The following is a 57671-nucleotide window of genomic DNA, read 5'->3' as shown; positions in this document are numbered from 1 at the left end:
CATGTTGCACATCCACGACGACGGCACCGCCGGCTGGCGTTGGCACGACGAGCCCTTCGATGCGGTGGACCGGTAACGCGCGGGAGCGCGGGCAAGGCGTGGGGGAGTGGTGTACCCGGGGTCGTGCAGCGAACTCCGGAGGGGAACCGGGAATCCGAAACGCGTCCGCGAAGCGCGATGCTCACGGTCGCTTCACCTCGTGCGATCGTCGAGACCACGGTGATCGTCGCCGAGTGTCGACGCAGCGTACGCACCGGCCGACAACCGTCTTCTACGCGGGGATTGCCCGTTCGAGGGCGAGGAGGACGTTTCTGACGTCCGTGGCGCGATGTCGGTGTGCGTCCAGGGCGGTGCGCAGGCGGCGCAGGAGGTCGACGCAGTGGACGGAGGCGATGGCGGGGGAGAGGTTCACGGTGGCGCGGGTGGCCCGGACGGCCTGGTCGAGGTCGCCGCAGGCGGTGTGGGCGGGGGCTTGGAGGGCTTCCTGCCGGGCGAGCCAGGACAGCTGCAGGGCCTCGGAGTGTTTGGCGCCCACGGTGGCCTGGTTGCTCATCAATGCGGGGATGCTTGCGGCGAGGGTGGCGTCGCCGGCGGTGCGGGCGGTGCGTGATCCGGAGAGGTACCAGCGCCGGGCGATACCCTCGCGTGGCTGTTCGTGGGCCATGAATCCGGCAGTCTGGGCGAGTTGGGCCAGAGCGGCGAACCATCGCCGGTCGGCCGCGGCGCCGTGTCGGGTGCGGCCGCGGAGCAGGCGGGCGACGACGGTGAACCGTTCGCCGACGAAGGCGGCGCCGAGGTATCCGTGGCGGTCGTCGAGGGTGCGGGCCTTGGCGACGATGTCGTCGACGAGGTCGAGGACGGGGTCGGTGTCCTGCTGCTCGGAACTGCGGGCGTGGCCGAGGGTCACCGCGAGGGCGTGTCGCGAGCTGCCGATGGGGCCGGGTCCCCACACGCCGACGAAGGCCCGGCGGGTGACCTTCGACCATTCGTCCAGGAGTCGCCGGGTGCCGTCGTGGCCCCACGGTACGTCCCACCGGGATTCGGCCGGATCGGCCTGGCATGTGCCGGTCCCCTTGCGCGGGGCCGGACGTCCTCGTCCGGGCGTCGGTCTCAGCGCGGGTGGACGAGTTCGAGGAGTTCGGTGACGCCGGGCGCGTCGCGGTGCTGGGCGAATCGGGGTGCGAGGGCGCGGACGAGGTCGACGCAGCGGGGTGCGCCGATGCGGTGTGCCAGGGTCAGTGCCTGGGTGGCGGCGGACGCCGCTTGGTCGATGTCTCCGTTGCCGAGGAGGGTTTCGGCTTCGTAGGTGAGGAAGATTCCGCGGGTCTTGTCGCGGGGGCGTTGCAGGGCTTGGAGTCCTTCGCCGATGAGGTGGTGGGCGTGGTTGTGGTGGCCCAGGTCGAGGAGGCAGCGGCCGGAGTCGACGGCGAGGTCGGCGTGTGACATCCACGAGCACCACGATGGTGGGGGTTCGGTTGTGCCGGCGTCGAGTTCGCGTTCGGAGACGGCCAGGGCCTGTCGGCAGGATGCGGCTTCGCCGAGGGAGGCGTGGGCGCGGGCCTTGCGCAGGTGGAGCAGTGAGCGGGCGGTGGGGTGGGTGGTGCGGGTGAGGGCGTGGTCGAGGATGTCGATCGCGGTGCGTGGGGTGTGGGTCCAGGTGGCTTGGTAGGCGAGGTCGGAGAGGATGCCCGCGCCCAGGTCGCGGTCGCCGCCGGCGTGGGCGCTGTGCAGTCCGGCGTGCCAGAAGCCGGCGGCCGCGCGGTGGGCGCCCTGGTCGAAGCGGTGCCAGCCGATGGTTTGCGCCAGTGACGCGGCCAGGACGTGGAGGCGGCGTCCGATGGCAGGGCTGTAGCGGGCGTCCGCGATGAGCGTGGTGACGGTTTCCAGGTGGGCGTCCAGCAGTCTTGCGGTGTGTTGGCGCTGCTCGGTGGCCAGTGTGGTCAGTCGCGCGCTGGTGGTCTCCAGCCAGACCAGGAGTTCGTCGTCGACGTGTTTCCCGGTCGGCCCGGTGATCAGGTCGGTGGGGTCGTGGGTGGCCCATTGGTGGGCGAGCGCGGCCAGGGCGGCGCTGCCGTAGGCGAACGTGCGGCGATCCATCGAGAATTTCAACGCCTCTCGGAGGGCGGGCACGGTGCTGTGCGCACCGAGAGGGATGGGGGTGCTGCGGCCGGGCAGCCAGTCCGGCCAGTCCAGGGCGCGGACGACGTCGGTCGGGACGTCGAACACTTCCGCCAGCAGTTCCTGGGATTCGTCGCTGGGGACGGTGGTGCGTTCCCACAGGGAGACGCGGTTCTTGTCCGCGCCCGATCGCAGACCGCGGGCGGCCGCGACGCGCGATATCTCGCGGGCGAGATCGGTCTGGGACCAGCCACGTTCGAGCCGGGCGTGGTGCAGGGGGTGGCGGATCGGTTTGTCCACGTATCCATCCCATCATGCAGTGTCACCGGCAGGGTACTTCGTGCGAGGGGTGACACACAGGTAACACACAGCCGGCCCCTCCCCAGGACTCGAACAGGTGCGCTGTACTCCCCTCGTCGGCCCATTCGAGTCGACCCCGCATCGCGACGCGGTGCGTGAATCTCCTTACAGCGTGCGGGAGTTCATCGATGCGCATCCTGGTCGACGGGATCGACATGGCCGGCAAGACGTCGCTGGTCCATGCGGTGGTCGCCGAGTTCGAACGACGCGACATCGCCGCGGTGCGCCACCGGGGCATGCTCGCGGAACACCACCCGCTGGAGGCGGTGCTGAGGCGGTTGTCCTCGGCGCGTCAGCCCGACAGTTGGTGGACGACGACCGCGTACCTGGTCGGCGGGTTCGCCTTGGACGCGTTGCTCGCGCGGGTCGATCCGCCGAGACCGCGGCAGGCGGTGATCGTCCAGGACGGCTACGGGGATCGCACGGCGGCGTTCGGCATGGCCGGCGGCCCCTACCTCGCCGCGGCATTGGCCCTGCGGTGGCCGGGCCTGCTCGCGCGGTTCGACCTCGCGGTCTACCTGCATGCCCCGCCCCAGGTGCGGGCCAAGCGGATGGCCGGGCGCGAGCACGTGGACGTGCGCGACGAACGCAGCGTCGAGGACGTCGCGTTCGCGGAGCGCTTCCACGCCTTCCACGTGCACGGGATGGGCCGCCGGCACCGGCGGCTGCTGGTGATCGACAGCACGAAACGGCGGCCGGACGAGATGGCCGTCGAGATCGTCGACGCCGCGCTGCGCACAACGACGGGCGCCGGCGGCGACAGGCGGGGCGAACACGCCCCCAAGAACCCCTCGAAAGCGAGGACATCGTGACGACCGGCACCGACACCGACACGGTCAGGGGCACGGCATCGAGGGCGTGGGCGGCCACGGTGGCGGCCCGCGCCGCGGACGCCGCGCACCTGTGGCACCCCTGGAGCCCGATCGCCGACGGTCGGGAACGGCTGCTCCTGGTGGCCGGGCGCGGTTCCCGCGTCGTGGACGACACGGGCCGCTCCTATCTGGACCTGCGCGCGGGAACCCTGAACGCGACGATCGGATACGGCCACCCGGGCGTGGCCGAGACGATCGCCGCCCAGGCACGCACGTTGATGACCTGGGACCTGGCCGAAGCGGGCACGATTCCCGCCGCGCTGTTGGCGGGGCGGATCGCCGCGGTGATGCCGCCCGGCCTGGACCGGACGCTGTTGTGCAACTCGGGGTCCGAGGCGATCGAGGCGGCGATCAAGATCGCCCGCATGTGGCACCGCCTGTGCGGACGCCCGCGGCGCACCGCGATCGTGTCGTGGGCGGACGGCTACCACGGCGCCACCACTGCGGGGATCGCCGCGACCGGCTCCGAGTTCCGCCGCCACGGTTGCGGCCCGCTGCCCGAGGGCTACGCCCACCTGGCGAGCCCCCGCTGCCCGGACTGCGCCACAGGCGCCGGGGACCACACCTGCCGGATACCCGGGCCCGTCGAGTGGGAGGAGCACATCGCCCGGATCGGCCCGGACACCGTCGCCGCCGTGCTGGTGGAGCCGATCCTGGGCGTCGGCGGGGTGATCGTGCCCCCGCCCGGGTCGCTGCGCGGACTGCGCGAGATCTGCGACCGGCACGACATCGTGCTGATCGCCGACGAGGTCGCCACCGGATTCGGCCGCACCGGCCGCACGTTCGCGTTCGAACACGACCTTGCCCCGGGTACCGGCCCGGACATCGTGACCACCGCCAAGGGGCTGACCGGCGGGTACGCGCCGCTGTCGGCGGTGACGGTGCGCGGCGAGATCCACGCGGCGTTCGCCCGGGACCCGCTGCTCGGGGGACTGCGGCACGGACACACCACCGGCGGCCACGCCAGTGCCTGCGCCGCCGCCCTCGCCGTCCTGGACGTCCTGGCCGCCGACCGCCTGGTCGAGGCCGCCGCGGCACGCGGCGCGCAGTTCCGCCGCGACCTGGCCGGCCTGGACGAGAGTCCGCTGGTGCGGGAGGTGCGCGGCAAGGGCCTGCTGATCGGCATCGAGACGACGTCCCTGGACGCGGCCGCACGGGTGGCCGCCGCCGCCCAGGAACGCGGTGTCCTGATACGCCACTTCGGGCCGGTGATCACCATCGCCCCACCGCTGAACATCACTCCCCACGAGGTCGGCGAAGGCGCCGGTGCGGTCGTGGACGCCGTGCGCGCCACCTCCGCCGGGTCGACCGCGTGACCGCCCCCGCGCGAGACACGGTGATCCTGCCGATGGCCGGCGCCGGAAGCAGACTCGGACTGCCCTTCCCCAAGGAACTGGTGCCCATCGGTCCCGGCCGCGTTGCCCTCGACGCCACCGTGGACCTGTTGGCCCCCCACGCGGACCGGCTGCGCGTGGTCGCCGTCGTGGACGAGCACCGCGAGGCGACCGTGCGACACCTGCGCGCACGCTGCGCCGAACTCGCCCTGCCGTTCGTGACAACGTTCCAGGACCCCGCGCTGGTCGAGTCGACCGGGGCGGTACTGAGCGCGGCCGCCTGGTTCGGCCCGGCCACCCTGGTGCTGCTGCCCGACCAGATCCCGGCCCGGCCCGAACCCGAGACGATCCGCGAACTCCTGGACCTGATCCACGCCGGAGCCGGCGCGGTGTTCCTCGCCGCACGCGAAACCGACCCCGCGCGGCTGGCCGTCGACGGCGCTCTGCGCCTGTGCGAGGACACCGACGGGCACCCGGCCGTGGCCGACTTCGCCGACAAACCCGGCCTCGATCGTGCGCACGAATTCGACGCGGTGTGGTTCGGCTACGGCTTCGCCGCCCACACCGCCACCACGGTCCTGGCCGCGATGCACGGGCACGCCGTGCGCACCCCGCAACCTCCCCACGGCGGCGACGTGTTGATCGGCGCGACCGTCGTCGAGATGGGCCCGTTCACCGACCTGGGCACCTGGCCGCGCCTGACCGCGCACTGGAGGCGAACCCGATCATGACCCGCATCGCGATCCTGTCCGGCCCCTACCCCGTCGACGACCACCTCGGTGGCATCGGCCTGCGCCTGTGGGAACTCGCGCAATCCCTCGCCGACACCGGCCACGACGTCACCCTCGCGCTGCCGCGCGCCACCGACTTCACCCACCCCGGGATCACCACCACCCTCGACGCGACCGCGGCCGTCGACGCCGCCGACGCGATCGTCACCACCGACCTGCCCGACACCGCGCTGCTTCTGCGCGCCCACCGCGCGGGCACCACGATCGTCGCCGAGAACGCCCCACCGATCGAGCACCTGCACTACGACCGCCTGGCCGCAGACACGAATGGCGGCCTGTACCGCGACACCGTTGCCCGCTGGCACCTGCAACTCCTCCTCGCCGACCACCTGGTGGTGCGCTCCGAGGCCGAACGCGCCGCCACCCTGGGGGCGCTGGTGGCCGCCGGACGCACCAGCGGCGCCCACCACCGCGTCGACCCCGCGCTGGGCCACCTGCTCAGCCTGATCCCGATCGGCTTCAACCGGCACTCCGCAAAGATCGCCGACGGCGCACGGGCGGACCCGGACAAGGCGTGCGACGTGCTGTGGAACGGCGGCGTGTGGGACTACTGCCAGCCCGGGCCCGTCCTGGAAGCCCTCGCCGCCACCCGGGCGGCTGCGGGCACGGCACCGACGCTGCGCCTGCTCTACGAACCCGCGCCCGCCGCCGCCGACTCCCTGCGCGCCCACGCCCGCGACCTGGGCGTCGCCGACCTGCTCCATTGGCCGTGCGGGCCGGTCGCGCACCGCGACCGCGACGCGTGGCTCGCCTCCGCGAAAGCTCTGGTGATCACCGGTGGCCGTACGGCGGAGAACACCACCTGCCACCGCCTGCGTCTGCGCGACGCGGCCCTGTACGGGCTGCCCGTCGTCGTCGACGGACACGGCGCCAGCGGTGAACTCGTCGCCGCCCTGGGCATCGGACCGGTCGTCGACCCCGACGACCCCCACGCCCTCGGCGCCGCGCTGGTCGCCGCGAGCACCGACGGCCCCGCGCGCCACCGCTACCGCTCGGCCCTGGCCGCGGCACGCGGACGCTTCACCCTCGAAGAACACCTCGGCCCCCTGCAACGCGTGCTGCACGCATGCGTGATCGCCCCCGACCGCGACGAACGCGCGCACCGCGCGCGGATCGACGCGCTGCTGAAGGCGCACCCCGCACTGCACGACCCCGCACCGACCGTCCTGTAGGACTTCCGCGTTCGCCGGAGGCACTCATGCCCACGCCCCTGCCCACCCCCGCCGCCCCACGCGCCCTCACGCCCGCCTTCCCCGACCTCGCCACGGGCCCCGCCGCCCCCGTGCCGGCCACCTCCTGGAACCTGCCCCGGGCCTGCGCCCGCGCCGCGATCGTCGCGGACTACCGCGAGCGCGGCCACGCGATCGTCCAGGTCCCCGGCCCGCCCCCCACCGAGAACGACCTCGTCGCCCTGGCCCGGGCCCTGGACCTGGGACCGGCGTTCACCCCGCCGATGTACACCACCGGCGCCCACACCGCCCACACCGCGCACGGCGTCAGCCGCATCGCCGCCGCCCCCGACGCCGCGCACCCCTTCCAGGACCGCGCCGGGCAGAACGTCCACACCGACGGCACCCTGCAGCGCCTGGGCGAGATCCCCACCACGATCATGATGTGCGCGCACCCCGCCGCGACCGGGGGATCGACGCTGCTGTTCAACGTCCTCGCCGCGTACGCCGAACTCGCCGCCCACGACCCGGCGGCCGCCTCCCAACTCGCCCACCCGCAGGCACTCGTGCGCGCGTCGACGTTCGTCGAAGGCGTCTTCACGACCGGGCCCGCGTTCGGCCGCGACGCGCACGGCATCGCGATCACCCGCTACTCCCGCACCGCAACCGACTCCTACCGGGCCACCCGCGGCGGCGAGGCCGACCTCGCCCGCGCACTCGCCCACCTCGAAGCCGCCGCGCGACCCGGTAGTCGCCACCGCCTGGACTTCACCCTCGCCGCCGGACAGGCCCTGATCCTGGCCAACGACCGCCTGTGCCACGGCCGAACCCCCTACCGCGACACCGACGAGCAGCCCCACCGGCTGATCCTGCGCGGCCTGTTCACCACCCGGCCCACCGCATGACCGCCCTCGACACACCCACCGGATACGACACCACCGTGACCCCACGCCCGCGTGAGAACGCCGAACTGCTCGAAACCGCCATGTCCGTGCTGCGCGCGCACCAGGAGCGCGCCGCGCGCACCGTCACGTTGATCCCGGCGGAGAACACGCCCGCCCCGATCACGCTGCTCCCGTACGTCACCGACATCGGCGCCCGCTACATGTTCGACGACGACCCCGACCCCGACACCAGCGCCTGGCACTTCCCCTCCGCCCGCGACGCCGCGTGGCTGGAGACCGGCCTGGCCGTCCCCGCCGCGCGCCGCCTGTTGGCCGCGGAACACGTCAACGTCCGCCCCCTGTCCGGGCTCCACGCCATGCACATGGTCATCGCCGCCCTCGCCGGGGGACGCGCCGACACCGTGGTGTGCGTCGCCGCCGACCAGGGCGGCCACTACGCCACCGGTGACATCGCCACCCGCCTGGGCCACCGCGTCGCCCACCTCACCGGCACCGGGATCGGCACCGTCGACCTGGACGCGCTCGCCGCGACCTGCCGCGCCACCCGCCCGACCCTGGTCTACCTCGACCAGTGCCACACCCTGCGCCCCCTCGACACCGCCGCGATCGTCGCCACCGTCCACGACGCCTGTCCGGGCACCCGCGTCCACGCCGACATCTCCCACACCCTCGGGCTGGTCATGGGCGGCGCCCTGCGCAACCCCCTCGACGACGGCGCCGACAGCCTGTCCGCGTCCACCCACAAATCCTTCCCCGGACCACAGAAGGGCCTCATCGCCACCCGCGACGCCCGCGTGCGCGACCTGATCGCGACGATCCAGCCGCAGATGGTCTCCAACCACCACTTCGCCGCGGTCGCCTCCCTCGGACTGGCCCTGGTCTCCTTCGCCGACCGCTGCGGCGAATACGCCCGCACCGTCGTCACCAACGCCCGCACCCTGGGCCGGGAACTCGCCCACGCCGGCTGGGACGTCGTCGGCGCCGACTTCGGCCACACCCTCACCCACCAACTCTGGATCCGCGACCCCCACCGCGGCGCCCGAGAAGCCGCCCGACGCCTGTACGCGGCCGGCATCGACGTCAACTGGCTCACCGACCTGCCCCTGGACACACCCGCGCTGCGCCTGGGCCTGGCCGAGGCCACCTGGACGGGCCTGGTCCCCGCCGACATGCCCCCACTGGCCGCGATCATGACCGCCGCCGTCCACGACCGTGAACCCGCTGCGGTTCTCGCCGAACGCACCGCCGCGCTCCGCGCCCGCGCCGGCCACCCGTTCGCCCCCACCCTCGGCCCGGCCGCGAGCGTCCACGCCCACGCGCTCCTCGAACACATCGGCCCCACGCGGTGACCGCGCTCGCCCCCGCCCCGATACAGGACGCGCCCTGCGTGGCCGTCTACCGCGAACTCCGCGCCGGCCTGCCCGCCGACTGCGCGCAGATCGGCTACGGCTACAACCTGCACCCCGCCGCCGGCGCCACCCACCGATTCCTCCACCACGCCCTGCGGGCCTGCGCGGACGGCGGACGCCTGCACGAATACGGCACCGCCGCCGACGGCCACGACCGCGCCCTGGCCGCCACCCTCGCCGGCGCCTACCTCGGCCTCGAACTCGACCCGGACCAGGTCCTGTTCACCACCGGCGCCACCGAGGGCATCGGCCTGGTCACCCGCTTCCTCGCCGCCTGCGACGCGGGCCTGATCCTGCCCTCACCCTGCTACTACGCCTTCGAACAGACACCCCGCCGCCACGGCGGCACCATCCTGGGCCGCTACCGCCACGACGGCACCCTCCACCCCACCGGCGAGAAAGCCACGCACACCGCGCTCGTCGAAATCCTCCCCAACGGCGTCACCGGCACCCTCCACACCCCACCCCGCGTGGACGCCGACTTCCGGATCGTCGACATCGTCTTCCTCGCCGGCGGCCGCGCCCCCACCCGCCACGCCGTCACCGACCGCGCCCGCGCCACCCTCGCAGGCCGCCTCGACGACACCGCCGTCCTGATGACCCCCTCCAAGGACCTGTGCGTCCCCGGCATCCGACCCGGACTGCTCCTATCCACCCACGCACCCCTGATCGACGCCGCCCGCGACGACGTCTTCGACCGCAGCGCCACCACCAGCCCCCTGGCCGGACAGGTCGTCCTGCTCTACCTGTCCGTCCTCCTGCTCGCCGAGGCCCGACACACCGGCGGCAACCCGGCGTTCGCCACCCGCCACCGATGGCTGCAGGAGCGCTACGCCCACCACCGCGTGCCCACCGTCCCCTCCGAACGCACCTGCCGCGCGATCGTCGACCACCTCGACGCCATGAGCACCCACTTCGCCCACGCCTTCGACCTCGCCATCCGCCACACCGAAGGACTCCTGCTCATCGACCCCGAGCAGCGGCCCGTCGCCGGCTACTCGCTGCTCCCGCGCGTCCTCGTCGACGACACCGACACCCCCGAAGCCGTCGTGCGCTGGGTCAACACCATCGGCCGCCGCCACGCCCTCAAACTCAACCCCTCCTACCTCTTCGGGGGCGACCGCGACTCCTGGCACGCCCTGGACCCCGGCCCACCCCGGATCCGCGTCAACCTCTCCGTCGCACACCCCGACCTCCTCCACACCCTCGCCCTGCTGCGCGCCGCCCGCGACGGCGCCACCCACCCCCGACGGGACGTGCCCCGATGAGCGCACTCACCGACCTCCTCGCCACCACCGCCGACCACCACCACGACGCGATCGCCGTCGCCGACGACACCCACACCCTCACCTACGCCCACCTGTGGGCCGACGCCGGAAACCTCGCCGCCGCCCTCCACCACACCAGGCCCCGCTCCGCACGCGTCCTGATCGCCCTGCCCCCCGGCATCGCGTGGGTCACCGCCCTCCTCGCCATCTGGCGTACCGGAGCCACCGCCGTACCCCTCGACACCACCCACCCCCACCCGCTCCTCGCCCGCCTGGCCGCCGGCTGCGCCGCGACCACGGTCGTCACCCCCACCGGCGAAGCCCCCGCCTGGGCCGCCCACCTGCCCGCAGAGGCTGCCGGGGCGCCGCCCGCGCCGCCGCCGCCCGCACCGGGGGAGGACTCCGAGGCGTGCGTGTGGCACACCAGCGGCAGCACCGGAACCCCCAAACCCGTCCAGGTCACCCACGCCGCCATCGCCGCACGCGCCCACGCCATGCCGGCCCTCGCCGGAATCGGCCCCACCGACCGCGTCGCACAGCTCGCCGCGCCGACCTTCGACGCCGTCCTGTGGGAAGTGCTGTGCGCGCTCACCACCGGCGCCCGCCTCCAGATCGCCGCCCCCGCCGACCGCATACCCGGCCCGGCCTTCACCGCGTTCCTGACCCGGCACCGCATCACCGCGTTCACGTGCACCCCCACCCACCTGGCCGCCACGCCGTTCCCCGACCTCCCGCATCTGCGGCGCATCGTCCTGGGCGGCGAGATCCTGCACCCCGCACCCCTGCGCCCGTGGCTGACGCGCCACCGGGTCGCGAACGCCTACGGACCCACCGAAGCGTGCGTGGACGCCCTGTTCGACGACCACGTCCACCCCCACATCGACCCCGCCCCGATCGGCCGCCCGCTGCCCGGCGTGCGCGCGTGGATCCTCGACGCCCACGACCGGCCCGTCCCCGACGGCGACACCGGCGAACTCCACCTCGCCGGCGAAGGAATGGCGACCGGCTACCTCGACATGCCCGACACCACCGCCACCGCGTTCCCCCACCTCGCACTGCCCGACGAGGACCGGCCGCAACGCGTCTACCGCACCGGGGACCGCGCCCGAGCCCTGCCCGACGGGCGGATCGTCGTCCTCGGACGCGTCGACACCCAACTCAACCTCGGCGGGGTCCGCCTGGAACCCGGCGACGTCGAAGCATGCGCCACCCGCCTGTCCGGAGTCCGAGCCGCCGTCCTGACCTGCGAGAACACACGGCAAGCCCGCCCAAGCCTGGTCCTGCGCGTGGAAACCACCACCCACTCGCCCATGACGGTGCGCGCCCACCTGGCCGCCAACCTGCCACCCGCAGCCGTGCCCACCACCATCACCTGCCACCCCGAACTCGCCCGCACCACCCACGGCAAACTCGACCGCACCCCACACCCCACCCCGCCCGGGCCGGCCGCCGCACCCGACGATCCGCACCCGCCGGCCCTGCCGGAACACGCCGCGCACCGGTGGCAGACGTGGAGCCGAACACCCGCCGCGAACGCGAGCGCGGACTTCTTCGCCGCCGGCGGCGACTCGCTCGCCGCCCTGGCATTCCTCCACGACGTCAACTCGCACTACGGCACGGAAATCACCCTCGCGCAGTTCCTCGCCGACCCCACCCCCGGCTTCCTCGCCCGGGCCATCACCGGGAGCCGTCCGTGACCACCACCGTGCGCGGCCTCCTCGTCGACCTCGACGGCGTCGTACGCCTGTGGAACCACAGCGCCACCCACGCCGAACAAGCCTTCCACCTCCCGCCCGGCGCGCTCCGCGCCCTCGCCTACGACGACCTGTTCGACCTCGCCCACGTCGGCGTCCTCACCCACCAACAATGGGTCGCCGACGTCCGCGCCCGCGCCACCCGACGCTTCGGCCAAGCCGGCGACCACGCCGTCACCCACTGGGCCGCCGACCGCGGCACACCCGACCCCGCCATGGCCGACCTGCTGCGCCGCGCCCGCGCCGCCGGGCTGCGCATCGGCGCACTGACGAACAACACCACCGCCGTCGAGGACGACCTGCGCCTGCACGGCCTCCGCGACCTGTTCGACATCGTCGCCGACTCCGCCACCACCCACCTGACCAAACCAAGCCCGCGCGCCTACACCCACGCTCTGGAACTCCTGGACCTGCCCGCAGCATCGGTCGTGTTCACCGACGACAACCCCACCAACGTCCGCGCCGCAGCCTGGACCGGCCTACGCGCCCACCACCACACCACCGCAGCCGCCTTCGAAGCGTTCCTCACCGAGGCGGGCGTCCACCTCGGGAACCTCGCCCCGCCCGCACCCGACCCGCTCGGCACGCAACCACCCCCCGGGCACGCCGAATCCGACACCCACACCACCATCCACGTCCGCTACCTGGCCACCGCACGCACCGCCCCCCGAGTCGCGGCCGACCTCCTCGCCTCGGGCACGGCCACCACCGCGCACCCCATCGACCCCCACACCGTCACCGCCCGCGCCACCGACGACACGATCACCACCGTGCGACTCCTGCCGGTGACCGCGAACCCCGACGCCGCCGCAGGTCACCCGGGCGCCTGGCTCCCCTACAATCCCGACCCGGGCCCGGCCGAACACCTCCCGCCATGGCTGGCGACCGAACGCGCCCTCGCCGCACTCCACGCCGAAGACCTCCTCACCCGCACCGGCTGGGCCCTGACCCACGTCGCCGACCGCCACCGGGCCGGCGACGCGCTTGCCGCCGCCGACGCCCTCGACCAGGCCCGCCACGCCCTCACCCTCCTGGGCACCCTCCTGGCCCGACACCAACCACACCCCTGGCCCGACGCCACCGCCACCCGATACCTCCCCGCATCCCACACCGCCGCCTTCCTCGCCTCCCACGCCCCCGACCCCACCACGGCCCTCGGCCTCGCCGCCGCCGTCCGCCCCGTGACCACCCTGATCCCGCTCCTGCGCCGGGCCTGCGCGGACCTCCTGGATGTCGATCACCGCTGGTCCTGGGACCACACGGCCCGCGCCCTCGCCGCCGTCCTGGGCGAGACGCCCGACCTGTCCCCGGCGCCCGGCCCGGAGCAGGACGTCCTCTACACCGCCGAACTCGCCGCCGCCTACGACACGCACCGCCCCGTCCCGACCCCGATGGCCGAGGCCCTCCACGCGTTCGCCGACACCCACCTGGCCGGGCGCGACGTGGTCGAACTCGGCGCCGGGACCGGCCGCGTCACCACCCACCTGGCCGCGGGCACCCGCACCTACACCGCGCTGGAGACCTCTGCCCCGATGGCCGCCCGCCTCGCCGCCCGCGAACTCGCGGGCGTGCGCGCCCTCCTCGCCGACGCGATCGCCCCGCCCCTGCCCGACGCGAGCGCCGACGTCGTCCTCGAACACGAAGTCCTCCTGTTCACCCCCGACCCGCTGCTCGCCGTCGACCGGGCGTTGCGACTCCTGCGTCCGGGCGGATGCCTGATCCGCCTCCTCCTGCACCCCGTCGGCCCCGACCCGCTCCAGGCGCTGGACGTGGCGTACCGCTGCGCCGCGTTCGCGAACCACCCCATGCCCCTGTTCCACGGCAAGGGCACCGACCACCGCGTCACGGCGCACCTGACCGCCCTCAGCCTGCCCACCACGACCGCCACGCTCGCCGAGTACACGATCGACTGCGCCACCGCCGACGCCCTGGCCGCCCTCGCCGAACGCGCCTGGCCCTACCAACACCAGACCGACACCCATCGCCACCGCGCCGGCACCGACGCCGCCCACCGCGCCGCCCGCGCCCTCCCCGACCACGTCCGCACGCGATTCGCTCTGCGCGCGCTCACCACGTTCCGGGGCCCCCGATGAACACACTTCCCGCCCCCTACCGCTGGAGCAGTGGACCCGCCGACGCCCTCGCGCACAGCCACGCGGGACACGTCCCGGTCATCCGCCCGGCCGAGACCGACCGCGCGGACCGGATGCGGCGCGTCCTCGCCTGGTACGCCACCGATCCCCGCGCTCCCCGGCCGGCCGCGCCCGCGGGAGCGCGCATCGCCTCGGTCGGCCCCCACCGCACCCTCGGCGACCTCGCCGCGACCGTCCTGGGCCGACCCCACCACCACGCCGCCGGCCTCGACGAACTCCCGGACGACCTCGCCGGCGGAAGCGTCCTGGTGATCGCCCCCGCCGAACACCTCACCCTCGCAGCCCTCGTGCCCTACCTGACCCGACAAGCCGCACGCGACACGACCGTTGGATTCCTCACCGGCCGCGACGTCGCGGCCATCACCTTCGCACTCGCCAAGACCCACGCCGCCCACACCGCACACACCCACGCCGCGTCCGCGCTGATCGACGGCACCACCGGCCTCTCCCGACTGCTTCCCGCACCCGGACAAGGCATCGCCACCCCCGACGCCCTCGCCCGATCGTGGCGGACCCTGATCGTCGACGCCCACGGGTCCGCCGCCCACGCCGCCCTCGGCCCCGCCATCCTGTGCGGACTCACCGGCACCCGCGAACACACCACCACCGGAACCGAGATCCCCGACGGCTGCACCCGCCGGCACTGCAAGACCGACACCACCGGCGGCCGCATTCCCACCCTCGCGCCACACGACCTCAAAACCGAGATCCTCGCCCTGTTCGTGTGCAACGCCATCGCCCTCGGCGCCACCGAGCAATACCCCTCGGACGTCAACCTCGCCCTGGACGCCGTCGAAGGCCACCCCGCCGCGGTCCTCGGCCTCCTCCGCGGCGACCTGAACACCACCGACACCGAACCGCAGGCCGCCGCCACGCTCCTGCACGCCGGACACACCCTCGGCCACTGCGTCCGAGCCCTCGACCACGACGGCGCCGCCCGCGGCATCCACGGCCCCTCCACCGTCCTGCTCGGCGACCCAGAACTGCGCCCGCACCGCACCGGAGCGCCTCCCGACATGCGGCTCCGCCGGTTGCCCTCCCCGAGCCCAAGTCCGCCCTGCGAGCCGGCCCTGCAACTCGCCGTGTTGAGTGAGGCCGCGGCGTTCGAGCACGCACTGCGGGCGAGTCTGCGCATCCGCCCCGACGCCGAACTGGCCGCCTGCCTCGACCGGCTGCGCGCCCACCACACAGCGGCCGTCGACCACCTCCTGGACACAAGCAGCGCATCGACCGACCTCCACGAACCGCGCGACATCGCACGGGCCTGGGCCGAGACGGCCCTGTCGATATCCGCGACGACCTCCGGCGGCGCCTACGCCCGCCAAGTCGCCGCCGCGCACGCACACCACCGCGTCCAACACCTCACACCGACCGACCCTTGCCCGTACTGCCGAGCCCCCCGACACCGCGAACACCACACCAGCCGACTCGGCCACAGCCCCCGCACCGCAATCCACTGCCCCCGCTGCGGACCCGCCCTCAGCGAACCCGCCGACGCCCCCGCCTGCACCGTCGACGTACCCAGGGCCCTGCATCCCGGCGCGCCGGTTCTCGTGCGCGTCTCGATCGCCACCGCCGGCACCGGCACCGACATCCCCTGCGCCGTGCACCTGCGGCCCCGAACCACGCGGGCGGGCTCCCACGACCACGCCTTCGCGAACATCGCCCCCGGGACGCCCCACACCTTCACCCTCGCGATGCCGGCCCGGCCGATCCCCGAACTCGACAGGATCTGGGTGATCCACGCCGACGGATTCCGGCTCTCCTTCCGGCAGTTCCGCGTCCCGTCCCTCCCGACCGATGAGAAGCTCGCACCACCACACGGGACGTAACCGATCGCACCCACCGCACGTTCGCCCCACGACGACAACCCCCACCTACACCACGGAGACAGCGTGATCATCTGGATCAACGGACCCTTCGGCGGAGGGAAGACCACCCTCGCCAACCTTCTCGCCGCCACCGTCGAAGGCAGCATGCTCTACGACCCCGAGGAAGTCGGCTTCATGCTCCGCAACCTCCTCCCTGGCCGCGCCAAGGACTTCCAGGACCTACCGCCCTGGCGCCCCCTGGTCGCCGCGACCGGCGTCGAACTCCACCACTACAACCAGGGTCGTCCCCTCATCGCGCCGATGACCCTCGTCAACCGCGACTACGCGCACGAGATCTTCGCCGCCATCGACCACGCCGGCATCCCGCTCCGCCACCTCGTCGTCCATGCCGACACCCCCACCCTCCTCGCTCGCATCGACGCGAGCATGGAATGCCCCGGCGACGAAACACGCAGCGAGAAGGTCCGCGCCTTCCGCCGCCGCCGCCTCGCCGCGTACGAACAAGCCCTCACCACATGGCTCCGCGACGAAGCCGACATCATCGACACCACCACGCTCACCCCCCACGAGACCCTCGAACAAGCACTCAAGGCCCTGGACCGGCCATGAACCAGGACCCTCTGGCCCGTATCGCCGGGAACGCCGAAGTCGTGGCAGACCACACCTGGCCCGGCACCTCCACCACCGTGACCCGCCTGCGCACCCACGGCGGCCGGGAAATGATCCTCAAGACGAATACCAACGCCGACTCGTTCGCCCGCGAACTCCACGCCCTCCGCACCTGGGCCCCCGCGCTGGGACCCCGCGCCCCGCAACTCCTCGATGCCGACCCCACCCGCCACGCCCTCCTGACGACCGTCGTCCCCGGCGTACCGCTTTCCACCCTCAGCCCCGCTGTCGACGAGGAACGCTCCGCGTACCGGCAGGCCGGAGCACTCCTGCGGTTCTTCCACAACGCGGGCCCCCGACGGCACCTGCCCACCTTCGGCCCCGACCGAGCTGCGTACATCCGCGCCCAACTCGCCCACGGCACCGACCCGCTGACCCCGGAAGAAGCCGACACGGCCAGGCACGCACTCGAACTCCTGGACGCCATGCCCGGACAACAGGCCCAGCCCTCCCACCTCGACTTCACCAGCCGCAACCTCCTGTGGGACGGAGAACGCCTGGGCGTGATCGACTTCGAAACCAGCCGATACGAAGCAGTCGGCCGCGACTTCCTGCGCATCCGACAACGCACCCTCAACGAACGACCCGACCTGTACACGGCCTTTCACACCGGATACGGCCGCGAACCCGACACCGAAGAAGGCCGCCTCATCCGCGTCTGCGAAGTCACCGACGCCGCCGCCATCGCCGTGACCGCCACGAGAAACGGACAGCTCGCCTTCGCGACCGAAGCCCACCGAACCCTCCACACCGCGTTCCAGCGCTGGCCCCCCAAGGCTCGAACGGCAGCCGCCGACGCACCCGGCCCGTGACCCCGGACAGGTCACCGCTGCGCCCGGGCTCCGCCTCGCAGAGGCAATCAATGATGGGTGCAGTTCGTTTGCAGGGAGAACGAGCCGGACGCCCACCGAGGCATGCGGTGTGGCTGTACGCTCGCGAGGTGCCGAAGAGTTTCAAGTACAGCAAGCCATTCTTCAGTTCCGAAGACGATGAGCCGCCCGTGTGCCCGCACTGCAAGCAGCCCATTGAGGTGGGCGACGAGGTCCACTGGTTTCAGGACACGCTCTGGCACACCAAGCCCTGCCCTAGCTGATTGGGGCAGTCGAATGTCGCCGTTGGCTACGCCCCTCCGCCATCGGCGCCCGCCGGGGCTTGCCCGGAGCAGAAGCCATCCTGCGGCACCGTGCGCCGGTCGCCAACCGCGACCTCGATCCCTGCTTGCGCGCCCACGCCGCCCACGAGCGCGAGCACGCCTGCCCCGCCCCGCGGAAGTTCGCCTCACGACTTGATCAACGTCGTCCCTCGAAACGAACTGCACCCATCAAAGATGGCCATCTCGTTCCAATTCCTCTCTCTTGGCCCGTGCCATCGCCATCTGGCCCGGCGGCTCCGAGGCGGGGGTGAGCTTGCTCCGCTTTGACGGACACCGTCGTTGTGGTGTGGTCAGGCCGCCAGGGCGGCTTCGTATTCGATGGGACTGCGGTAGCCGAGGCTGCTGTGCAACCTGCGTAGGTTGTACCAGGACTCGATCCACTCGAAGACCGCTGCCCGTGCCGCGATCCGGTTGGGCCAGGGTCGGTCGGTGGCGAGGTCGCTTTTGAGGGTGGCGAAGAACGACTCGGCGAGTGCGTTGTCCCAGCACTGGCCGGTCCGCCCGACCGACAGACGGATGCCGAACCCGCTTGCCAGGACGGCGAATTCGCTGCTCGTGTATTGGGCGGATTCAATCGGTCGTCGCAACACCTTGATCGAGGTGGTGTTGTATGGGGCGGCCAGCAGGTTGGATTACGACGTTGACGGGGCGTCCGGCGATGCGTTCGCCGGGGAGGCCCCCGATCCGGCGCGGGGTGGAGCGGGAGTTCTGGGTGCGGATCGCGGAGGGGATGTCCAGCGAGGAGGCGGGGATCGCGTGCGGTGTCTCGGGCGTGGTCGGCTCGCGGTGGTTCCGCGAGGGCGGCGGCATGCCCACGCTGCGGCTGGGCCCTGACTCGGGCCGGTACCTGTCCTTCGTTGAACGCGAGGAGATCGCGCTGCTGCGGGCTCAGGACGCCGGGGTCCGGGAGATCGCGCGTCAACTGGGCCGGTCGCCCTCGACGATCTCGAGGGAGTTGCGGCGCAACGCGGCCACCCGCGGTGCCCGGCTGGACTACCGGGCCTCGATCGCCCAGTGGAAGGCCGAGTTGGCGGCTCGGCGCCCCAGGACCCCGAAGCTCGTGGCCGACGAGCGCCTGCGCGGCTACGTTCAGGCCCGGTTGTCGGGTGAGGTCCAACTCCCGGACAGGTCACCCGTGTTCGGTCCGCGGACCCCGGAGTGGAGGGGACGCAACAAGCCGCGCCGCGAGGACCGGCGGTGGGCGACGGCCTGGAGCCCCGAGCAGATTGCCAACCGGCTCCCGGTCGACTTTCGGGACGACGGCTCCATGCGGATCTCCCACGAGGCGATATATCAGGCGCTCTACATCCGAGGACGCGGAGCGCTCGATCGCGAGTTGGTCGCCTGCCTGCGGACCGGGCGGGCGCTGCGGGCTCCCCGGGCACGCTCCCGGCAGCGTGCCGTCGGCCACGTCACCCCCGAGACCGTGATCGGCCTGAGGCCGGCCGAGGCCGACGACCGAGCTGTTGCCGGCCACTGGGAGGGTGACCTGATCATCGGGACCAACCAGTCCGCGATCGGCACCCTCGTGGAACGCACCACGCGGCTCACCGTACTTCTGCATCTGCCTCGATGAGGGCTATGGCGTCGAGCAACGCGTCAAGAACGGCCCGGCCCTGGCGGGACACGGTGCCGAAGCCGTCCGCAACGCCATCGCCTCCGCGTTCGCGGCTGTGCCGGAGCACGTGCGTCGCTCGCTGACCTGGGACCGCGGCAAGGAACTGGCCCAGCATGTGCAACTGAGTGCGGCCACGGGGATGAAGGTGTTCTTCGCCGACCCGCACAGCCCCTGGCAGCGCGGCACCAACGAGAACACGAACGGGCTGCTACGACAGTACTTCCCGAAAGGAACGGATCTGTCCCGATGGACCGCCGACGAGATCAACGCGGTCGCCGCCACCCTCAACGACAGGCCTCGCAAGACCCTCGATTGGCGGACGCCCGCCGAAGCCCTCGATGATCAGCTTAAGTCGCCGGTCAGAGCCGGTGTTGCGACGACTGGTTGAACCCAAGTTGGCAGCCTCGATCCGAGTGAAAGATCGTCCCGGGGGTCGGGCGATGCTTGCGGACCGCGTCGCGCAGGGCGTCGGCGACGAGTTCGGTGCGCAGATGGTCGGCGGTGGCCCAGCCGACGACCTTGCGGGTGGCGATGTCGATGACGGTGGCGAGGAACAACCAGCCCTGTCCGGTGGGCAGGTAGGTGATATCGCCGCACCAGCGGGTTGCGGGTGCCGGTCCGGGCGTGAAGTCGCGGCCGACCAGGTCGGGGCGCGCGCCGACCTGCGGGTCCGGGACCGTGGTGCGGTGCCCTCGTCTGCGGTGCCGGCCGGCCAGTCCTGCCTGGCGCATCAACCGGGCGACGCGGCGGCGCCCGACGCGGACGCCGTCGCGGACCAGGACCGCGTGGACGCGCGGGGCGCCGTAGCTGCCGCGTGAGATCCGGTGGGCTTCGGTGATCCGCTCGCTGAGCTCCGCGTCGCGGACGGCGCGCGGGCCTGGGGCCGCGGTGCGGCGGTGGTAGTAGGCGGCTCGGGAGACCTGAAGCAGTTCACAGACGCGTTTGACGCTGTGACCTGCGCGTTTCTCCGCCTCGATGAACGGGTGCACCGTCACCGGGTCTCTGTCGCGAAGAAAGCCGTGGCCCGTTTGAGGACGTCCACGTCCTGCCGCAGCCGGGTGTTCTCCCGCCGCAACCTGGCGAGTTCCTCCCGCTCGGACGTCGTCAAGCCGTCGCGGTCACCCGTGTCGACCTCGGCCTGAACGACCCAGGCCCGCACCGCGGTCTCGGTCAGGTCGAAGTCCTTCGCGACCTGACCGACCGAACGGTCGCCCTGTTTGCACAGCGCAACGATCTCCGCCTTGAACTCCGGCGTGAACGAGCGGCGAGGCCGAGGCTTCTTCTTCCCCATGCTCTCCATGATGGACATCCTCCCCGGGGGGCCAAAACCCCTCAGTCAGGGTGTCCGTCAAACCGGATCAAGCCCAGGGGGTCCTCACAGCCGGGGAAGATGGTGTGACCGTTACGGCTCCCTGCGCCGGAACGAGAGCAAGAGTTCTCGGTGGAGGTCAACGCCGATGGCATCTGCGCCATCCAGATTCCCGCCCGCCTCTTCCCCTCTCGTTCCCTGAGTTGGGCCGTTGACGAGTGAGGTTGACCTGCGGGAAGTGGTCGAACTGATGCTCGGTTTCCCGTGCGTTCAGTGATCGTTTCCCGCCGACCGTGATCATGCTCAGAGTCCGCGAAGCGCGTTCCGGAGGTCGTCGTACGCTTCCCAGCACTCGATGGTGCCGTCGCTGTTGAGACCGCCCATGTACCAGTCGTCATCGTCGACGGCCTTCACGACACAGAGTCCGTGGAAGCCCAGGACGATCTCCGGCTGTAGGACCTCGTCCGGACCATGTGGCCGGCCCAGGTACGTCACGACACGGTCCGTGTCCAGCACGACGGCCTCCCGATCACCGGATACGTCGCGTATCCGCTGAAGGGTCCATCCGTCGGGCAGCTCGCTTCGTGTCATTCCACCGATTCTGTCGAACCGCACCGAGCGCGCATGCACGGCCCCGTGACCGTTGCGGGCTCCGCCTGTAGTGGCAGGCCGTTGACGAGTTGGGCGTGACCTGCGGGGACCGCAGGCGAATTCCGTGGGGCGGTGATCGTTTCCTGCGGGCGTGTGGGGAAGCGCCAGAGGTCGACGGGCTCAGGTCGAGGATTCGGGGCCCTCGACGACTGTGGCGGTCATCAGCGCTATCAGGTTGTCGGTCCAGCAGTCCGATTGCTTGGTGGCGACATCGGTACCGCAGCGTGAGCAGACGAGGTTGGGGCCGTCCTGCCCGTCGAGTCCGCAGCATCCGTTGCTACGCCCGGGGTCGGGATGTAGGGCGGTACCCGGCACGTCGTCGGGATGCAGGATGACCAGCGTGGCGTCGTGGTTGATCGCATAGGTGCCCTGCGCCACCGCCGGGTCGGCGATGCGATGGTCGAGAAGGACATCGCCGGGTGGGGCGGCCTGCGATTCCAGAAGATCGTTGGTGAGAGGGTGCGCGCAGTTCGCGCAGGTGAAGAGGGTCACTGGGACATTGTGTCGGGTCATGCAGTGCCTGATCGTGGTGTGCCCTCCGGGCGCCGGCGAGCCGACCGGGCGAGTCCGGGCGAGCCTCCGCTCGAACCGAGGCTTCGTCACGCTGGGTTGTCGTAACAGATTCGGCGATTGTCTGGTCCGGCAACTTGTCTGGGCAATTTGCTCGGGAACCGGCCGAGAGCGCGTGGTCGGGGCATCTCGACCGGAATCCCGGGGGCCAACGAGCCTTGTTTGTTTGGCGTTTCCCTGTCTCGGGGCCCTTGCGATCCCTAGGCTGGCCGTTGCTCGTTCAGGTCCGCATGGGCTCGGCAGTGGGAGGGACGTTGGCGCGATTCGGGCAGGACGAGGAGTCCGCGACGTCGCTTGATCTGCCGTCGGTGGTGGAGACCTACACGCGCAAGGCGGCGGACCTGCGCCGGCGGTGCGACGCTCTTGCGCGTGAACTTGCTTCTGCGCAAGTCGAGTTGGAGTTGGTCGAGGCTCGTCGCGTGGTTCTTGCGGAGGTCTTGGACGAGGTGAACACGAAGCTCGTCGAGGACCACTCGGCTTCCGAGGTCGCTTCCGCCGGACTCGTCGTCGGGGAGGTGCCGGTCGGCGGACCCCCGGATCGGACCGTCGAATCGCCCGAGCGGCGGGTCGCAGCCACGACGGCCCTGGGTGGGACGCGGGCCGGGCACGGGAAGCTGGGTGACGCCATCGTCCGAGTGCTGGCCACGTCCGGTCGGTCCATGCGCGTTCGTGAGGTGACCGAGAGCCTGGGGCGCGAGACGACGCGGCCGAATCTGGAGACGACGCGGGTGACGATCAAGCGTCTCGTGAAGAACGCCACCCTGGTGGAACTGCAGAAGGGCCTCTATCGGATCGCCTCGACCGAGGCGTCCGAGGAGAGAGGGGTCGCCTGACGCGCCGTCACCCCGAGCATGAGAACGGCCCTCCCCGAAGGGAGGGCCGCCGCGTCGGACGAGGCTTAGGCCCCTCGCCGACGCGTGGACGTGGTCCGCTTGCTGGTGGCTCACGCGTCTCCCGAGCGTAGTAGATGCACGTTCGTCTCGGGGGTCGCGTGGCCTATTTCGTCGTTCCCGCAGGTCGATCACTTCGGGAACGGAGAGGTTGGCTCTCGTGCGCGACAGGCGCATTCCCGCGAGAACACGGATAGAGGGCGGCACCGAGGAACGCCTCGAGGCGCGCGACCGTGGCGACGTCGGGCCACGCGGTCCCGGCGAGCAGATTGGCGATGGTCTGCCGGTTCACCCCGGAGCCGAGCGCCGTCCGTCGCAGGCTCAACCGTCGTTCGTGCATGACAAGTTCGAGATTTCGGGCGATGCTCTGGACGGCCGCGGCGGCGATGTCGTCGATGGTGGCCTGGGGCCAGGTTTCCGGATCGCGGGCCAGATCGCGCGGCGGCCGTTGGCGCGCCAAACCGACTCGGCCTCGCCGACTCGCGCATCCACCGGGCGTTTGGCGCGCACGCCGTCCCCGGCGTCGCACTCGCGATCCCGACCGGTCGCCGACACCGCTGGGACATACCCGAGTTCGGGTACGCCGCTCGCCGGAGCCTGGTACGCGCCACGCTCGACGCCGAGCCCCTGCTGTGCGGGGGCGCCGCTCGGAACCGGACCACCGACGACATTGAGAACGCCCTGCTCGACGACCGGGGCCCGGCCGCCATCGCCGTCGACCCGCGCCCCGGACGGCTCGACGGCACACCGACGCTCGCGCCGCTGGGATACGCCCTGGCCGCCATGCTGGTCCACGCCTGGGAAGACTCGGACCAGCCGTCGGCCCGACTGACGGAGTCCGACGACGTACTGCGCCTGCTCGGCCTGTACAACCACAGCGTCGCCGCCGCGATCCGCTCAAGCGGACGCCGCTGCCGGTGCCGTCGACCGCCCGCCGGGCACTGGGTCACCGTGCCGCGACTGGCGCTCATGGCCTGCGCGGCGGCGTGCGCACACGGCGACGGATGATGGCGCGCCCGCTGGTGGGTCGAGACCCGGCCGCTCGGCACGGACGCACACCTGGCCCGCGCGTTGAACGAGCGCATACCCGCGGTTCCGTGAAGGACGGCGACACGGCAGCGCGCGACACCAGGCCGCACCCAACGGTGGCACGGCCGCACTTCGACTCGTTCGATTCCCGCCACTCGGTGGGGAACGGTCCGGAATCACTTCGCGATACAGGTTCGCCGTGTCGCCGGAATCAGCGCCCGATCGGAGCTGGCCTCCTCGTTGCCATGATGTGTTCCACGAGGGTGACGATGGCGAGCTTGCCGGACTCGCGGGTGCGCGCGTCACACATCACCACCGGTACATGCGGATCCAAGTCGAGCGCCTCGCTCACCTGGGCGGTGTCGAAGTCACACGTGCCGCCGAAGCGGTTGACCGCGACGATGAACGGTGTGCCGCGGTTCTCGAAGTAGTCGACGGCGGGAAAACAGTCTTCGAGTCTTCGAGTATCGGCGAGCACGAACGCGCCCAGAGCACCGGTCGCAAGCTCGTCCCACATGAACCAGAAGCGGTCTTGCCCGGGTGTCCCGAAGAGGTACAGCACCAGCTGCCGGCCGAGCGTGATCCGGCCGAAGTCCATGGCAACGGTCGTCGTGGTCTTTCCCGCCACCCCGTGAGGTCGTCCACACCCTGACTCTCCTGCGTGATCACCTCCTCGGTGCGGAGCGGGGGATCTCGCTGACGGCAGCGACCATCGTGGTCTTCCCGGCGCCGAATCCGCCGGCCCGCTTCGACCTCGTCGGGGTTCGGAATGTTCTTCCCGGTCTTCTCGAGAAGGTGCGTGGGCAACAGGACGATCGCCGAGGTTCCCCCGTAGGGGGAGGAACGCAGGGTCACCGTGAGGTGGTGACGGGCCGCCAACCTCGCGACGACGAACAGCCCGATCCGGGAGTCGCGCGTGAAGCCCATGACGTTGAACGCGGGCGCCGCGGTCAGCAGTCGGTTGGCCTCCTCCCGGGCCTCTTGGGACATCCCGAGGCCACGGTCCTCGATTTCGATCGCCAACCCCTTGGACACCACTTCGGCATTGACCTGTACGCGCGTATGCGGCGGGGCGAACGTCGTCGCGTTCTCGACGAGCTCGGACAGCAGGTGCATCACATCGCCCGCCACCGGGCTGGCGAGCGTGACGTCGGGAATCAGGGTCAGTCGGACCCTGGCGTACTCCTCGGTCTGCGAGGCGGCCCCGCGCAGGATCTCGGTCAACCCCACGGGTCGACGCCAGCGCCGGGCGGGCATCGCGCCGCCGAGGATCGACAGGTTCTCGGAGTTGCGCCGCATTCGCGTGGCCAGGTGATCCACCCGGAACAGTTCGGCCAGCACATCGGGATCCTCGCTGTCGCGTTCCATCGCGTCCAGCAGGGCGAGTTGCCGGTGCACCAGTCCCTGACTGCGGTGCGCGAGGTTCAGGAACACCCGACTGAGACCCTCGCGCGTCTCGGCCTGCTCGATCGCCGCCCGCACCGCGATGCGCTGCGCCGTGGCGAACGCGCCCGCGACCTGCCCGACCTCGTCCGAGCCGTGGTCAACGTCGGGGACGGTGTCGGCGAGGTCGACCTCCTCGCCCCGTTGCAACCGGGCCATGACATCGGGCAGTTGTCGATCGGCCAGCCGCAGCGTCGCGTTGCGAAGGTTTCGAAGTCGGCGGATGAGTGCGCGGGAGATCAAAGCGGAGATCAGCACGGCCGACACGATGGCCGCCAGGGTGAGCATGCTGGTCACGATCACCGAGGTGATCAGGGTGTCGACCCGGTCCTCGGCGAACCCGATGGCGAAGTCCACCTGGGCCAAAGTGAGCTGCTGCAGGCTTGCGGCGACCCGGAGCATCGTGTCCTGCCAGGGCCCGACGGAGGTCGGAATCCGGCCGGAGTCCATGGCCGACTGCTCCGCGGTCACCAGCGCGGACCATTCCGGGCCGGCGATGATCGCCCGGTAGCGCTCGGCCTGCGCGTCCCGCAGAGAGGGCGCGACCACGGCCCACTGCTCGCGCTGGGCGCCGACGAGTCGATTGAACTGCCTTTGCCCATCTGCGGTCACGCCCGAAGGGGAGGACAGCCCCGCGGACAGCAGCGCGTTCTGTCGGGCGAAGCCCTCCAGTGCACGGAACAACGCCACGGCGGTCGCGGCCTCGTTGATCGACTTGGCGTCCGCGGTCAGGCGCGCCTCGGCCTCGAAGTACGTCATGCCGGTGCTCAGGGCGGCGGTGTAGAACTGGTAGGCGGTGCCGTAGTCCACCTGGCGGGCGTCGATCTGCTGCCGAAATCCCGGCAACGCCCCGAGACCCTCGACGATCTGCGCGAAGATCCGCTTCAGGTCAGGTGGATTCTTCGCGACCACCGGACCCGCGGCCCGCCGCATCGTCTCGAGCGCCCGGTCGGTGTTCTCGCGCTGCCGGTCGAGCGGCGCACGATCGGACCGAGGCTGGGCGAGATACACCATCGACAGCCAGCGCTCCTCCTGAAGCGCCACCATCGCGGTCTCGCTCTTGATCCCGACCTTTTCCACGTCATGGACGGTCTGGCGCAGGTCCAGTGCCTCGTTGAACCGGCTGAACGTGTACGTGCCCCACAGCGCGGCCAGGGCCAGGCTCGGGACCAGTACCAGGACGAGGATCCGAGCCCGGATCGACCAGTCGCCCCGAAGACCGAGCTGCGGCCGGCGGCCGGTCCGTGAACCGCCCGCTGGCCGCGAGCCGAAACCTCGCCGTCCGCCTCCGCGGGCGGTCGACCGGGCCTCACTGCCGGGGCGGGGCCCGCACGGTATTCCGGGCCACTCCGAGGCGCCGGGCGATTTCCTTGATGGGCACGCCCTCCGCTCGATGCAGACGACGTATCTCGGCCCAATCCTCCACCTTTAGCACCCCCTCATGATCAAAGAGTGTTGCGACAAGCGTTAGAACCCAAGGACCTCCTGGGGGTCAGTTTTCAGGAACCAGCGACACACCTCGCCGCCTACGCAGGCCTCGCCCCGGCAACCCGCATCTCAGGCTCCTCGATCCGAGGCGAACAACCATCCCGTCGCGGAAACAAGCAGCTCAACCGGGCCTTCGACGTCGAACGCGGCCGTGCCCCCCGCAGGGCTCTCCCCGTCGTTCGCGGCGGTGGGAGACGCGCGGTTCGAGGCCGAACTCGCCCGACTGCCGGCCTGCCCGGTCGAGGAGGTTCCCGTCACCGTCGAATCCCCGGCCCCGGTCCGGGGGCCGGGTGGTCAACCCCGGCGGGCCCACGCCCGTCCGCCTGGTCACGGGCGGGCGGCGGCTGGACCGCCTCAGCCGCACGTTGGTGGTGGTCAGTGTCGTGTTGGTCGCCGCGATCGGTGTGCTCGGCGCGGTGATCTCCCTCGGGCCGCTGCGGCAGACCGCCGGCGTCACCACCGGCCCGGCCCGGTGGTGGACCGTCCTGGTCCAGGGGCCGTGGGTCGTGGCCTCGCTGTCGATCCTGCGCTCCAGCCTGCACCACCTCCGTCCTGAACCACGCCCGTCCGCGCGCCGCAAGGTGCCACATCCGAACGCCGGGATTCCGGGCGGCCGGCCCAGCGGGTCGACGGCCGTGAACCTTTCCGCCTTTCGGCGCTTCGAGTCCCGGACGGGGACGAACTCGCCCCCGTCCGGGCCCACCCCGCTGCTTGTCCGGGATCTCGGCGCCCTGCCGCGGGATGCCCTGGGCGTGAGGAAGACGGAGAGGATGAGGTGGTGGTGCGTCCTTCGCCGGGGTGTTGGCGTAGGGCGCGGTCGATGGCTTGGACGATGTCGACGATCGCCAGGCCGCGGTGACCAGTCAGCCCTTCGCGTCCCGCGGAGGGTCGGCGGGCCGCAGCCGGACCGCCTCGACCAGGGCGTCCTGTACCGCGTCCTCGGCCGCCGCGACGTCGGTTCCGCGGCGGACGAGGACGGCGAGCACGTCCGGGGTGAGGCTTCGGATCCGGGCCTCGTCCATCGTCGAGGTCACTCGGTGACGGTGGGGTGCGAGGCCAGGAACGGGCGCAGTTCGAGCCACTCGTGGATCGGCTTGCCGCCCGCCCCGGGGGCGGCGGACAGTTCCCCGGCCAGTTCGACGGCGCGCTCGTAGCTGTCGACGTCGATCACCATCCAGCCGGCGACCAGGTCCTTGGTCTCGGCGAACGGGCCGTCGGTGACCGGCGGGCGTCCCTCGCCGTCGTACCGCACGAACGTCCCCTCGAAGGCGAGCGCCTGACCGTCGACGAACTCGCCGGTCTGCTCCAACCGGGCCGCGAAGTCGTTCATGTACTGCATGTGGGCCGAGATCTCCTCCGGCGTCCACCGGTCCATCGGGACGTCGTTGACCGGAGCCGGAGCGCCGCGGTAGTGCTTGAGCAACAAGTACTTGGCCATCGTGGTTCTCCTCGGTGAGTGCGACCCATTCTGGTCGCGTTCACACCGGGGACGGAGCGGGGCACGCGTTCTCGACATCCCCTCCGAACGTTTTTCGGCTCTTCCGACGGCCGGGCGAACCCGCCCGCCGTCCGGGTGCGGCTTGCGCCGTGCGGCTACATCGAGCCCTTGATCCTGCGCCGGGCGTCACGGGTGCGGCTGCTGCTCTCGATCGCCGGCAGCGACTGTTTTCGGAGGAGCACCATGACCGAGCCGCCCCGCCGTGCCCGCCGGGGTCACCCGCGCGTTCCGCGAAGTGCCGGAAGAAGACCGGTGACCGTCAAGACGGCGTTCACCACTGCCGGGGACGGATGAGCCGTCGCCGGCCGCGACTGCGTCCGGGCGCTGGACGCGATCTGCGTGAGCACGCCGCCGAGCAGGTTCGGGGCCGGTACGCGGCGCGACCCGACATCCGGATGGCGATGGAGCGCGGGCACGAGGGTGGGCCGACGGACCTCGCCCGCGAAGAGGCGCGCCGGATGTCGGCCCGGCCGTGAATCGGGCGGGTGCGAAGGCACTCGCTCCACGGTGCACTGGCGCCCGAACAGAACGTCGACGCGGTGGACCGCATCCACGCCGGACTCGCGGCCCGGAGTCTCCTGCCGGCGGAACACCTGGTCGACAGCGGCTACGTCACCCCGGCCACCATCCACCGCGCCGCCATCGAGCACGGAGTCGCCCGGGTCCGCCCCGTCCGCGCCGACCCGCGCGGCCGAGCATCCGGGCTTCGCCAAGGAGGACTTCGCCGTCGACTGGGAACGGCAGACCCTCACCTGCCCACGCGGCAACGTCAGCCCGCCGTGGAAACCCGTCCGCAACGACGGGCAACCGCGCACCTCCGTGCTCTTCCCACGTGCCGTCTGCCGCGCTGCGAGGACCGCATCAAGTGCACCGGCAACGCCGGCGGTCGAGGCCGACAGATCCTGCTCATGCCTCGACCTCTCCAGGAGATCCAGAACCGGGTCCGCCGCGAACAGGAGACCGACGACTGGAAGCGGCACACCGCAATGCACGTCGGCTGCGAGGCCACCGTCTCCGAGACCGTGCGTGCCCACGGCCTGCGCAACTGCCGCTACCGCGGCCGGGCGAAGACCCACGCGCAACACGTCCTCGTCGCCGCCGGAACCAACATCGTCCGCCTCAGCGAATGCATACTGCCCGGCATCGTCCCGGTGCGAACCCCCAGGCCTTTCGGCCGATTCCGACAACTCTGCGACGCCCGGTTCAAACCCCGCCCGCGCTGACCCGGAGAAGATCACCAACGGCATCCGAAATATCCGCCACAGCCGAACTCTCGGATACCGGTTGCACCAGGCGGCATTGGGGCGCGGCTATGCCACCGAGGGGTCCCAAGCCCTGGTCCACAAGGGGTTCACGGAAATGGGAGTCGAGCGGATCACCGCCAACACCATGACCGTCAACACCCGTTCTCGTCGCGTCATGGAAAAATCCGGCCTGTCCTTCGTCCGGAACTTCACCGGGGACTGGCCGGAGGCGATCGAGGGCTCCGAACAGGGCGAAGTCGAATACGAACTCACCAGAACCGAGTGGGAGCAGGCTCGTTCGACCGGCCGACCGTCGGTTCAACGGGCCGAAGCCCGTCTCGACGCTCTCCGGACCCGCGCCGTCCGCGGCCGGCTTCGTCGTCCCCCACCACGCGGGCACGCGCGGCGATGCCCTCCGCGGCCGCCCGCGTTGGCGCGGTCGCCGCGGCCGCGTTCGATCTCGGCGAGGTGCGGGCCCACGAATGCCAGCCACAGCCGTAGGTGGGGGTCGGTGACGCGGTAGTGGGTGTCCTTGTTCGCGGGTTTGGTCGACAGGGGTGTCTCGGCGGCGACGATGCGTTGGACGGGCCGTCATAAGGTCCAGAGAGCCAGAGACACCGGGTATGGCTCTCAGGAGGTTACCCTCGATGGTTCCCGTCACCCGCGACGCGGCGGGCCGTCTGTGCCGGCGCACCGCCGACCACGGCGGCCTGCCGCCCTCCTCCGACGCGATCGTCTCCCCGTACGACACCACGGCGCGCTATGCCCGTCACGGGCACATCATCGACTGGAAGGGATTCGCCGCGCACATCACCGAGACGTGCGCCTCCGACGGCACCAACGTGATCACGGACGTGGCCACCACACCGGCCGCAACCAACGACGCCCGGGCCCTGCCCGGCATCCACACCCGTCCGGCCTGTCGCGGGCTGTTGCCCGCCGAGCACCTGGTCGACGGCGGCTACACCTCCCTGGTCCACCTGGAACGAGCCGCCCGCGAACACCGGATCACCGTCAGCGGGCCCCTGCCGGGCAATCCCACCCGCCAACACCGCCAGGAGGAAGGCTTCGACCGGGACGACTTCCACATCGACTTCGACCGCCGACAGGTCACCTGCCCCCGAGGCCGGGTCAGCCAGGGCCGGCACGGCCCCTACCCGACATCCTCACCCACCGCCGCCCCGCTCATCGTCGCGAAGTCCACCACGAGCCGGTGCCGGCCGTGTCCGGACCGCCTCCGGTGCACCGGTTCCCGAGAGGGCGCCGGAACGTCGGCTTCCCACCGCGAGAACTCCGCGACCCGCAAGTCCGAGTCCGTGACGAGCAGCAGGCACCCGTTGGAAGGCCCGCTATGCGGTCCGCTCCGGAGTCGAGGGCACCGTCAACGAACTTGCCCACGGACACGGCATGCGCCGCTGCCGCTACCGCGGACGGCCGAAGGCCCATGTGCAGCACGTGCCGACCTCCATCGCCGTCAACATCGAACGCCTCAGCGGCCGGTCTGCAAACGAGGAAGGCTCTCCGCCGAGACCGCCGACCGCCTTCCAGACCTTTCTGGACCGGAACGACATCCCCCGGTCGAAGCCCTGGCGAACCCTTGGCAGTTGAGCCCGATCCACCAAGATCACCGACAGAGTCAAGCTCAGGCCACCCGGGCCTCGTACGAGCGGCCCTCGACGTCACCGGTCGTGTCGTACGGCTCACGGTCGCGCAGGGGGACCGTGCGGCGTCCGGTCCCATCGGTGCCGGTGCCGGTGCCGGTGCCGGTGCGGGGTGAGGGCAGTTCCACGACCTCGCAGCCCTGCGCGCGCATCCACCTCAGGATTTCCCGCGCCTTGTCGTCGTCGAGGGCGAGCACGAAGGGTCCCGGCACCAGGACGACGTCGTAGAGTCCGGACGCGATCGCGGCCAGCAGTCGCTCCAGCTGCGGCATCGGCCCGGAGGACAGGTGCCCGTTGTCGAAGAAGACGTCCGGGGCCCGCAGGCCGAGAACCTCGGCATACTCCAGCAGGACCCCAAGGTGTGGGCCCGTCCGGAGCGGGTCGTACGGGAAGCAGCGGAGGTACGCCGCCGTACGAACCGTATTCGCGGGGGCGGGGCGGCGGGTGGAGGGCATCAGGACTCCGGGCTGGTCGAGGGCCGGACCCGTGGATCCAGGGCCCGACTGTGGGTCGAGGGCCGAACAGGTTCGAAGGCCTCCCCGAGCGTGGCCTCCCGGGTCCAGGAAAGTCGGCCGACCGGTGCGGCATCAATACGTACCCGCCCCCACTCGCAGTCGGAAACGATGGGTAGACTCGCCGCCCCACACGTGCCCCGATCGCCACACCACGCGTGCTCGCTGCCGGCCGCGCGTGAGCGGGCCGGTTGTCACCCATGTGTCGGGCGACCAGACTGGGGGGATCGACACTCACCGGATCACTCGCACCATGGCCGAGATGTCGAGGGCGCATGAACATGTGGGCGCACGAGCCTGAGCACGGCGCCAACGGTGGGCGAAGCGACGGCGCGGGAGCCGGCTTCGCCTTCGTCGGCAGGCGTCGCGAGTTGGCGCGTGTCCTGACCTCGGTGCGGCATCCACCTTCGGTGCTGCTGATCGAGGGCGAAGCCGGAATCGGGAAGAGCCGACTGATCCGGGAGGCCATGGCAGAGGTGATCGCCGAGGGCCGGCCGGTGCTCCAGGGGCTGTGTCACCCGCTGCACGAGCCGGTTCCCTTCGGTCCGGTCGTCGACGCGCTTCGCAAGGTGGGGCCCTGGTTGCCGCCGGTGAGCGAGCTACCGCGCACGGTGGGTGCACTGGCACCGCTGCTGCCGGACCTCGCCGACCGGCTCCCACCGGTGCCCGAGCACGCGGACGACGCCCACTCCGAGCGGAGCCTCCGGATCCAGGCGGTCCGCTCCCTGCTGGAGTGCGTCGGCCCGGCCGTACTGGTCGTCGACGACCTGCACTGGGTCGACGTGCCCACCCGGGAACTGTTGCTCCTGCTGGCGCGTGACCTGCCGGCGACCTTGAGCCTGGTGCTGTCGTACAGGGCGGAGGATGTGCCCGGGGACGGCCGGGTGCTCGGCGCGGCCTTTCGCCGTCCGCCCGGCACGTCGGGCGCCACGATTCGGCTGGGCCCACTGCTCGAAGACGATGTCGGGGAGCTGGCCGACGCGGTGCTCGGGCCGTACAGCAGCCCTCGGCTCGTGAGCATCCTGTTCCGCCGCAGCGAAGGACTGCCCCTGGTGGCCGAGGAGGATCTGCTCACCCTCTGTGAGCGCCGGGACGAGGAGCACGGTCCGGCAGGTCTCGCCGGCCACCTGGAGCAATCCGGGGTGCCGAGCGCGCTTCGTGACACATTCGGCGAACGGCTGTCGGGCCTGCCCCCGGACGGTGCCGCGGTGGTGGATGCCGCGGCGGTGCTCGCCGTCCCCGCCGCCGAACCGCTGCTCGGTGCCGTGGCCGGGCTCGACGCGGAGCACACCGCTCAGGGCCTGACGGAGGCACTGCGTGCCTTCGCGCTACGCGAGATCGAACCCGGCTGGTACTTCTTCCGGCACGGTCCGGCACAACAGGTCGCCTACGAGCGCGTTCCCGGACCTCAGCGTGGCCGACTGCACCGGCAGGCGATCGACGCGCTGTCCGCCCTGACCCCGGTACCGCTCGTACAAATCGCGCACCACACGCGTGCCGCGGGCGATCGGGCGCAGTGGCTCGTGGCCGCCGAAGCCGCGGCCGACGAGGCCATCGCCGTCGACGACCCGGGAACCGCCGTAACCTTGCTGCTCGACATCCTCGACGAGGATCAGCTGCCGGGAGACCTGCGCAGCCGGGCCGCACTCGCCCTGGCCGCGGTCGTCGGCGACTTCGCCGACACGGCCGCGAGCACGCGTGTCCTCGGGCGACTCCTCACCGACCCGAGGATGCCGGTCGCCGACCGCGGCGAGATCCGGCTCGGCCTCGGCCTGCTCCTGGCCACCCAGACCGGCGACCGGACCGGCTTTCGCGAACTCGAACGGGCCGCAGCCGAGTTGGCCGGCCGCCCCTCGCGGGCCGTGCGGGCCATGGTGGCCCTGGCCATCGACGAACGGGGACAGGGCCCGGCCTGGCTGGACCGCGCCGAGCAGACACTCGCGCAAGGGGGTTGCGACGAGGCTGCGGCGGCCGCGGTCCGCACGGCCCGGCTCAATCTCCTCGCCCGAGACGGCGACCCCAAGACGTGGGCCCTTCTGGACGAGCTACCCCGGCACTCGGAGAACCTGGAGGTCCTGCGCCACAGCGTCCGCGCGTTGTACAACGTCGCGGACCTCGCCATCGAACTCGGCCACGACGAGCGAGCCGCGGAATTGCTCGCCGAGAGCCGAAACCTCAGCCGGCGCGCACGCAACCCGAAGATCGAGGGCTACATCCGCATCAACCTGCTGCGCCTGGACCTGCTGGCGGGCCGCTGGATCGGCCTGGAGGGGCGATATGCGGCGCTTACCGGTGAGTTCCCCGATCTTCGCATGGGCGCCGAGGAACAGCACATGGCCGGTGGACTGTTGGCCGCGGCCCGCGGGGAATGGGACCGCGCACTGTCGCACTACGAAGCCGTCGCGGTGGCTCTGGAAACGGAGTTCGTGACGACACCCGGGCTGCGGGCGACCGCCGGGATCATCACCGTTCGGCTCGCCCAAAACCTTCCCCGGCAAGCCTGGTCGATCGCCCGCCCGGCGCTGGAGGAACTGCGCCGGACCCGGGCCTGGCCCCGCAGTACCGGGCTCGTCGCCACGGCCGTCGAAGCCGCATCGGCCTGTGGTGACCACGACGCCGCACAGCGACTCGCCGACGACGCCGAGCGCGGCTTGCGGGACCGCGACGCACCCGCCGCCGTCGCCGAACTCAACCTGGCCCAGGGCCTGTTGCTTCGGGACACCGACGGCGACGCGGCAGCCACCCGGTTCGAGACGGCCCGACGGATGTGGGACGACATCGGCCGCCCCTACAACTCCGCCGGCGCGACGGAACGTCTGGCCGCCGTACTCGCCGCCAGCGGCGACCCGGAGCGGGCCGCCGAGCACCTGGCCCGCTGCGTCGAGACCTTCACCCTGCTCGGCGCCACGTCCGATCAGGCCCGCTGCCGGCACACCCTGCGCGAACTCGGCCTGGCCCGCCCGTCCTCCCGGGGACGTCGCGGCTACGGTCGGGCCCTGTCCCCCCGCGAACACGAGGTCGCCGAACTGCTCGCCCAGGGCCTGGGCAACCAGGCCATCGCGCAGGCCCTGTTCCTGTCACCGAGAACCGTCGAACACCACGTCGCCCGCGTCCTGGAAAAGCTCGACGTCTCCAGGGACAAGGTCCCCGACCCCGAAGTCCGCCGGCGAATCCGCCCCGCCGATTCGACATAAGCGACACCGCGACGGTTCGCACCGGCGAGCCGCCGACACCCCCGCGAGCGGGGGTACGTCAGCCGGCCGGCCGCCGCTCCTGGTTGGTCCGGCCGTGGCAGGTGTACAGGATCGCCCCGGTACTCCATCCTCGCGCCGTCAGGCCGGCAGGCGATCCACCACCCACCAGGCAGCGCTGTTGGCCGCGAGCTTGCCCTCGTCGCACGGAAGACTGGACAGGAGCGGTTTCCCGGGCACGGGTGCCGTAACGGGTGCGTCCGTGAAGTTCACCGCGCACACGAAGCCTGTCCCCCGGCCGAAGACCAGGTGTGGTGAGGAGCCGACAGCCAGCTCAGGGCGGGGTCGCGCAGCGGGGCGAGGCTGCGGCGCAGGTGCAGCGCTTCGCGATAGAAGTGCCAACTGGACTCGCCGTCGTCACGCTGACGCTGCACGGAGTGTCGGGCGAACGATGGCGGTTGCGGCAACCACACCCGGTGTGCCGGTGCGTCGGAGAAACCGAACGGCGCGTGCTCCCCGGCCCAGGGCAGAGGTACACGGCAACCGTCGCGGCCTTTGCCCGGGTCGCCGGTCGCGGCCACGATGGGGTCGGTCAGGGCTTCCGGCGGCAGGTCGGTCACCTCGGGCAGACCGAGTTCCTCGCCCTGGTAGAGGAAGGTGGCGCCGGGCAGTGCCAGCATCAGCAGGGCCGTGGCGCGTGCCCTGGCCGCGCCGCGCTCCGGATCCGCTTCCTCGCCCGGCAGCGCGCTCCGGCTGCACCGGGTGAGGAAGCGCTGTCCGCCGGACGGCGGCCCGGCCGCGAACCGGGCGGACCCGAAGGCACTCGCTCCGCGATGCGTCGTGCCCGACCGACCCGCGTGGCCACACCGGCCTCCTGCTGGTCGCCGCTCTGGACAACGCCCACCGTGAGCACGGCGGAGACGGCGCCCGCCGCCACGAACTCCTCCGAGAACGACTCGACCGGCACGCCGTCGCCCAACCCCCGACGTTATTCGCGAACCACATGTGACCTCGGCCTGTGTGGTGACGTCCAATGCGGTGGCCGGTTCGTCCGAAGGTAGGGGCGTCGGCCGGGTGTGTGGCCGCAGGCGGTGTCGGTGTGGCATCGCGCGTGAGTGGAGGGCGGTGCGGACGCGTTGCGGTCGGCGGCTCTCCCGGGTGCCCAACGGCGGGTGTCGAACGAGGGGTTCGCCGAGGTGGCGGCGGTGCTGGAGGCGGGTCCGAACGCGTGACCTGCGTGATCACCCGCCCGGCCCGCGCGAGCGTCCAGATCTGCCCGGGGAAACCGGTTCCGTCTCGGTGGCCATCGACGCGGCCACCCGCTCTCCTTCCGGACGCGGGCCGCCGACCGCCGAACCGGAACCGGCCCGCGGCCGCGCGTACATGTGTTCCGGTCGGCCAGCTACGCCATAGCGCAGGGTCACCAACGCCGCGCCGGAATCCACCAGAGAGCCCAGGTAGCGCTGTGCGGTCGCGCGCGAGATGCCGAGCAGGGCGGCGATCTGGGCTGCCGACCGCGGCTCGCCGGCCTCTTCCAGAGCGCGCGAGATCAGCCGGCCGGTGACCGAGGACCCACTGCGGGCGTCGGGACGACGATCGCCCTCGCGCAGCACCCGCAACGCCCGGTCCAGGTCCCGCTGTTCGAGCGGGCGACCGCACGTGAGCACGTTCCGGTACCGCGCGTACGCCAGCAGCCGATCGGCCAGATCCCGCTCGACGAACGGCTTGACCAGGTAGTTCAACGCACCGCGGCGCAGCGCACTTGCGATCGACGCCGTGTCGGAGGCAGCGGTGAGAACGATCGCGTCGATGTCGAACTCCCGTAGCAGCGCAAGTCCGGAAGCATCGGGGAGGTAGACGTCGAGCAACAGCAGATCGGGTCCCAGATCGCGCACCCGCATCCGGGCCTCGGCGGCGCTGCGCGCGGTCCCGACCACCTCGAACCCGGGAACGCGCGCCACGAATCCGGCGTGGATCTGGGCCACCCTGAAGTCGTCGTCGACGACCAGCACCCGGATCATGTCCGCGCTCCTTCCGCATCGGCCCCGCCCGAGCCCGGGACCGTCGAGTTCCGGTGACCATCGACCAGGTCCACACCCGTGCGTTTGTCTTCCCCGGTGGCCAGCACGTCGCGCAACTGCGCCGTGAACACCGCGCCGTGCGCCGCGCCGCCCGGATCGGCGAGTTGGACCCCGCCCCCGGTGCGCCGCGCCGCCTGGACCGCGATCGCCAGGCCGAGCCCGCGTTCGTCGTCGTCGTGCGTGCTCACCCCGTCTCGGAAGATCCGCGACCGCACCTCGGGCGCGACTCCGGCCCCCGAGTCGATCACGGACATGTGCAGGTCGGCGCCGTCGGCGAGCAGGTCCACCTCGACCGACGGCGGGACCCGCAATCCCGTGCGGGCGGCTTCGAGTGCGTTGTCGACCAGGTTTCCCAGCACAGTGGTCACCTCGGTCGGGGCGAGCACCGTAGTCGGTACCCAACTGGTCTCACCGATGGCCAACTGCACCCCGTGTTCGCGGGCGACCGCCGCCTTGGCCGCCATGAACGAGCGCAGGAACGGATCGCGTACGGCGCCCGGCTGGGGAGCCGTGCCCGCACCTGCGGTCAACGCCTGCAGATACTGCACGGCTTCGTCGAGGTGGCCGAGTTGGATGAGCCCGGACAGGGTGTGAAGCCGGTTCGCGAACTCGTGTCGCTGCGCCCGCAGGGCGTGGGTGAGACCGCGTACCGAGTCCAGCTCGCGGGTCAGCTTGTCCAGGTCGGTGCGATCGCGCACGGTCAGGACGCGTCCCAGATCACGCCGTTCGCGGCGGACCTCGCGGGCGGTGGCAACGACCACCCGGTCCCCGGCCACCGACACGATGTGATCGCAACTCCCTTGCGTGGAAAGAGCTTTGCGGATCCTGGGCGGCAGCTCCAATGCCTCGACGCGCGTGCCGATCGCGTCGCCGAGCCCGAGCAGCCGTTGCGCCTCGCCGTTGCACACCGTCACCACGCCCTTGCCGTCGATCGCGAACACCCCCTCGCCGACCCCGTGCAGCACCGCCTCTCGCTCCTGCATCAACTCGGCGAGTTCGTGCGGTTCCAGGCCGAGCGTCTGCCGGCGCAGGCGGCGGGCCAGCAGCACCGAGCCGACCACCCCGAGCAGGCACGCCCCTGCGGAATACAGGCCCACGATGTGCATCACCTCGGCGCCGTGCCGACGCAGGTCGTCGGCGTCGAAGCCGACGCTGACCTCGCCGACGACCGTGCCATCGGCCGTGCGGACGGGGACCTTCCCGCGCGCGGAGATGCCCAGCGTGCCGACCTCGAGGTTGGACACCTCCCGTCCCGCGAGCGCCGCGGTGGGGTCGGTGCTGACCCGCAGGCCGATCAGGTCCGGATTGGGGTGCGCCAGCCGGATGCCGCGTTCGTCGGTGACCACCACGAACAGCGCCCCGGTCGCCCGCCGGGCGGCCTCCGCGCGGGTGCGTACGCTCCCCTGCGCGTCGTCGGTCACCACCGCTGCGGCCAGCGTCGGATCGGAGGCCACGCTGCGGGCCACGGACAACGCGCGCTTCTCGTACTGGGCGGTCAACTGCGCGTCGAGCAGCCGGCTGATGAGGACGAAACCGAACCCGGCGACCACGACGACCAGCGCGAGCTGCAACAGCAGCATCTGCGCGATGAAGGAAAGGCGGGGTCGACTCATGAGGGGGGACGGTAGCCCCGTCGCCGATTCCTGCCCATCCCCGAGGTGCGCACAATGCGCAAAACGAGATCTATTCGAAACGTCGCGCGCAACGCGGGCAAGCCCACCGGCCGCGGCGGCCGTCGCTACGTTCCTCGGCCAACGGCCACTGTGACCGGCGGCACATCGACCCCTCGGGGTCGCCGCGGAAGGGATCCCTATGGCATCGCAACCCCTCGTGGAACTTCGCGGAGCGAGTAAAAGGTTCCCGACGCATACCGGCGGTGTACACACCGCAGTGCGCGATCTCGACCTGCGGGTCGACGCCGGCGAGTTCGTCGCCGTGGTCGGCCCGACCGGATGCGGCAAGTCGACCGCGCTGTCGCTGATCTCGGGCCTGGAACCGCCGTCGCGCGGCGAGGCCCTGGTGCGCGGCGTGCCGGTCGACGGCGTGCCCGACGGGGTGGGCTACATGTTCCAGCAGGACGCCGTGCTGCCGTGGCGCTCGGTGCTGGACAACGTCGCGGCCGGCCCCCGCTATCGCGGCGCCTCGCGGGCCGCCGCCAGGGACAAGGCCCGGGGCTGGGTTGACCGGGTCGGCCTCGCAGCGTTCGAGCACTACTACCCGCATCAACTCTCCGGCGGCATGCGCAAGCGGGTCGCGCTCGCCCAGACGCTGGTCAACGAGCCGAGTGTGCTGCTGATGGACGAGCCGTTCAGCGCCCTGGACGTGCAGACCAGGGCGCTGATGCAGGACGAATTGCTGCGGCTGTGGGCGGGCACCGGCGCGGCTGTCGTATTCGTCACCCACGACCTGGACGAGGCCATCGCGCTCGCCGACCGGGTCGTGGTGATGACCGCGTCCCCCGCCACCGTCAAGGACTCCTTCCCGGTGCCGCTGGCGCGCCCGCGCACGGTCGAAGAGATCCGGCTGACACCGCAGTTCCTGGAGATCTACCGCGAGATCTGGGAGTCGCTGCGCACCGAGGTCACCATCACCCGCGAACGAGGAGCCGGACATGCCGCCTGAATCGACGCCGATCACCCGGGGCGCCCCCGAGGAGACAGGCCCCGAGGCCCCCGCCCGGCCCCGGCCGGCCACGAGCGAGCCGGAGCCCGACCTCGGCGCGCTGGCCGTGCGCGCCCGGCGGCGGCGCGGCATGCGGATGTGGTCGCTGCGCGGCCTGCTGGTCGCGCTGTGGCTGGGCAGTTGGGAACTGGCCGCGACGCACTGGATCGACCCCTTCTTCTACTCCAAACCGACGTTGATCAAGGACCGACTGGTCGAGTGGTTTACCGACGGCACCAGCCAGGGCAGCATCTGGGAGCAGATCTCGGTGACCCTGCAGGAGGCCGCCGCAGGATTCGTCCTGGGGTCCGTCGCCGGGGTCGTGTTGGGGATCCTGCTCGGGCGGAGTCCGATGATCGCCGAGGTGATGGCGCCGTTCATCAAGGCCGCCAACGCCGTCCCGCGGATCGTCCTGGCCTCTCTGTTCGTGATCTGGTTCGGGCTGGGGCTGTCGTCGAAGGTGGCGACCGCGTTCGTGCTCGTGTTCTTCGCGGTGTTCTTCAACGCGTTCCAGGGCGCTCGGGAGGTCGACCGCAATCTGGTCGACAACGCACGGATCCTGGGCGCGAGCCGCACCCAGGTGCTGACCAGCATCGTGGTGCCCAGCGCCACATCGTGGATTCTCGCGTCGCTGCACTCGGCGTTCGGTTTCGCTTTGATCGGCGCGGTGGTGGGCGAGTTCACCGGTGCGAGCAAGGGCCTGGGGTTGTTGATCAACCGGGCGCAGGGCACGTTCGACGCCGCCGGGATCTACGCGGGAATGATCGTGATCACCGTCATCGCCCTCCTGGCCGAATCGCTGCTCGGGATCGTCGAGAAGCGCCTGTTGAAATGGCGTCCGCCCGCTGCGGCCGCCGAGATCCGGCTCTGACCCCTTCTCCTTTCGGCTGTTTTCCCGGCCGTGTCCCACGGCCCTTCCCAGGAGGTCTTCATGAAGGTTCACGCAAGCCTGGCCGCGGGCGTGGCGGCGGTGCTGGCCGCCGGCGTGCTGTCCGGGTGTCAGGACTCCCGTGACTCCGGTTCCTCGGGTTCGTCCGACTCCGGCCCGGCGAAGGCCAAGATCATGGTCGGCGGGATCGAGAAGGTCATCTACCTGCCGGCGATGCTCACCGAGCGGCTGGGCTACTTCAAGGCCGAGGGCCTGGACGTCGAACTGCTCACCGAGCCGGCGGGCGCCCAGGCCGAGAACTCGCTCATCAGCGGCGACGTTCAGGGCGTGGTCGGCTTCTACGACCACACCATCGACCTCCAGACCAAGGGCAAGTGCATCCAGAGCGTCGTCCAGTTCGCCAACATCCCGGGCGAGGCCGAGATGGTGGCCACGAGCAAGGCCGGCAGGATCACCTCACCGGCCGACTTCAAGGGGGCCAAGCTCGGCTTCACCAGCCCCGGCTCCTCCACCGACTTCCTGACCCAGTACCTGGCCACGGCGAACGGCGTCTCCACGTCCGAATACACCCCGGTCAAGGCCGGATCCGGACAGCCCTTCATCGCCGCGATCGACAACGGCGGCATCGACGCCGGGATGACCACCGACCCGACAATCGCGCAACTGGTCAACACGGGCAAAGCCAAGGTCCTGGTCGACATGCGCACCGTCGAGGGAACACGCAAGGCCCTGGGCGGCCTGTACCCGGCGAGCTCGCTGTACATGGACTGCGGTTGGGTCGGCCGCCACAAGGAGACGGTGCAGAAACTGGCGAACGCCTTCGTCAAGACCCTGCGCTACATCAACACGCACTCCGCCGCCGAGATCGCGGCCGTGATGCCGTCCGACTACGCCAACGGCGGGAAGGCGCTGTACGAGCAGTCGATCAAGGACACGATGGCCATGTTCAACGCGGACGGCCGGATGGACCCGGCGGGCGCCCGCAACGTCCTCGAAGTTCTGGGCAAGTTCTCCCCGAGCGTCAAGGACAAGAAGGACTCCGTCGACCTGACGAAGACGTACACCACGGAGTTCGTGGACAAGGTCGGCTGACCACTCCGCACCGGCGGCGGGGGGAGAGCACCGAAACGTTCGAACGGACTCGGCCGTTCGTTCACCTGCAGGAACTCCCGCAAGCCGAGGTGTCGTATCGGTGCCGATGATGCGTTCCTGTGGCGTTCCGGGTCGCACCCGGTTCCGGCCGTAGCCCGTTCCGGCCCGGATGCCTGCCGTTTCGTCGGCAGCCACGGGTTGTTCAACAGCTCTTCACGCAAAATGTGATTTGTGACATGGTACATGTCACGCAGTGGTCTGAGCGTTCCCCTTCCGGTCCGCTGCGGGCACCAACTGCCCTGCCGTCCCCGGGTTTTCGGCAGGGCGGGAACGATGACCACGCTCGCGCCGGCGCGTCCCGCAGGGACGCGGTCGACGACGAATCGCTCATGCCCTCGTACCACCCCACATCGGAGGCACGCCCACGCGCGTCCTCTGTCCCGCAAGGAGACGGTCTTTGCGAACCAAACAGGCACGACAGGGACTTCACCGCATAAGCATCGTCGCGATCTCCCTCGTCATGGGGTTAGGGCTGCTCACCCAGCCCGGATCGGCTGCTCCCGCCGACGGCCCCACGACGAGCACCGCGACCTCCACCACCGGGCCCCCGCCCACCGCCGGCGCCGCCCCCAGCGCCGCGACCGACCAGGCACCGCACACCCAGGGCAAGCCGCTGCCGGTGCCCGACCGGCAGCCGTTGTCCGCGGCCGCGACGGACACCGCCCGGCGCGACTACGACAACCCCTCGGTCGCCGTACTGCCGGCCCGGCCCTCGATGGCCGCCGACCAGCACGCCAAGGCGGCGGCGACCTGCGCGGTCGCCGACTTCGCGAGCCGGACCGGCAGCGCGCTGGTCCAGCAGATCAAGGCGTCGACCACGGACTGCGTCAACACGTTGTTCTCGATCACCGGGAGCGATGCCTACTGGGTCTTCCGCGAGGCGCAGATGACCACGGTCGCCTACGCCCTGCGCGACATGGCGGCCTCGTACCCGGGCAACGGCACTACGGGCGCCCCGCAACTCGTGCTCTTCCTGCGTGCGGGCTACTACGTGCACTGGTACAACCCGACCACCGTGGGCAGCTATGGCCCCACGTTGCAGAACGCGATCCGGTCCGGGCTGGACACCTTCTTCGCCAACGCGCACTCCTGGGACGTTACCGACGCCAACGGCGAGACCCTCGCCGAGGCCGTCACCCTGATCGACAGCGCCGAGGAGAACGCGCGCTATCTGTCGGTCGTCAAGCGGCTGTTGGCGGGCTACAGCAGTTCGTACAACGTGTCGCGCTGGATGCTTATCGCGGTCAACAACGTCTACACCGTCCTCTTCAGGGGTCACCAGGTACCGGCGTTCGTGACCGCGGTCCAAGCCGACCCCAGCGTGATCGACTCGCTCGACGCCTTCCTGATCGCGCACCGCGATCTGCTCGGCACCGACAACGCGTTCCTGACCGTCAACGCGGGCCGCGAACTCGGTCGCTTCGTGCAGTACGCGCCGCTGCAGGCCAAGGTGCGGCCGATGGTTCTCAAGCACCTGCGGGCGAGCTCGATCACCGGACCGAGTGCCGCGATGTGGGTCGGTCTGGCCGAGATGACCGACTACTACGACAAGGCACAGTGCGCCTACTACGACACCTGTGACCTCCAGACACGGCTGGTCGCGGCCGTGCTCACCGTCGACTACACCTGCAGCGCCAGTATCCGCATCCGCGCGCAGGAGATGACCCCGGCCAACCTCACCGCCGCGTGCACCAGCCTGCGCAACCAGGACGCCTACTTCCACGGCGTGGTCGCCGACAACGGTCCCGTCGCCAACGACCGCAACACCACCATCGAGGTCGTGGTCTTCGACTCCAGCACCGACTACCAGACCTACGCCGGCGCGATGTTCGGCATCGACACCAACAACGGCGGCATGTACCTCGAGGGCGACCCCGCCGCGGTCGGCAACCAGCCGCGCTTCATCGCCTACGAAGCCGAATGGGTCCGGCCCGCGTTCGAGATCTGGAACCTCAACCACGAGTACACGCACTACCTCGACGGCCGCTTCGACATGTACGGCGACTTCAACGCCGGCATCTCGACGCCGACCATCTGGTGGATCGAGGGCTTCGCGGAGTACGTCTCCTACTCCTACCGCAACGTCCCCTACGACGCGGCGATCACCGAGGCGGCCAATCGCACCTACGCCCTGAGCACGGTGTTCGACACCACCTACTCCCACGACACCACCCGCATCTACCGCTGGGGCTACCTCGCCGTGCGCTACATGCTGCAAAAGCACCCCGCGGACATCACTCGACTCCTCGGCTACTACCGCACCGGCAACTGGACCGGCGCACGCACCTTCCTGACCTCCACCATCGGCACCCGCTACGACAGCGACTGGTACACCTGGCTCGCGGCGTGCGCCGCCGGCGACTGCGGCGGCGGCGGAACTCCCGCCAACCGCCCGCCGGTAGCCGGCTTCATCAGCACCGTAAACGGCACCTCGGTCGCCTTCACCGACACCTCCACCGACCCCGACGGCACCATCGCCACCCGCGCCTGGGACTTCGGCGACGGCACCACCTCGACCGCGGCCAACCCGAGCAAGACCTACGCCGCCGGCACCTACACCGTGCGGCTGACCGTCACCGACAACCAAGGCGCCACCGCGAACGTCACGCACACCGTCACGGTCACCGGCGGCGGTGGCGGCGCGACCGAGTGCACCGACCCCGACATCCGGGCACTGGGCAGGAACTGCCGGCGCAGCGCCCTGTCCGCAGCGACCGACGACGCCGTGCAGCTCTACATCTACACCCCGGCGGGCACCGCAAGCCTGAACATCGTCACCGCCGGCGGCACGGGCAACGCCGACCTCTACTACAACAGCGACGTATGGGCCTCGAACACCGCCTACACCGCCAAGTCCACCAACACCGGTAACGCCGAGACGCTCACCATCCCGGCACCGCCGGAGGGCTACCACTACATCACCCTCCACGGAACGCAAGCCTTCACGGGCATCACAGTGACCACGACCTACTGACCGGACCGGGGTGAGGCCCGATCGGCGGTTCCGTCGCTGATCGGACCTCACCCGAACCGGAGCACGGCACAAGGCGGCGGGTCAATGGGCCGGTCGGTAGACCGCCCACGGACCCGCCGCCACTCGACGTCGACTCGCGGGGGCAAACGGCCGCGGACGCTGCGGCGAACTCGACACGACGTCGGGCCCCGCAACGGCGGGACCGGGAGAATTCGGTTCGGTTGTCGCCTTCGCGGGACTGGAACGAAGCGCCTACCCGCCTGGCGGGTGCGGAGCCGGTGGTCGGGGGACCGGGGTCCCACGAATGGGGACCGTGCCACGAAAATCCCGGAGGTATCTTCAATGCTCATTTTCAACCTCACCGTCCTGAGATTTCGTCGTCCACTGCGAGCGTGTTCAGGTTCCGGTGACGGGAGAGTTCCCTTCTCGGGTTACCCGAGCGGCCGGAGTCCGTGGGTTCGCCGTGTTCCCGGCGCGTACGCGGATCCATACGCACGGCCGAGGGTCACGTCGAACGCATTCTGCGCAAGCTCGCTCCGGCCGGGCTGGTGGGTCGCCCAAGTGCACGTCCGAGACGGCGCGGCCGAAGCCGTCACACTGCGCAACGTGCCCTCGTACACGGCGGCCTCGACCTCCACGTCGACGTACCGGGATACGGTCCGATCGGTTACGACCTCGCCTACGGAGGCAACTTCCACGCGATCCTGCCGCTCGCCGAGTTCGAACTGCCCTTCGAGCGCGCCCGGAAGCAGGAAATCCTGGACGCCGGACTCGCCCTGATGGCCGCCATCGACGCGGCCGGACCGCCCGAACACCCTGACGATCCGTCGATCTGCGGTTGTCACCACCTTCAGTTCTTCGTTCCCGGAGCGACCCCGCGGCACTCACGCCACGCGATGGCCATCCATCCCGGTTGGTTCGACCGTTCTCCCTGCGCACCGGCACGTCGGCACGCATGGCGCAACTGCACGCCCGCGGCGAACCGCCGTCGGACGCGACTTCCCCAACGAGTCGTTCATCGGCACCACCTTCACCGGTCGCCTGGTCGAGGAGACGACCGTCGCAGCCCGTCCCGCCGTAATCCCCACCGTCACCGGACGTGCCTGGGTGACCGGCACCGCCCAGTACCTCCTCGACCCCACCGACCCCTTCCCCGGAGGGTTCCTCCTGTGACCGTCACCTCGCACAACCCCACCGAACCCACCGACCAAATCCTCGTGCTGCGGGCCCTGGGCCCGGACGGCACCGCCGAGACGGTCAAGCGCGCCCGCGCGCACGCACCACAATGGCTCGCCCTCGGTACCGCCGGACGCTGCGCCGCGCTCACCAGGGCCGCCGAGGCCGTCGAGGCGCACGCGGCCGAACTCGTCGACCTCGTCGTACGCGAGGTCGGAAAGCCGCTCACCGAGGCACGAGGAGAGGTCGCCCGCACGTGCGCAATCTGGCGCTACTACGCCCAGGCGCCCTATGCGCCGACCAGAGCGGTACACGAAACCGCCGTCGTCGAGGGCCTGTTGCTCACCCGTCGGCGCCCCCACGGGGTGGCCGGGCTGATCACCCCGTGGAACTTCCCGCTGGCGATCCCCACGTGGAAGGCCGCACCAGCTTTGGCCGTCGGCAACACCGTCGTCCTCAAACCGGCCGCCGAAGCCACGGCGTGCGCGCTGTTATTGGCCGAACTCGCGCAACTGCCCGATGGCGTGCTCACCGTGGTGTGCGGGGGAGGAGAGGAGGGTCGGGCCCTCGTAAACACCGCCGACGTCATCTCCTTTACCGGGTCCACACCCGTCGGCCGGGCCGTTCTCCTGGCCGCCACCGCGCGCGGAGTGCCGATCCAGGCCGAGATGGGTGGGTTCAACGCCGCCGTCGTGCTGCCGGACGCGGACATCGACCAGGCTGCGGCCGACCTGGCCTCGGCCATCGCCAGCCACGCCGGGCAAAAGTGCACCGCCACCAGCCGGGTGATCGCCGTCGGGTCCGCCTACGAGCCACTGCGCGATGCGCTGACCAAGGCGCTCGCCGACATCGAGCCCGCCGACCCTTCGAACGCGACGACAGTGTGCGGTCCGCTGATCTCCTCGATGGCGCGAGACCGAGTCGTGCGAGGGATCGACTCGGCCCGCGAGTCGGGAGCCGAAATCCTGGTGGGCGGTGGGATCCCTTCGCGTGAGGGCTGGTTCCTGGAACCGACGCTGCTGGTGGACGTGCCGCGAGAGCACCCGCTGAGCACGAAGGAGTTCTTCGGCCCGGTCGCGATTCTGTTGCGAGCGGCGGACACGGACGGGGCCTTTGCGCTGGCGAACGCGACCCCACACGCGCTCGCCGTCTCCCTCCATACCAGCGACCTGGACGCCGCCCTGATCGGCGCCGACCGCCTGGACGCGGGCATGATCAAGGTCAACGGCCCATCCACCGGCGTCGACTTCCACCTGCCCTTCGGTGGCGTCAAGGCCGCGAGCCACGGCACGCGCGAACAGGTCCGCGCCGCGCTCGACTTCTACACGGTCGACCGCACTGTGAGCTTGCTGCCCGCCCGGGCCTCCCGATGACCCGGGACCCGGTGGTCGTCGAAACCGTCGACTACCACACGGCAGGTGAGCCCATTGGGATCGTACGCACCGGACTGCCCGTCGTCGCCGGCGACACGGTCGCCGAGCGCCACGCGATCGCGATCGGCGTGGGAGGCCGCCCCACCGCCCCGCGCCCAAGCCCTCACAGTGGTTTCCTGTGACTCTATGAGGAACACCATGACCGGCCTCAAACTGCAACACATCCTTTCGGTCCAAGAGCGACTGCGCGACAAGGTCACTCATGTGCCGCGCGCCGCGTTGATCTCCGGCGAGTCGCGACCCCGCCCGATCTACTCGGCTCCGGCCCTGGCCGCCGATCTCGGCGTCTCGGCGACCCCGGTTCGCGAGGCGATGCTCGACCTCATCAGCGAGGGACCGGTCGAGGCGGTCCGCAACCGAAGCTTTCGGATCGCCGAGCTCACCGACGCCCGACTTGACGAGTACGCCGAGGTCCGAGCCCTGATCGCGGTGCCCACCATCGGGCGGGTGGCCAGAATCGCGCCCACCGAGCAACTGGAGTCGTTGCGGCCCGAAGCAGAGAGGATCGTGCTCGCTGCTCGTGAACACGACCTGATCGGATACCTCGAGGCGGACCGCACGTTCCACCTGAACCTGCTCGGCCTGGCCGGCACCGCCAGCCTGGTCGAATTCGTCGGCAGAGTGCGCAACCGGTCGCGCCTGTACGGCCTCTTGCGTCTGGACCGGGCGGGAATGCTCGTCTCCTCGGCGGAGGAGCACCGGGAACTGCTCGACCTGCTGATCACGGGCGAAGCCGACACCGCACAGGACCACATGGCCCACCATCTGGGCCACGTCCGCTCGCTGTGGGCCGACGATCTCGCGCCCACGGGAACGACCGCGGACGCTCTCACGTCACCTGCGCCCGAAGCGGCGCTGAGTTCGACGCGATTCCACATGGGAGCGCACCGGCCCACGCCGGTTGTCCCACCGCCTCCCGGCGGCGGCATCGGTCGCGACGCCGATCCTCGGCGGCACATCTGCGCGCGGCTGGCTCCGCGATCCGCCGCCCTCCCCGCCGCCACGGCGGCGTGCCCCCGCCGTGGCGGCGGATCGCAACCGGGTTCGGCGGTGCCGCTCACGCGGAGGGTCGATCCTCGCTATCGTCCCGCTCGGCGTCTCAGCCCAAGAGGGTGCCCATCCATTCCTCGATGCCAGCCACCGTCTGCGGCAGCCCAGCCGACATCATGTGCGCGGTCGGCCGTGACGACGAGGTCGTCCTCGATGCGCACACCGATGCCACGCAGTTCGAGGGGCAACGTCTCGTCGTCAGGCTGGAAGTACAGACCCGGCTCGACAGTGAGCACCTGCCCGGCGGCGAGCGTACCGTCGAGGTAGGTCTGCGACCGGGCCTTGGCGCAGTCGTGCAGTCAAGACCGAGCATGTGGCCGCTGCCACACAGGGTATAGCGACTGAAGATGCCGCCACCGCTGCCGCCAGCCGCATCGACCGACCGGCGTCGGCCGTTCCCCCACTGATCCGACGCCGATGCCGTTGCCTCGCATGCCGACCGGGGCAACGGCACACGCATCGCGCCCGCGTTCCCGACCGCCGGCGCGAACGACCTCGACTGAGCCGGCACCCTCGCCGAACGGATCCGATCCAGGGTCGGGCGCAACTCCCAGGCTCTCTCGCCCACCCGCCCGCTCGCAAAGCGTCGTGCGCCGGACTCGCAAACCGCCGCGCACCCTACCGCCCCAAGCAGCGGTTTCCAAACGATCACTCGCAAGCCACGGTGCTCCGCCACATCCGGAACCTTCTGTTTCCGTGGCCCCGCGGGTCTGTAAAGAGAACGGTGTAACGGGGTCGGTGTAGTGGTCAGTTGCGGGCGGCGGACAGGCGTCCGTCGAAGGCGATATCGAATGCGTTCAGGGCTGCTTTCCAGCGCATGGTCCAGCGTTTGCGGTCTTGCCGGTCGGGTCGAGGGACATGATCGCCATGTAGACGCACTTGAGTGCGGCCTGCTCGCTGGGGAAGTGGCCCCGGGCCTTGACCGCCCGCCGGATCCGGGCGTTGACCGACTCGATCGCGTTGGTCGAGCAGATCACCGTGCGGATCTCGGTGTCGAAGTTCAGGAACGGCACGAACTCCGACCAGGCGTTCTCCCACAACCGCACGATCGCCGGATACTTCTTCCCCCAGGCATCGCCGAACTCGACGAACCGCTCCAGCGCGGCCTCCTCGGTGGGTGCCTGGTAGACCGGTTTGAGGGCCTTGGCGATCTTGTCCCAGTCCTGGCGGCCGGCATAGCGGAAGCTGTTCCGCAGCAGGTGGACCACGCACGTCTGCACCACGGTCTTCGGCCAGACGGTCTCGACTGCGTCGGGTAGGCCTTTGAGGCCGTCGCAGACCAGCATCAAGACGTCGTCGACACCACGGTTCTTGATCTCGGTCAGCACGTGCAGCCAGAACTTGGCCCCCTCCGCGCCGTCGCCGGCCCACAGGCCGAGGATGTCGCGGTGGCCCTCGGTGGTTACGGCGAGAGCGACGTAGATCGGCCGGTTGGCGACCTTGCCGTCTCGCACCTTCACGTTGATGCAGTCCACGAACACGACCGGGTAGACGCGGTCGAGCGGCCTGTTCTGCCACTCGGCCATGCCGTCGAGGACCTTGTCGGTGATCGTGGAGATCGTCTGCCGCGACACGTCGGCCCCGTGGACCTCGGCGAGGTGGGCCTGGACCTCGCCGGTGGTCAGGCCCTTCGCGGGCAGCGAGATCACCATCTCGTCCACCCCCGACAGACGCCGCTGCCGTTTGCGGACGATCCGCGGCTCGAACGAGCCTTCCCGGTCCCGCGGCACCGATATCTCCACCGGGCCCACGTCCGTCAGCACGGTCTTCGCGCGGGTGCCGTTGCGCGAGTTCCCGCTGTTGTCCCCGGCCGGGTCGTGCTTCTCATAGCCGAGGTGGTCGGTGATCTCCCCCTCGAGGGCGGACTCCAGGATCCGCTTCGTCAGCTGCTGCAGCAGCCCGCCCTCGCCCACCAGGTCCAGCCCCTGGGCACGTGCCCGGCCGACCAACTCGTCGATCAACCGGCCGTCAACAGCTCCATCGGCGACGCCTTCAACCAGGCTGTCCTGCACAGGCTCTGACATCACGTCAGTCATCCTCGGTGTCACTTTCATGATCAAGTTCCACCGTTAGTTTTACAGTCCCGGCCCCGCCCGCGAGTGTCCGAGGTCGTGTACAAGGGCCGCCTGGGACAGTATGTGTTCGCGAGCGCAGCGGCGCATGGTCGCCACCCGCTCAGCCGGAGGCCTGCTTCCCCTGGCAGAGCTTCGTTTCGATCGCGGTGAGCATGCGCCCTGCAACAACCGCCGCGGTCGCTTCGTCGTCCACCTGCTTGTCCTTGAGCATGTCCTTCGCCAACTCGTTGACAGACAGGTCGCGCGTCGTCGTCAGGAGGCTGCCGGGCACCCAGCGGCCTTGGCCGTCGCGCGTGCACAGGCGTTCGCGCGTCGCCTTCGCGTTGAGCACCTGGTCGTCGAGGGTGCGCTTCCTGCCCTGTTGGTTTTGGTCTTCGTGGTGGGCGTGGGCGGGGCAGTGTCCGGTGGCAGGTGTTCTGGAGGGTGTCGAGGACCCGGTAGAGCGTCGGCGTGGGCGGCGGTGACCAGGGTGACGTGGTGATGCCATCCGCGCCAGGTCCGCCCGTCGTAGTGGAACCCGAGGCCGTGTTTCAGTTCGCGGTAGTCGTGTTCGACGCGCCATCGCATCTTCGCGAGCCGGACCAACTCGGCGACGGGTGTGTCCGGGGGCAGGTTCGTCAGCCAGTGGTCGGTCGGCGCGTGGGCGTCGGCCGGCCACTCGGTGAGCAGAGTGAACACGGGCAGCACCCCGTCCCAGGCGATGTCGGCGTCCCCGGCGGCGGCCCGGGCGAGCCGCCGGGGGGCCTTGCCAGCCGGTCGCTACGCGGTCGTGGCGAACCGCGAGCGCATCGCGCCGCGCGAGCCCCGGCGCCACACGACCTCGACGAAAGCCTCCCGCCCCGCGGCGACCCCGTGCTCCACCAGGGAGCGGGCCCGGTCCCGATACCGGGGCGACGGACGCGGTCCCAGGCCCGCGTACGCGATCGTCGACGGGACGGCGTCGCCGGTGTGGGCGATCTCGTCGCCGCGCACCGCGACCACGAAATCGAGCCCCCGCGCGCCGAGTTCGTATCGGAACCCGCCGATCTGCCCGTATCCGGCGTCCGCGACGATGACCGGCGGGACCAGCCCCCACCCGATCAGGGTGTCGATCGCGTCCAGGGCCAGGCGCCACTTCTCGACGTGCCCGACATCCTCGGGAACCCCGGCCCGACTCCGCCGCACCGGATCCCCCGCCCACTCCTCGGGCAGGAACAGCCGCCACTGCAACGGACACGACATCGCGTCCGTCGCCGCGTGGACACTGACCCCCACCTGGCAGTACGCCCGTTTGCCCAGCGCGCCGCAGTACTGCCGGGCGACCCCGACCGACGCCCTCCCGCACTTGGGGAACGACGTGTCGTCCACCACCCACACCCGCGGGTCGATCGCCGCACACATCCGCTCCGCGACCCGCCGCAACACCCGTTGGTGGTCCCACGGCGAGTCCGCCACGAACTGCTGCAACGCCTGCGCGTTCCCGTCCGGAAGCCGCTCAGCCATCGGCACGATCGACTTCCGCTAGGGCCTGTTCTGGGTTCGGATCACGGTCGTGTGGGGAGGCTGCGGAGCCAGAGGATGGCGCCGCGTAGGTGGAGCCCGGCGAGGTAGCTGTCCGGGGTCTTGTCGGTCCGGAAGGCGATGCCACGCCAGTCCTTCATCCGGTTGATGCAGCGTTCGGCGGTGTTGCGCTGCTTGTAAAGCTCGGGGTCGTGGCTGACCGGGCGGCCGCCGCGGCGGCCTTTGCGCTTGCGGTTGGCGGCCTGGTCGGCCTTCTCCGGGATCACCGCCTTGATGCCGCGCAACGTCCGCCCCCAGGTCGCCCGCGCCGCCCGACACGCGTACCCGGGAACACCCGTCCCGCCGACACAGGTCCGCCACGAGGTGCTCGAACTCGCGACCGCTCATGGAGTCCACCCCCGCGAGCGAGACCGCCGTCGACCGGCGCGACGACGCCCCGTACCTCCGGAGCGGGGCGACGCGGTGCAGCACGAACAAGCCGATGCCGGTCACGAACAGCAGCGCCGCGACCCGGTAGGAGGCCACCCTGGGGGCTCCCAGCGCCTGCGTGGCACCTGTCGATGTCAGGCACGCGAACCCCCAGGCGACGGTGAGAAGTTCGCCGACCGTCAGGTCCTGCTTCTTCTTCCTCTTGCTCAAGATCTCGGTTCCTCTCGGGCGGTTTCGGGCGGGAGGTGACGACGGAGCGGGTCGTCAACGCGGGGCGTGGGGTGTCCGCGACGGCACGGGACCGGTTGTCCGACGAAAGGCGCGCCATCGGCGTGCGGACTCGGCGATTCGGCCCGGTGACGTCGCGGGGACGTCGCGGAACCACCGCGGGGCGGGCGCCCTGACCACGCGGGGGCCGCGAAGCGGGCCGACCACGCCGGCGCGACCCGGAGCCGAGATTCTCCCATCCGGGAGTTGCCCCGTCGAGATCGCACATCGGCGAGACCGGGGTTGCGTGCGGTTGCGATCCGGGCTCCGGAGCGGGCTCATCGTGGTCGACGCGGGCAGACGGCGCGGTCGCGTACTGCTCTCGATCTCGTGAACATCTCGACCCGCCTCACAACGTCCGCCGTCGCGGAACCGGCGAACAAACGCTTCCGGTTCCCGCGTTCCGGCTCGGGTTCCGTGACGCGGGCACGGTGAGTGACCTGCGAACCGAACCAGCGTTTTGGGAAGTTGCCTGGAATCGACTCCCGGTGGCTTGCGATCGTCGACGGTGTGGAGAGCCGCAGCGAGTCGGCGCCCTTCGCGCCGGGGCGCCCCGGCCATCGATGAGGGCTCGATTCCGCGGGGTGCCGTTCGGGTGGTTCCCGGTCCGACCTCCGTTACCGGACGGGTCGGTTGGGTCATGCTGGGGTCGAAGGTCCGCCGAAGGCTGCCGGATCGAAGCGTGAGGAGGTCCGATGATGCGTCGAGGAAGCCGCCGCCCGGCCGTGGCGGCTGCGGTGATGGCGGCGGTGACGCTCCTGCCGGGCCCGGCGCAGGCGCAACCACACCCTTCCACGACAGCGTCGGCACCGTCGGTGTGCGCGGACGAGCCCCGCGACGCGGTGGCGCAGGTGTGCGCGGACCCGGCGGAGAACATGTACGGCGTCTTCCTGACGTTCGTCCACCGCCCGGTGGCTTACGGTGCGGGTTCGGACCCGGCGGGGGAGGCGTACAACAGCACCCGCATGTTCACCGCGGACGACATGGGCCGCTCGTTCGAGATGGGCCTGCGTGCCCGCAACGACCCCGGCGGGACGCGGTATCAGCCGTTCTGGGCCAACCACGGCGAGAACTACGAGTTCCACGCGATCGGCCCCGAACACAACGTCGCAGACAACCGCTTCCACAGCTGGATGGCCGTCCCCACCTGCTCCGGCTGCGCCACCTGGCGCATCCACCACGACTTCAACCCGGTCGGCGAGACCTCCGCGCAGGGCGCCCCGTTCGCCCGGCACACCGTCACCGGCTGGGACCTCCCCGCCGAATACGCGCAGAGCTCGTTCCCGCGGACACAGGACCGTATCCGCTACCTCAACGGCAACGGCCAGTTCCTGCGCCACCCCACCACACACCTGAGCGTCCGCGCCCCCGCCGGGAACTGCGAACCCGGCGCCGACCCCGCCTACTGCTTCCGCTTCACCACCACACTGAACACCACCGGCGACCAACTGGTGTCCTGGGACGTGGCCAAGGACGTCGTCACCCCCACCCCACGCACCACCCGCAGCGCCAACCCCACACCACCCGCCACCGCTTCGCCCGCACCCACCGTCGCGATCCTCAACGGCGTCGACCAACGCGCCCTGCAGGCCTGCGCGAACACCGAACCCGACACCTGCCTGGACCGCGTCCCGGGCCTGCACGCCTGCGTCGACGCCGGCCTGCCCTGCAACGCCACCCCCGAACCCACGACCCACGAAGCCACCCGAAGCCACGACGCGATCGACACCCAGGACCAGGCCCTGGCCGCCACCGCCCGGCTTCGCCCGGGCACCGACCCCGACGCCCGCGCCCACGCCGCGACCATCCCAGCCGGCACGACCGAAGGCCCGGGGCAACGCCCGGCGTGGGTGGTGACCTCCCCGACCGGGCGCATGCGCGCGTTCACCGGCGGCCGACGCGAACACACCGGCTACCGCCTCACCTTCGACGCCCGCACCGGCGCCCTCGTCCACGCCTGCCTCGGCCCCACCTGCACCCCATGACCCGGACCACACCCACCCCACACCACCTCCACGACCGCGAACCCCGGAGGCCACCCGTGACACCACCACGCCCGCGGCCGCGCCGCCGCGCGCTGCGCCGCGTCCTGGTCCCGATGGTCGCGGCCCTGCTCACCCTGGCCGCAGCCCCCGCCGACACCACCCCCTCCGCCGGCGCCGGCCCGGCGGGGATCGGGCCGGCGGCGCGGGCGGCCCTGGCGGCGGACCTGCGCCAGGAGTGCGCCCGGCATCCCGTCGAGGCGGCGTCGCCGACGGGGTGGGTGAGGAGCCGGTTCGAGGTGTGTGTGCATCGGCGTCGGGAGGTGGTGTTGGTGACGAAGGACCGGCCGCCGAAGCGGTTGGGCACGATGTGGTTCGACGAGTGGCAACTCGGCTTCGCCTACGACGGCGACCGCCGCGTGGACTTCGTCTCCAGCCTGGAGAACATCCAGGCCTCGACCGTGCCCGGGCAGGACGCCCGCACCTGGCCCATCCGCGTCACCTACAGCGCCACCGTCTCCGACGGCGGCGGCGCCGACATCGTCCGCCCCGCCGGCCAGGACCGCACCGACCTGTGGGGCGCGTGGGACGCCCGCCCCCAGACCGTCCTGACCTACACCTCGCCCGACGGCGCGGTCACCACACCCTTCAAGAAACTCTTCTCCACGATGCTGGTGCGCTTCGAGGTCACCGGTCCACCAGGGGCGGACCCCTACGTCGACGAACGCAGCGCCGTCTTCCGGGTGCGGTTCGACTCCGCCGGGCGCGTCGCCGGCAAGACCCGCGGCACCGTCTTCCCCGACCACAAGCCCACGTTCGCCGTCAGCCTGGGCAACCCGGACGAGGACGAGAGCGCCCGCCACATCGACGACGCCCTGCGCCACCCCGTCAAGACGTTCCCCCCGACCGTGGGCAAGAACGTCCCCGCCGAACTCCACCGCCTGATCGACCCCGCCCTCCAGGAACAGAACCGCGCGGCCGCGGGGAAGGTGTGCACCGAAGTGTGGGGGGACTGGGCCGGGCAGCGCCTGGACTGCGACGAGTACCCGTTCGCCGCGACGAAGGAGGGCGCCTCCCTCAGCGGCGGGCATTTCTCCGCACGCCTGATCGACCGCGACGACAACCAACGCGTGGGCAGCCGGTTGGGCAGCACCTTCTACGGCGAACACCGCATGCTCGACGGCGACGCCTTCCTCGTCACCGTCGTCCCCTGATCATCGGACTCGTCGGTCTTAGGACCGTCCGCTTCCCCGCCGGTTCCAGCCCTTGGGGCCGTCCCTGGTGTCGCGGGTGCGGAAGAACGCGAGGAGGGACCCGGTCGGCGCCGAGACCACTCGCAACATCGGCGTCGTGATGGAGGGGGCGTGCGACCGCGAGGCCCGCGCGATCACCCGCCGCGCCGCCGCCCGGCACGACATCACCGCCCGCGACTGCGGCGACGCGATCGCGTTCCGGGACGTCACCGGGCCACTCGACCCCGCCGACCTGTCCACGATCCTCGCCGATTCGAACCCGGCGGCGACCGAACGGGACGCGTACTTCGTTTCGTTGGCCCGCTACCAGGCGAATGTGAACGCTCGCTACGAACGGTTTTTGACCGAGATCGGCCGCTCCGAGGCGGAGGATCTGCACGCGCTGATCCTGACGACGGTGATCGGCGGTGACGTGTCGAGGCTGTGCGAGTGGCTCGACCGCCGCCACGGGCCCGGGACGTTCACCGCGCTGTTCCTGTCCCCGGGCTACCTCGCCCCCGAAGCCGCCTTGCTTCGCGACGACTTCCCGGCCGCCGGCTGACCGCCACCGGCCACATCGCGCACCATGGGAAGCCGGACCCACCCCGTGGGTCCGGCTTCACCCGTGCCCGGACGCGAACGACCCGGGCGGATCACGAGGACCCGAGGCCGCCCGGCTCAGGGCGTGCGGGCGGGGTGGTCGAACCACGCCGTCACGGACCGCTTGTAGCCGTCGGGCATGGACAGGTCGGGGATCTCCGCGCGGGTGAACAGGCCGATCTCGCAGTGCTCGTGGCTGAGGACCGGGGCGGTGTCGGCGTCCGGGAGATGGATGCCGTAGGTGACGATCAGGACGTGGCGCCCGGGCAGGGGTTCGTAGACCCACGTGTCCAACAGGGGCCCGGTCCGGGCCTTCCAGGCGGTCTCCTCCTCGATCTCGCGCACCACGCACTCGGCCGGCTCCTCGCCCGACTCCAGTCGTCCGCCCGGCAGTTCCCACTCCCGCCGCTCGTTGCGCAGCAAGAGCACGCGATCGCGGGGGTCGACCACGACGCCCTTGACCGAGACCGGCCAGGTACGGGAAGCGGGTGTGTTCACGAATTCCTCCATCTGCTCGGCCGCCGACGCTCGGGAAATCGCCTGCAGGGCCCGCGACCAAAGGGCCGTGTCAGTCTCCCGCACGACGCCCATGCCCGGGCGGGATTCCACGTTCGCGGGCCGACGACCGGGCCGGCGGCACACCGGGGCACCGACATGCGACGAGTGGCGTCGTCGGCCGGTGCGTGACGCGTGGCCGGTGGTGCGGGTGAATCCGGGCGGGCGAACATCGGGCGCGGGTCGGGTCCTGCGCGCGTCAGTGGGGCGTGGCAGCCGGGGGCGCGGTGCGGATGGTGTCGATCATGGCGCGGACGGCGGGGATGTCCGCCTCGGAGGAGTTGAGCTTCACCAGGTGGTCGCGGTCGGCCCAGATGCACGACGCATAGGCGCGTTGTGCCGGGGTTCGGGCGTCGGGGGCGGGTCGTGCGGGGGCGGAGTCGCAGGTGATCCGGCCGCCGTTCGCGCGTTCGAGGATGTGCCGTTCCCCGGGGTCGAGCGGGACGTCCGCCCGGACCTCCTCGATGTCGTCGGAGAATTCGGCGAACACGTCCAGGGCCGAGGTGGGTCCGCGTTCGGCGGTGACCACGAGGATGCGACCGGGCTGGTCGTAGCCGTCGTCCCGGGCCGGATACAGGTAGTAGGCGCCCTGGCGGTCGACCATGTCGGTGCCACCGAGGAAGTACGAGTACTCCCGCAACGCGGTCACGGGTCGTCGGTCGCCGTCGCCGTCCAGGCGGCGGGTGAAATCGGCGCCGCGTCCGTCGGCCACGATCCGCGTGGC

The 57671-nt window shown here is 71.1% G+C and carries 45 protein-coding genes and 14 pseudogenes (2 of these 59 cut by a window edge); 33 read left to right on the top strand and 26 right to left on the bottom strand.

What is annotated here, in order from left to right:
* A protein-coding gene (locus tag ACFZBU_RS39275) for a hypothetical protein (RefSeq protein ID WP_391588550.1) crosses the window boundary here: on the top strand, nt 1-76 show its 3' end. Its footprint begins 269 nt before the window's first position; only the last 76 of its 345 coding nucleotides appear in the window; its start codon lies beyond the left edge, outside the window; it ends in the stop codon at nt 74-76.
* A 195-nt stretch (nt 77-271) separates the two neighbouring features.
* Here ACFZBU_RS39275 and ACFZBU_RS39270 read toward each other — a convergent pair whose 3' ends face one another.
* Together ACFZBU_RS39270 and ACFZBU_RS39265 are read right to left on the bottom strand one after the other, a co-directional pair.
* Nucleotides 272-907, bottom strand: a complete 636-nt coding sequence (locus ACFZBU_RS39270) for a hypothetical protein (RefSeq protein ID WP_391588549.1) — start codon at nt 905-907, stop codon at nt 272-274.
* Between the two features lie 203 nt (nt 908-1110).
* Nucleotides 1111-2418 carry an XRE family transcriptional regulator gene (locus tag ACFZBU_RS39265; RefSeq protein WP_391588548.1) on the bottom strand — a complete coding sequence of 436 codons (1308 nt, stop codon included), beginning with the start codon at nt 2416-2418 and terminating at the stop codon, nt 1111-1113.
* Between the two features lie 188 nt (nt 2419-2606).
* On the opposite strand from ACFZBU_RS39265, the gene ACFZBU_RS39260 reads away from it, so the two are divergent.
* The 12 genes from ACFZBU_RS39260 (at nt 2607) to ACFZBU_RS39205 (ending at nt 17446) form a co-directional block, all read left to right on the top strand.
* Nucleotides 2607-3290, top strand: coding sequence for a hypothetical protein (locus ACFZBU_RS39260; RefSeq protein ID WP_391588547.1), 684 nt, complete (start codon nt 2607-2609; stop codon nt 3288-3290).
* Entirely contained in the window at nt 3287-4666 is a 1380-nt protein-coding gene (locus ACFZBU_RS39255) for an aspartate aminotransferase family protein (protein ID WP_391588546.1), read from the top strand. Before ACFZBU_RS39260 ends, ACFZBU_RS39255 begins: the two co-directional genes overlap by 4 nt.
* Nucleotides 4663-5415 carry a hypothetical protein gene (locus ACFZBU_RS39250; RefSeq protein WP_391588545.1) on the top strand — a complete coding sequence of 251 codons (753 nt, stop codon included), beginning with the start codon at nt 4663-4665 and terminating at the stop codon, nt 5413-5415. The genes ACFZBU_RS39255 and ACFZBU_RS39250 overlap by 4 nt, the downstream gene beginning before the upstream one ends.
* Nucleotides 5412-6647 carry a hypothetical protein gene (locus tag ACFZBU_RS39245; RefSeq protein ID WP_391588544.1) on the top strand — a complete coding sequence of 412 codons (1236 nt, stop codon included), beginning with the start codon at nt 5412-5414 and terminating at the stop codon, nt 6645-6647. Before ACFZBU_RS39250 ends, ACFZBU_RS39245 begins: the two co-directional genes overlap by 4 nt.
* A 26-nt stretch (nt 6648-6673) precedes the next feature.
* Nucleotides 6674-7549, top strand: a complete 876-nt coding sequence (locus tag ACFZBU_RS39240) for a TauD/TfdA family dioxygenase (protein WP_391588543.1) — start codon at nt 6674-6676, stop codon at nt 7547-7549.
* Nucleotides 7546-8898 (top strand): hypothetical protein, encoded by a 1353-nt coding sequence (locus ACFZBU_RS39235; protein ID WP_391588542.1) that lies wholly within the window; start codon nt 7546-7548, stop codon nt 8896-8898. The genes ACFZBU_RS39240 and ACFZBU_RS39235 overlap by 4 nt, the downstream gene beginning before the upstream one ends.
* A gap of 38 nt (nt 8899-8936) precedes the next feature.
* Nucleotides 8937-10226: an aminotransferase class I/II-fold pyridoxal phosphate-dependent enzyme gene (locus ACFZBU_RS39230; RefSeq protein WP_391588541.1), complete on the top strand. Its 1290-nt coding sequence runs from the start codon at nt 8937-8939 to the stop codon at nt 10224-10226.
* Nucleotides 10223-11923, top strand: a complete 1701-nt coding sequence (locus ACFZBU_RS39225; protein ID WP_391588540.1) for a non-ribosomal peptide synthetase — start codon at nt 10223-10225, stop codon at nt 11921-11923. Before ACFZBU_RS39230 ends, ACFZBU_RS39225 begins: the two co-directional genes overlap by 4 nt.
* A complete protein-coding gene (locus ACFZBU_RS39220) occupies nt 11920-14073 on the top strand; it encodes an HAD-IA family hydrolase (RefSeq protein ID WP_391588539.1) in 2154 nt (717 codons plus the stop codon). The genes ACFZBU_RS39225 and ACFZBU_RS39220 overlap by 4 nt, the downstream gene beginning before the upstream one ends.
* Entirely contained in the window at nt 14070-15965 is a 1896-nt protein-coding gene (locus tag ACFZBU_RS39215; RefSeq protein ID WP_391588538.1) for a hypothetical protein, read from the top strand. Before ACFZBU_RS39220 ends, ACFZBU_RS39215 begins: the two co-directional genes overlap by 4 nt.
* 63 nt (nt 15966-16028) lie before the next feature.
* Nucleotides 16029-16574: an AAA family ATPase gene (locus tag ACFZBU_RS39210; RefSeq protein WP_391588537.1), complete on the top strand. Its 546-nt coding sequence runs from the start codon at nt 16029-16031 to the stop codon at nt 16572-16574.
* Nucleotides 16571-17446: an aminoglycoside phosphotransferase family protein gene (locus ACFZBU_RS39205; RefSeq protein WP_391588536.1), complete on the top strand. Its 876-nt coding sequence runs from the start codon at nt 16571-16573 to the stop codon at nt 17444-17446. The genes ACFZBU_RS39210 and ACFZBU_RS39205 overlap by 4 nt, the downstream gene beginning before the upstream one ends.
* Before the next feature lie 631 nt (nt 17447-18077).
* Here ACFZBU_RS39205 and ACFZBU_RS39200 read toward each other — a convergent pair.
* On the bottom strand, nt 18078-18374 hold the full coding sequence (locus ACFZBU_RS39200; protein WP_391588535.1) for a transposase: 297 nt from the start codon (nt 18372-18374) through the stop codon (nt 18078-18080).
* A gap of 23 nt (nt 18375-18397) precedes the next feature.
* On the opposite strand from ACFZBU_RS39200, the pseudogene ACFZBU_RS39195 reads away from it, so the two are divergent.
* Nucleotides 18398-19793: pseudogene (locus ACFZBU_RS39195) on the top strand (IS30 family transposase).
* On the opposite strand, the gene ACFZBU_RS39190 reads toward ACFZBU_RS39195, so the two are convergent.
* The 4 genes from ACFZBU_RS39190 to ACFZBU_RS39175 form a co-directional block, all read right to left on the bottom strand.
* Nucleotides 19765-20400: an IS3 family transposase gene (locus tag ACFZBU_RS39190; protein ID WP_391588534.1), complete on the bottom strand. Its 636-nt coding sequence runs from the start codon at nt 20398-20400 to the stop codon at nt 19765-19767. The pseudogene ACFZBU_RS39195 and the gene ACFZBU_RS39190 overlap by 29 nt on opposite strands.
* Nucleotides 20397-20705, bottom strand: a complete 309-nt coding sequence (locus ACFZBU_RS39185; RefSeq protein ID WP_391588533.1) for a transposase — start codon at nt 20703-20705, stop codon at nt 20397-20399. Before ACFZBU_RS39185 ends, ACFZBU_RS39190 begins: the two co-directional genes overlap by 4 nt.
* A gap of 312 nt (nt 20706-21017) precedes the next feature.
* Nucleotides 21018-21305, bottom strand: a complete 288-nt coding sequence (locus tag ACFZBU_RS39180) for a hypothetical protein (RefSeq protein WP_391588532.1) — start codon at nt 21303-21305, stop codon at nt 21018-21020.
* Nucleotides 21306-21485: 180 nt separating this feature from the next.
* Nucleotides 21486-21857: a hypothetical protein gene (locus ACFZBU_RS39175; RefSeq protein ID WP_391588531.1), complete on the bottom strand. Its 372-nt coding sequence runs from the start codon at nt 21855-21857 to the stop codon at nt 21486-21488.
* 332 nt (nt 21858-22189) lie between these two features.
* Here ACFZBU_RS39175 and ACFZBU_RS39170 point away from each other — a divergent pair, with 332 nt between their 5' ends.
* Nucleotides 22190-22768, top strand: coding sequence for a hypothetical protein (locus ACFZBU_RS39170; protein WP_391588530.1), 579 nt, complete (start codon nt 22190-22192; stop codon nt 22766-22768).
* 163 nt (nt 22769-22931) lie between these two features.
* Here ACFZBU_RS39170 and ACFZBU_RS39165 read toward each other — a convergent pair whose 3' ends face one another.
* The gene (locus ACFZBU_RS39165; RefSeq protein ID WP_391588529.1) at nt 22932-23285 is read right to left on the bottom strand and encodes a helix-turn-helix domain-containing protein; all 354 of its coding nucleotides are present in this window, start codon (nt 23283-23285) and stop codon (nt 22932-22934) included.
* Nucleotides 23286-23608: 323 nt separating this feature from the next.
* Here ACFZBU_RS39165 and ACFZBU_RS39160 point away from each other — a divergent pair, with 323 nt between their 5' ends.
* Nucleotides 23609-23833 (top strand): hypothetical protein, encoded by a 225-nt coding sequence (locus ACFZBU_RS39160; protein ID WP_391588528.1) that lies wholly within the window; start codon nt 23609-23611, stop codon nt 23831-23833.
* A 232-nt stretch (nt 23834-24065) separates the two neighbouring features.
* On the opposite strand, the pseudogene ACFZBU_RS39155 reads toward ACFZBU_RS39160, so the two are convergent.
* The 3 pseudogenes from ACFZBU_RS39155 to ACFZBU_RS39145 form a co-directional block, all read right to left on the bottom strand.
* Nucleotides 24066-24567: pseudogene (locus ACFZBU_RS39155) on the bottom strand (ATP/GTP-binding protein).
* A 145-nt stretch (nt 24568-24712) separates the two neighbouring features.
* Nucleotides 24713-26344, bottom strand: a pseudogene (locus ACFZBU_RS39150) (nitrate- and nitrite sensing domain-containing protein); the annotation flags it as partial.
* Nucleotides 26345-26621: 277 nt separating this feature from the next.
* Nucleotides 26622-26732, bottom strand: a pseudogene (locus ACFZBU_RS39145) (helix-turn-helix domain-containing protein); the annotation flags it as partial.
* Between the two features lie 74 nt (nt 26733-26806).
* On the opposite strand from ACFZBU_RS39145, the pseudogene ACFZBU_RS39140 reads away from it, so the two are divergent.
* Nucleotides 26807-26917 (top strand): annotated as a pseudogene (locus tag ACFZBU_RS39140) (transposase); the annotation flags it as partial.
* A 734-nt stretch (nt 26918-27651) separates the two neighbouring features.
* Here ACFZBU_RS39140 and ACFZBU_RS39135 read toward each other — a convergent pair.
* Nucleotides 27652-27807 (bottom strand): annotated as a pseudogene (locus tag ACFZBU_RS39135) (sigma factor); the annotation flags it as partial.
* An 8-nt stretch (nt 27808-27815) separates the two neighbouring features.
* Entirely contained in the window at nt 27816-28223 is a 408-nt protein-coding gene (locus ACFZBU_RS39130) for a YciI family protein (protein ID WP_391588527.1), read from the bottom strand.
* Nucleotides 28224-28573: 350 nt separating this feature from the next.
* Here ACFZBU_RS39130 and ACFZBU_RS39125 point away from each other — a divergent pair, with 350 nt between their 5' ends.
* From ACFZBU_RS39125 to ACFZBU_RS39110, 4 genes and pseudogenes are all read left to right on the top strand, one after another.
* Complete coding sequence (locus ACFZBU_RS39125) at nt 28574-28759, top strand: hypothetical protein (RefSeq protein ID WP_391588526.1); 186 nt, start codon at nt 28574-28576, stop codon at nt 28757-28759.
* Nucleotides 28760-28768: 9 nt separating this feature from the next.
* Nucleotides 28769-29506: a transposase gene (locus ACFZBU_RS39120; RefSeq protein ID WP_391588525.1), complete on the top strand. Its 738-nt coding sequence runs from the start codon at nt 28769-28771 to the stop codon at nt 29504-29506.
* 49 nt (nt 29507-29555) lie between these two features.
* Nucleotides 29556-29837 (top strand): annotated as a pseudogene (locus tag ACFZBU_RS39115) (GNAT family N-acetyltransferase); the annotation flags it as partial.
* Between the two features lie 1082 nt (nt 29838-30919).
* Nucleotides 30920-31135: pseudogene (locus tag ACFZBU_RS39110) on the top strand (IS1182 family transposase); the annotation flags it as partial.
* A 34-nt stretch (nt 31136-31169) separates the two neighbouring features.
* Here ACFZBU_RS39110 and ACFZBU_RS39105 read toward each other — a convergent pair.
* The gene (locus tag ACFZBU_RS39105; protein ID WP_391588524.1) at nt 31170-31643 is read right to left on the bottom strand and encodes a hypothetical protein; all 474 of its coding nucleotides are present in this window, start codon (nt 31641-31643) and stop codon (nt 31170-31172) included.
* Nucleotides 31644-31975: 332 nt separating this feature from the next.
* On the opposite strand from ACFZBU_RS39105, the gene ACFZBU_RS39100 reads away from it, so the two are divergent.
* A complete protein-coding gene (locus tag ACFZBU_RS39100; protein ID WP_391588523.1) occupies nt 31976-34894 on the top strand; it encodes an ATP-binding protein in 2919 nt (972 codons plus the stop codon).
* Nucleotides 34895-35032: 138 nt separating this feature from the next.
* On the opposite strand, the gene ACFZBU_RS39095 is transcribed toward ACFZBU_RS39100, so the two are convergent.
* From ACFZBU_RS39095 to ACFZBU_RS39080, 4 genes are all read right to left on the bottom strand, one after another.
* Nucleotides 35033-35131 carry a hypothetical protein gene (locus ACFZBU_RS39095; RefSeq protein ID WP_391588673.1) on the bottom strand — a complete coding sequence of 33 codons (99 nt, stop codon included), beginning with the start codon at nt 35129-35131 and terminating at the stop codon, nt 35033-35035.
* A gap of 29 nt (nt 35132-35160) precedes the next feature.
* Nucleotides 35161-35571, bottom strand: a complete 411-nt coding sequence (locus tag ACFZBU_RS39090; protein ID WP_391588522.1) for a hypothetical protein — start codon at nt 35569-35571, stop codon at nt 35161-35163.
* A gap of 561 nt (nt 35572-36132) precedes the next feature.
* A complete protein-coding gene (locus ACFZBU_RS39085; RefSeq protein WP_391588521.1) occupies nt 36133-36912 on the bottom strand; it encodes a response regulator in 780 nt (259 codons plus the stop codon).
* A complete protein-coding gene (locus tag ACFZBU_RS39080) occupies nt 36909-38585 on the bottom strand; it encodes an ATP-binding protein (RefSeq protein WP_391588520.1) in 1677 nt (558 codons plus the stop codon). The genes ACFZBU_RS39085 and ACFZBU_RS39080 overlap by 4 nt, the downstream gene beginning before the upstream one ends.
* 199 nt (nt 38586-38784) lie before the next feature.
* On the opposite strand from ACFZBU_RS39080, the gene ACFZBU_RS39075 reads away from it, so the two are divergent.
* From ACFZBU_RS39075 to ACFZBU_RS39040, 8 genes and pseudogenes are all read left to right on the top strand, one after another.
* Nucleotides 38785-39594, top strand: a complete 810-nt coding sequence (locus ACFZBU_RS39075; protein WP_391588519.1) for an ABC transporter ATP-binding protein — start codon at nt 38785-38787, stop codon at nt 39592-39594.
* A complete protein-coding gene (locus ACFZBU_RS39070) occupies nt 39584-40504 on the top strand; it encodes an ABC transporter permease (RefSeq protein WP_391588518.1) in 921 nt (306 codons plus the stop codon). The genes ACFZBU_RS39075 and ACFZBU_RS39070 overlap by 11 nt, the downstream gene beginning before the upstream one ends.
* 60 nt (nt 40505-40564) lie before the next feature.
* Nucleotides 40565-41614 (top strand): ABC transporter substrate-binding protein, encoded by a 1050-nt coding sequence (locus ACFZBU_RS39065; protein ID WP_391588517.1) that lies wholly within the window; start codon nt 40565-40567, stop codon nt 41612-41614.
* 520 nt (nt 41615-42134) lie between these two features.
* A complete protein-coding gene (locus tag ACFZBU_RS39060) occupies nt 42135-44648 on the top strand; it encodes a collagenase (protein ID WP_391588516.1) in 2514 nt (837 codons plus the stop codon).
* Between the two features lie 452 nt (nt 44649-45100).
* Nucleotides 45101-45526: pseudogene (locus tag ACFZBU_RS39055) on the top strand (proline racemase family protein); the annotation flags it as partial.
* Complete coding sequence (locus ACFZBU_RS39050; protein WP_391588672.1) at nt 45465-45821, top strand: proline racemase family protein; 357 nt, start codon at nt 45465-45467, stop codon at nt 45819-45821. The pseudogene ACFZBU_RS39055 and the gene ACFZBU_RS39050, both read left to right, overlap by 62 nt.
* Entirely contained in the window at nt 45818-47197 is a 1380-nt protein-coding gene (locus tag ACFZBU_RS39045; RefSeq protein WP_391588671.1) for an aldehyde dehydrogenase family protein, read from the top strand. The genes ACFZBU_RS39050 and ACFZBU_RS39045 overlap by 4 nt, the downstream gene beginning before the upstream one ends.
* Before the next feature lie 198 nt (nt 47198-47395).
* Nucleotides 47396-48052, top strand: a pseudogene (locus ACFZBU_RS39040) (GntR family transcriptional regulator); the annotation flags it as partial.
* Between the two features lie 304 nt (nt 48053-48356).
* On the opposite strand, the pseudogene ACFZBU_RS39035 reads toward ACFZBU_RS39040, so the two are convergent.
* The 6 genes and pseudogenes from ACFZBU_RS39035 to ACFZBU_RS39010 form a co-directional block, all read right to left on the bottom strand.
* Nucleotides 48357-48653, bottom strand: a pseudogene (locus ACFZBU_RS39035) (M24 family metallopeptidase); the annotation flags it as partial.
* 401 nt (nt 48654-49054) lie between these two features.
* Nucleotides 49055-50331 (bottom strand): annotated as a pseudogene (locus ACFZBU_RS39030) (IS256 family transposase).
* 151 nt (nt 50332-50482) lie between these two features.
* On the bottom strand, nt 50483-50713 hold the full coding sequence (locus tag ACFZBU_RS39025; RefSeq protein WP_391588677.1) for a hypothetical protein: 231 nt from the start codon (nt 50711-50713) through the stop codon (nt 50483-50485).
* A 32-nt stretch (nt 50714-50745) separates the two neighbouring features.
* Nucleotides 50746-51882: pseudogene (locus ACFZBU_RS39020) on the bottom strand (IS701 family transposase); the annotation flags it as partial.
* Nucleotides 51883-51905: 23 nt separating this feature from the next.
* A complete protein-coding gene (locus ACFZBU_RS39015) occupies nt 51906-52166 on the bottom strand; it encodes a hypothetical protein (RefSeq protein ID WP_391588676.1) in 261 nt (86 codons plus the stop codon).
* Nucleotides 52165-52296 (bottom strand): annotated as a pseudogene (locus tag ACFZBU_RS39010) (restriction endonuclease); the annotation flags it as partial. The gene ACFZBU_RS39015 and the pseudogene ACFZBU_RS39010, both read right to left, overlap by 2 nt.
* Before the next feature lie 977 nt (nt 52297-53273).
* Between ACFZBU_RS39010 and ACFZBU_RS39005 the strand changes: the two are divergent.
* The 3 genes from ACFZBU_RS39005 to ACFZBU_RS38995 all read left to right on the top strand — a co-directional run bounded on the left by ACFZBU_RS39005 (nt 53274) and on the right by ACFZBU_RS38995 (nt 56354).
* Entirely contained in the window at nt 53274-54563 is a 1290-nt protein-coding gene (locus tag ACFZBU_RS39005; protein WP_391588515.1) for a hypothetical protein, read from the top strand.
* 56 nt (nt 54564-54619) lie between these two features.
* Nucleotides 54620-55774, top strand: a complete 1155-nt coding sequence (locus tag ACFZBU_RS39000) for a NucA/NucB deoxyribonuclease domain-containing protein (protein ID WP_391588514.1) — start codon at nt 54620-54622, stop codon at nt 55772-55774.
* A 76-nt stretch (nt 55775-55850) separates the two neighbouring features.
* Nucleotides 55851-56354 carry a hypothetical protein gene (locus ACFZBU_RS38995; RefSeq protein ID WP_391588513.1) on the top strand — a complete coding sequence of 168 codons (504 nt, stop codon included), beginning with the start codon at nt 55851-55853 and terminating at the stop codon, nt 56352-56354.
* 116 nt (nt 56355-56470) lie between these two features.
* Here ACFZBU_RS38995 and ACFZBU_RS38990 read toward each other — a convergent pair whose 3' ends face one another.
* Complete coding sequence (locus ACFZBU_RS38990; protein ID WP_391588512.1) at nt 56471-56890, bottom strand: NUDIX domain-containing protein; 420 nt, start codon at nt 56888-56890, stop codon at nt 56471-56473.
* A gap of 256 nt (nt 56891-57146) precedes the next feature.
* Nucleotides 57147-57671 carry the 3' portion of a hypothetical protein gene (locus ACFZBU_RS38985; protein ID WP_391588511.1) on the bottom strand. The gene runs 138 nt beyond the window's last position, so only the last 525 of its 663 coding nucleotides appear in the window; the start codon falls outside the window, past its right edge — the gene reads right to left on this strand; the stop codon is at nt 57147-57149.

Source organism: Embleya sp. NPDC008237 (genome assembly GCF_042956465.1).
Classification (GTDB): Bacteria; Actinomycetota; Actinomycetes; order Streptomycetales; family Streptomycetaceae; genus Embleya.
Note: the sequence above shows the minus strand (reverse complement) of the source record. Positions and strands in the feature narration are given on the sequence as shown.

Excerpts from the sequence above, each read along its gene's own strand:
- ACFZBU_RS39260 (WP_391588547.1), top strand. The coding sequence starts at position 2,607 with ATGCGCATCCTGGTCGACGGGATCGACATGGCCGGCAAGACGTCGCTG.
- ACFZBU_RS39245 (WP_391588544.1), top strand. The coding sequence starts at position 5,412 with ATGACCCGCATCGCGATCCTGTCCGGCCCCTACCCCGTCGACGACCAC.
- ACFZBU_RS39240 (WP_391588543.1), top strand. The coding sequence starts at position 6,674 with ATGCCCACGCCCCTGCCCACCCCCGCCGCCCCACGCGCCCTCACGCCC.
- ACFZBU_RS39235 (WP_391588542.1), top strand. The coding sequence starts at position 7,546 with ATGACCGCCCTCGACACACCCACCGGATACGACACCACCGTGACCCCA.
- ACFZBU_RS39225 (WP_391588540.1), top strand. The coding sequence starts at position 10,223 with ATGAGCGCACTCACCGACCTCCTCGCCACCACCGCCGACCACCACCAC.
- ACFZBU_RS39215 (WP_391588538.1), top strand. The coding sequence starts at position 14,070 with ATGAACACACTTCCCGCCCCCTACCGCTGGAGCAGTGGACCCGCCGAC.
- ACFZBU_RS39205 (WP_391588536.1), top strand. The coding sequence starts at position 16,571 with ATGAACCAGGACCCTCTGGCCCGTATCGCCGGGAACGCCGAAGTCGTG.
- ACFZBU_RS39185 (WP_391588533.1), bottom strand. The coding sequence starts at position 20,705 with ATGGAGAGCATGGGGAAGAAGAAGCCTCGGCCTCGCCGCTCGTTCACG.
- ACFZBU_RS39180 (WP_391588532.1), bottom strand. The coding sequence starts at position 21,305 with ATGACACGAAGCGAGCTGCCCGACGGATGGACCCTTCAGCGGATACGC.
- ACFZBU_RS39160 (WP_391588528.1), top strand. The coding sequence starts at position 23,609 with ATGCTGGTCCACGCCTGGGAAGACTCGGACCAGCCGTCGGCCCGACTG.
- ACFZBU_RS39130 (WP_391588527.1), bottom strand. The coding sequence starts at position 28,223 with ATGGCCAAGTACTTGTTGCTCAAGCACTACCGCGGCGCTCCGGCTCCG.
- ACFZBU_RS39125 (WP_391588526.1), top strand. The coding sequence starts at position 28,574 with ATGAGCCGTCGCCGGCCGCGACTGCGTCCGGGCGCTGGACGCGATCTG.
- ACFZBU_RS39105 (WP_391588524.1), bottom strand. The coding sequence starts at position 31,643 with ATGCCCTCCACCCGCCGCCCCGCCCCCGCGAATACGGTTCGTACGGCG.
- ACFZBU_RS39100 (WP_391588523.1), top strand. The coding sequence starts at position 31,976 with ATGAACATGTGGGCGCACGAGCCTGAGCACGGCGCCAACGGTGGGCGA.
- ACFZBU_RS39090 (WP_391588522.1), bottom strand. The coding sequence starts at position 35,571 with ATGCTGGCACTGCCCGGCGCCACCTTCCTCTACCAGGGCGAGGAACTC.
- ACFZBU_RS39085 (WP_391588521.1), bottom strand. The coding sequence starts at position 36,912 with ATGATCCGGGTGCTGGTCGTCGACGACGACTTCAGGGTGGCCCAGATC.
- ACFZBU_RS39080 (WP_391588520.1), bottom strand. The coding sequence starts at position 38,585 with ATGAGTCGACCCCGCCTTTCCTTCATCGCGCAGATGCTGCTGTTGCAG.
- ACFZBU_RS39075 (WP_391588519.1), top strand. The coding sequence starts at position 38,785 with ATGGCATCGCAACCCCTCGTGGAACTTCGCGGAGCGAGTAAAAGGTTC.
- ACFZBU_RS39070 (WP_391588518.1), top strand. The coding sequence starts at position 39,584 with ATGCCGCCTGAATCGACGCCGATCACCCGGGGCGCCCCCGAGGAGACA.
- ACFZBU_RS39065 (WP_391588517.1), top strand. The coding sequence starts at position 40,565 with ATGAAGGTTCACGCAAGCCTGGCCGCGGGCGTGGCGGCGGTGCTGGCC.
- ACFZBU_RS39060 (WP_391588516.1), top strand. The coding sequence starts at position 42,135 with ATGGGGTTAGGGCTGCTCACCCAGCCCGGATCGGCTGCTCCCGCCGAC.
- ACFZBU_RS39005 (WP_391588515.1), top strand. The coding sequence starts at position 53,274 with ATGATGCGTCGAGGAAGCCGCCGCCCGGCCGTGGCGGCTGCGGTGATG.